At 57.2% G+C, this 57671-nt stretch carries 52 protein-coding genes and 1 rRNA gene (1 of these 53 running past the window's edge); 37 read left to right on the forward strand and 16 right to left on the reverse strand.

Annotated features, from left to right (window positions below; translation table 11 throughout):
* The 5 genes from rrf (at window position 1) to aceK (ending at window position 6224) form a co-directional block, all read left to right on the forward strand.
* Window positions 1-116: ribosomal RNA gene (gene rrf / locus ACERY3_RS20570) — 5S ribosomal RNA — on the forward strand.
* 179 nt (window positions 117-295) lie between these two features.
* Window positions 296-1225 (forward strand): homoserine O-succinyltransferase, encoded by a 930-nt coding sequence (metA, locus tag ACERY3_RS20575; protein ID WP_058842071.1) that lies wholly within the window; start codon window positions 296-298, stop codon window positions 1223-1225.
* A 270-nt stretch (window positions 1226-1495) separates the two neighbouring features.
* Window positions 1496-3097, forward strand: a complete 1602-nt coding sequence (gene aceB / locus ACERY3_RS20580; RefSeq protein WP_373226385.1) for a malate synthase A — start codon at window positions 1496-1498, stop codon at window positions 3095-3097.
* A gap of 31 nt (window positions 3098-3128) precedes the next feature.
* On the forward strand, window positions 3129-4433 hold the full coding sequence (aceA, locus tag ACERY3_RS20585; protein WP_373226386.1) for an isocitrate lyase: 1305 nt from the start codon (window positions 3129-3131) through the stop codon (window positions 4431-4433).
* Between the two features lie 51 nt (window positions 4434-4484).
* A complete protein-coding gene (gene aceK / locus ACERY3_RS20590) occupies window positions 4485-6224 on the forward strand; it encodes a bifunctional isocitrate dehydrogenase kinase/phosphatase (RefSeq protein WP_373226387.1) in 1740 nt (579 codons plus the stop codon).
* A gap of 68 nt (window positions 6225-6292) precedes the next feature.
* Here the strand turns inward: aceK and iclR are convergent, their stop codons facing one another.
* Entirely contained in the window at window positions 6293-7123 is an 831-nt protein-coding gene (gene iclR, locus ACERY3_RS20595; protein ID WP_045888359.1) for a glyoxylate bypass operon transcriptional repressor IclR, read from the reverse strand.
* Between the two features lie 193 nt (window positions 7124-7316).
* On the opposite strand from iclR, the gene metH reads away from it, so the two are divergent.
* Window positions 7317-11000, forward strand: coding sequence for a methionine synthase (metH, locus tag ACERY3_RS20600; protein WP_033144373.1), 3684 nt, complete (start codon window positions 7317-7319; stop codon window positions 10998-11000).
* A 115-nt stretch (window positions 11001-11115) separates the two neighbouring features.
* Complete coding sequence (locus ACERY3_RS20605) at window positions 11116-12747, forward strand: Na/Pi cotransporter family protein (RefSeq protein ID WP_033144374.1); 1632 nt, start codon at window positions 11116-11118, stop codon at window positions 12745-12747.
* Here ACERY3_RS20605 and ACERY3_RS20610 read toward each other — a convergent pair.
* Entirely contained in the window at window positions 12744-13031 is a 288-nt protein-coding gene (locus ACERY3_RS20610; protein ID WP_033144375.1) for an addiction module antidote protein, read from the reverse strand. The two genes, ACERY3_RS20605 and ACERY3_RS20610, sit on opposite strands and share 4 nt — an antisense overlap.
* 6 nt (window positions 13032-13037) lie before the next feature.
* Window positions 13038-13340, reverse strand: a complete 303-nt coding sequence (locus ACERY3_RS20615; protein WP_048979397.1) for a type II toxin-antitoxin system RelE/ParE family toxin — start codon at window positions 13338-13340, stop codon at window positions 13038-13040.
* Window positions 13341-13537: 197 nt separating this feature from the next.
* Between ACERY3_RS20615 and rluF the strand changes: the two genes are divergently transcribed.
* Complete coding sequence (gene rluF / locus ACERY3_RS20620; RefSeq protein ID WP_033144377.1) at window positions 13538-14410, forward strand: 23S rRNA pseudouridine(2604) synthase RluF; 873 nt, start codon at window positions 13538-13540, stop codon at window positions 14408-14410.
* Here rluF and ACERY3_RS20625 read toward each other — a convergent pair whose 3' ends face one another.
* From ACERY3_RS20625 to lysC, 3 genes are all read right to left on the reverse strand, one after another.
* Window positions 14411-14683, reverse strand: a complete 273-nt coding sequence (locus ACERY3_RS20625) for a DUF3811 domain-containing protein (protein WP_319877134.1) — start codon at window positions 14681-14683, stop codon at window positions 14411-14413.
* 50 nt (window positions 14684-14733) lie between these two features.
* Window positions 14734-15678, reverse strand: a complete 945-nt coding sequence (panS, locus tag ACERY3_RS20630) for a ketopantoate/pantoate/pantothenate transporter PanS (RefSeq protein WP_373226389.1) — start codon at window positions 15676-15678, stop codon at window positions 14734-14736.
* Between the two features lie 93 nt (window positions 15679-15771).
* The gene (lysC, locus tag ACERY3_RS20635; RefSeq protein WP_373226390.1) at window positions 15772-17121 is read right to left on the reverse strand and encodes a lysine-sensitive aspartokinase 3; all 1350 of its coding nucleotides are present in this window, start codon (window positions 17119-17121) and stop codon (window positions 15772-15774) included.
* Window positions 17122-17495: 374 nt separating this feature from the next.
* Here lysC and pgi point away from each other — a divergent pair, with 374 nt between their 5' ends.
* The 5 genes from pgi to ACERY3_RS20660 all read left to right on the forward strand — a co-directional run bounded on the left by pgi (window position 17496) and on the right by ACERY3_RS20660 (window position 23287).
* On the forward strand, window positions 17496-19145 hold the full coding sequence (gene pgi / locus ACERY3_RS20640) for a glucose-6-phosphate isomerase (protein ID WP_048977787.1): 1650 nt from the start codon (window positions 17496-17498) through the stop codon (window positions 19143-19145).
* A 367-nt stretch (window positions 19146-19512) separates the two neighbouring features.
* Window positions 19513-19755, forward strand: coding sequence for an exopolysaccharide production protein YjbE (gene yjbE / locus ACERY3_RS20645; RefSeq protein WP_008503423.1), 243 nt, complete (start codon window positions 19513-19515; stop codon window positions 19753-19755).
* A 63-nt stretch (window positions 19756-19818) separates the two neighbouring features.
* Window positions 19819-20457 carry a YjbF family lipoprotein gene (locus ACERY3_RS20650; protein ID WP_047059420.1) on the forward strand — a complete coding sequence of 213 codons (639 nt, stop codon included), beginning with the start codon at window positions 19819-19821 and terminating at the stop codon, window positions 20455-20457.
* Complete coding sequence (locus tag ACERY3_RS20655; RefSeq protein WP_126797439.1) at window positions 20454-21191, forward strand: capsule biosynthesis GfcC D2 domain-containing protein; 738 nt, start codon at window positions 20454-20456, stop codon at window positions 21189-21191. Before ACERY3_RS20650 ends, ACERY3_RS20655 begins: the two co-directional genes overlap by 4 nt.
* Window positions 21191-23287 carry a YjbH domain-containing protein gene (locus ACERY3_RS20660; RefSeq protein WP_373226391.1) on the forward strand — a complete coding sequence of 699 codons (2097 nt, stop codon included), beginning with the start codon at window positions 21191-21193 and terminating at the stop codon, window positions 23285-23287. Before ACERY3_RS20655 ends, ACERY3_RS20660 begins: the two co-directional genes overlap by 1 nt.
* A gap of 77 nt (window positions 23288-23364) precedes the next feature.
* Here ACERY3_RS20660 and ACERY3_RS20665 read toward each other — a convergent pair whose 3' ends face one another.
* Window positions 23365-23817 (reverse strand): acyltransferase, encoded by a 453-nt coding sequence (locus ACERY3_RS20665; protein ID WP_045355214.1) that lies wholly within the window; start codon window positions 23815-23817, stop codon window positions 23365-23367.
* 96 nt (window positions 23818-23913) lie between these two features.
* Between ACERY3_RS20665 and psiE the strand changes: the two genes are divergently transcribed.
* Window positions 23914-24324, forward strand: coding sequence for a phosphate-starvation-inducible protein PsiE (psiE, locus tag ACERY3_RS20670; RefSeq protein WP_000202963.1), 411 nt, complete (start codon window positions 23914-23916; stop codon window positions 24322-24324).
* Window positions 24325-24420: 96 nt separating this feature from the next.
* Here psiE and malG read toward each other — a convergent pair whose 3' ends face one another.
* The 3 genes from malG to malE form a co-directional block, all read right to left on the reverse strand.
* Entirely contained in the window at window positions 24421-25311 is an 891-nt protein-coding gene (gene malG, locus ACERY3_RS20675) for a maltose ABC transporter permease MalG (protein ID WP_023310002.1), read from the reverse strand.
* Window positions 25312-25325: 14 nt separating this feature from the next.
* Window positions 25326-26870 carry a maltose ABC transporter permease MalF gene (gene malF / locus ACERY3_RS20680; RefSeq protein ID WP_058842061.1) on the reverse strand — a complete coding sequence of 515 codons (1545 nt, stop codon included), beginning with the start codon at window positions 26868-26870 and terminating at the stop codon, window positions 25326-25328.
* Window positions 26871-26995: 125 nt separating this feature from the next.
* Complete coding sequence (gene malE, locus ACERY3_RS20685) at window positions 26996-28186, reverse strand: maltose/maltodextrin ABC transporter substrate-binding protein MalE (protein WP_039264157.1); 1191 nt, start codon at window positions 28184-28186, stop codon at window positions 26996-26998.
* 370 nt (window positions 28187-28556) lie between these two features.
* Between malE and malK the strand changes: the two genes are divergently transcribed.
* The 5 genes from malK (at window position 28557) to ubiA (ending at window position 33701) form a co-directional block, all read left to right on the forward strand.
* On the forward strand, window positions 28557-29666 hold the full coding sequence (malK, locus tag ACERY3_RS20690) for a maltose/maltodextrin ABC transporter ATP-binding protein MalK (protein ID WP_023310005.1): 1110 nt from the start codon (window positions 28557-28559) through the stop codon (window positions 29664-29666).
* A 71-nt stretch (window positions 29667-29737) separates the two neighbouring features.
* Window positions 29738-31075: a maltoporin gene (locus ACERY3_RS20695; protein ID WP_072210885.1), complete on the forward strand. Its 1338-nt coding sequence runs from the start codon at window positions 29738-29740 to the stop codon at window positions 31073-31075.
* 112 nt (window positions 31076-31187) lie between these two features.
* Window positions 31188-32141: a maltose operon protein MalM gene (gene malM, locus ACERY3_RS20700; protein WP_373226393.1), complete on the forward strand. Its 954-nt coding sequence runs from the start codon at window positions 31188-31190 to the stop codon at window positions 32139-32141.
* Window positions 32142-32321: 180 nt separating this feature from the next.
* Window positions 32322-32819 carry a chorismate lyase gene (ubiC, locus tag ACERY3_RS20705; RefSeq protein ID WP_023334136.1) on the forward strand — a complete coding sequence of 166 codons (498 nt, stop codon included), beginning with the start codon at window positions 32322-32324 and terminating at the stop codon, window positions 32817-32819.
* A gap of 12 nt (window positions 32820-32831) precedes the next feature.
* A complete protein-coding gene (gene ubiA / locus ACERY3_RS20710) occupies window positions 32832-33701 on the forward strand; it encodes a 4-hydroxybenzoate octaprenyltransferase (protein ID WP_032662636.1) in 870 nt (289 codons plus the stop codon).
* An 85-nt stretch (window positions 33702-33786) separates the two neighbouring features.
* On the opposite strand, the gene zntA is transcribed toward ubiA, so the two are convergent.
* Window positions 33787-35958 (reverse strand): Zn(II)/Cd(II)/Pb(II) translocating P-type ATPase ZntA, encoded by a 2172-nt coding sequence (gene zntA / locus ACERY3_RS20715; RefSeq protein WP_319877129.1) that lies wholly within the window; start codon window positions 35956-35958, stop codon window positions 33787-33789.
* Window positions 35959-36034: 76 nt separating this feature from the next.
* Window positions 36035-36661: a lysoplasmalogenase gene (locus tag ACERY3_RS20720; protein ID WP_023310011.1), complete on the reverse strand. Its 627-nt coding sequence runs from the start codon at window positions 36659-36661 to the stop codon at window positions 36035-36037.
* Between the two features lie 129 nt (window positions 36662-36790).
* Between ACERY3_RS20720 and ACERY3_RS20725 the strand changes: the two genes are divergently transcribed.
* A complete protein-coding gene (locus ACERY3_RS20725; RefSeq protein WP_373226395.1) occupies window positions 36791-37147 on the forward strand; it encodes a DUF2500 domain-containing protein in 357 nt (118 codons plus the stop codon).
* A gap of 60 nt (window positions 37148-37207) precedes the next feature.
* On the opposite strand, the gene ACERY3_RS20730 is transcribed toward ACERY3_RS20725, so the two are convergent.
* Both ACERY3_RS20730 and rsmD read right to left on the reverse strand, forming a co-directional pair.
* Window positions 37208-37489 carry a DUF1145 family protein gene (locus ACERY3_RS20730; RefSeq protein ID WP_010436509.1) on the reverse strand — a complete coding sequence of 94 codons (282 nt, stop codon included), beginning with the start codon at window positions 37487-37489 and terminating at the stop codon, window positions 37208-37210.
* Window positions 37473-38075 carry a 16S rRNA (guanine(966)-N(2))-methyltransferase gene (gene rsmD, locus ACERY3_RS20735; RefSeq protein WP_023310014.1) on the reverse strand — a complete coding sequence of 201 codons (603 nt, stop codon included), beginning with the start codon at window positions 38073-38075 and terminating at the stop codon, window positions 37473-37475. The genes ACERY3_RS20730 and rsmD overlap by 17 nt, the downstream gene beginning before the upstream one ends.
* A gap of 127 nt (window positions 38076-38202) precedes the next feature.
* Here rsmD and ftsY point away from each other — a divergent pair, with 127 nt between their 5' ends.
* The 6 genes from ftsY (at window position 38203) to livJ (ending at window position 45188) form a co-directional block, all read left to right on the forward strand.
* Complete coding sequence (gene ftsY, locus ACERY3_RS20740) at window positions 38203-39663, forward strand: signal recognition particle-docking protein FtsY (protein ID WP_373226397.1); 1461 nt, start codon at window positions 38203-38205, stop codon at window positions 39661-39663.
* Window positions 39664-39665: 2 nt separating this feature from the next.
* Window positions 39666-40331 (forward strand): cell division ATP-binding protein FtsE, encoded by a 666-nt coding sequence (gene ftsE / locus ACERY3_RS20745; protein WP_025758973.1) that lies wholly within the window; start codon window positions 39666-39668, stop codon window positions 40329-40331.
* Complete coding sequence (ftsX, locus tag ACERY3_RS20750) at window positions 40324-41379, forward strand: permease-like cell division protein FtsX (protein ID WP_373226399.1); 1056 nt, start codon at window positions 40324-40326, stop codon at window positions 41377-41379. The genes ftsE and ftsX overlap by 8 nt, the downstream gene beginning before the upstream one ends.
* Window positions 41380-41630: 251 nt before the next feature.
* Complete coding sequence (rpoH, locus tag ACERY3_RS20755; RefSeq protein ID WP_023310018.1) at window positions 41631-42488, forward strand: RNA polymerase sigma factor RpoH; 858 nt, start codon at window positions 41631-41633, stop codon at window positions 42486-42488.
* Between the two features lie 136 nt (window positions 42489-42624).
* On the forward strand, window positions 42625-43890 hold the full coding sequence (locus ACERY3_RS20760; RefSeq protein ID WP_029741816.1) for a 4-aminobutyrate--2-oxoglutarate transaminase: 1266 nt from the start codon (window positions 42625-42627) through the stop codon (window positions 43888-43890).
* Window positions 43891-44087: 197 nt separating this feature from the next.
* Window positions 44088-45188 (forward strand): branched chain amino acid ABC transporter substrate-binding protein LivJ, encoded by a 1101-nt coding sequence (livJ, locus tag ACERY3_RS20765; protein WP_072163886.1) that lies wholly within the window; start codon window positions 44088-44090, stop codon window positions 45186-45188.
* Window positions 45189-45365: 177 nt separating this feature from the next.
* Here livJ and panM read toward each other — a convergent pair whose 3' ends face one another.
* The gene (panM, locus tag ACERY3_RS20770; protein ID WP_023334145.1) at window positions 45366-45749 is read right to left on the reverse strand and encodes an aspartate 1-decarboxylase autocleavage activator PanM; all 384 of its coding nucleotides are present in this window, start codon (window positions 45747-45749) and stop codon (window positions 45366-45368) included.
* Between the two features lie 424 nt (window positions 45750-46173).
* On the opposite strand from panM, the gene livK reads away from it, so the two are divergent.
* The 10 genes from livK to ugpQ all read left to right on the forward strand — a co-directional run bounded on the left by livK (window position 46174) and on the right by ugpQ (window position 56347).
* On the forward strand, window positions 46174-47283 hold the full coding sequence (gene livK / locus ACERY3_RS20775; protein WP_373226401.1) for a high-affinity branched-chain amino acid ABC transporter substrate-binding protein LivK: 1110 nt from the start codon (window positions 46174-46176) through the stop codon (window positions 47281-47283).
* Window positions 47284-47329: 46 nt separating this feature from the next.
* On the forward strand, window positions 47330-48256 hold the full coding sequence (gene livH, locus ACERY3_RS20780) for a high-affinity branched-chain amino acid ABC transporter permease LivH (protein ID WP_008500099.1): 927 nt from the start codon (window positions 47330-47332) through the stop codon (window positions 48254-48256).
* The gene (locus tag ACERY3_RS20785; RefSeq protein WP_373226403.1) at window positions 48253-49530 is read left to right on the forward strand and encodes a high-affinity branched-chain amino acid ABC transporter permease LivM; all 1278 of its coding nucleotides are present in this window, start codon (window positions 48253-48255) and stop codon (window positions 49528-49530) included. Before livH ends, ACERY3_RS20785 begins: the two co-directional genes overlap by 4 nt.
* Complete coding sequence (gene livG, locus ACERY3_RS20790; protein WP_023310024.1) at window positions 49527-50294, forward strand: high-affinity branched-chain amino acid ABC transporter ATP-binding protein LivG; 768 nt, start codon at window positions 49527-49529, stop codon at window positions 50292-50294. The genes ACERY3_RS20785 and livG overlap by 4 nt, the downstream gene beginning before the upstream one ends.
* A gap of 1 nt (window position 50295) precedes the next feature.
* A complete protein-coding gene (gene livF, locus ACERY3_RS20795) occupies window positions 50296-51009 on the forward strand; it encodes a high-affinity branched-chain amino acid ABC transporter ATP-binding protein LivF (protein ID WP_008500102.1) in 714 nt (237 codons plus the stop codon).
* 350 nt (window positions 51010-51359) lie between these two features.
* Window positions 51360-52676: a sn-glycerol-3-phosphate ABC transporter substrate-binding protein UgpB gene (ugpB, locus tag ACERY3_RS20800; RefSeq protein ID WP_023310025.1), complete on the forward strand. Its 1317-nt coding sequence runs from the start codon at window positions 51360-51362 to the stop codon at window positions 52674-52676.
* A gap of 126 nt (window positions 52677-52802) precedes the next feature.
* Entirely contained in the window at window positions 52803-53690 is an 888-nt protein-coding gene (ugpA, locus tag ACERY3_RS20805; protein ID WP_033144396.1) for a sn-glycerol-3-phosphate ABC transporter permease UgpA, read from the forward strand.
* Entirely contained in the window at window positions 53687-54532 is an 846-nt protein-coding gene (ugpE, locus tag ACERY3_RS20810) for a sn-glycerol-3-phosphate ABC transporter permease UgpE (RefSeq protein WP_058842054.1), read from the forward strand. Before ugpA ends, ugpE begins: the two co-directional genes overlap by 4 nt.
* A 1-nt stretch (window position 54533) precedes the next feature.
* Window positions 54534-55604 carry a sn-glycerol-3-phosphate import ATP-binding protein UgpC gene (locus ACERY3_RS20815; protein ID WP_045888355.1) on the forward strand — a complete coding sequence of 357 codons (1071 nt, stop codon included), beginning with the start codon at window positions 54534-54536 and terminating at the stop codon, window positions 55602-55604.
* Window positions 55601-56347, forward strand: coding sequence for a glycerophosphodiester phosphodiesterase (ugpQ, locus tag ACERY3_RS20820; RefSeq protein WP_045888354.1), 747 nt, complete (start codon window positions 55601-55603; stop codon window positions 56345-56347). Before ACERY3_RS20815 ends, ugpQ begins: the two co-directional genes overlap by 4 nt.
* Here ugpQ and ACERY3_RS20825 read toward each other — a convergent pair.
* Complete coding sequence (locus tag ACERY3_RS20825; protein ID WP_045888353.1) at window positions 56331-56708, reverse strand: DUF2756 family protein; 378 nt, start codon at window positions 56706-56708, stop codon at window positions 56331-56333. The genes ugpQ and ACERY3_RS20825 overlap by 17 nt on opposite strands.
* Window positions 56709-56831: 123 nt before the next feature.
* Between ACERY3_RS20825 and ggt the strand changes: the two genes are divergently transcribed.
* A protein-coding gene (ggt, locus tag ACERY3_RS20830) for a gamma-glutamyltransferase (RefSeq protein WP_072210884.1) crosses the window boundary here: on the forward strand, window positions 56832-57671 show its start. Its footprint extends 906 nt past the window's final position; the window shows 840 of its 1746 coding nt (coding positions 1-840); it begins with the start codon at window positions 56832-56834; its stop codon lies beyond the right edge, outside the window.

Consider the following 57671-nt stretch of genomic DNA (forward strand, 5'->3'; position numbering starts at 1 on the left):
CCTGGCGGCTTTAGCGCGGTGGTCCCACCTGACCCCATGCCGAACTCAGAAGTGAAACGCCGTAGCGCCGATGGTAGTGTGGGGTCTCCCCATGTGAGAGTAGGGAACTGCCAGGCATCAATTAGAAGAACCCCGTACCGTAAGGTGCGGGGTTTTTTGCTTTTGTTTTTCCCTCTTTCCCTCCTTGAAACTTTCTCACCTTCCGCTTGCAGGCTCGACATTATGCCCGTTTCTGGGTATCGTTAGCTATCTGGATGTCTAAACGTTTATACGTAAGCTGTGAGGATATAAAGCTATGCCGATTCGGGTGCAGGACGAGCTACCAGCCGTCAATTTCTTGCGTGAAGAAAACGTCTTCGTCATGACGGCTTCGCGTGCGACAGGTCAGGAAATTCGCCCGCTGAAGGTGCTTATTCTCAATCTGATGCCAAAAAAGATCGAAACAGAAAACCAGTTCCTGCGTCTTCTGTCGAACTCCCCGCTGCAGGTGGATATCCAGCTGCTGCGAATCGATGCCCGTGAGTCACGTAACACGCCTTCTGAGCATCTGAACAACTTCTACTGTAACTTCGATGACATTCAGGGGGAAAACTTCGACGGACTGATCGTGACCGGCGCGCCGCTTGGCCTGGTTGAATTTAACGATGTCGCCTACTGGCCGCAGATCAAACAGGTTCTGGAGTGGGCAAAAGATCACGTTACCTCCACATTGTTTGTCTGTTGGGCGGTACAAGCCGCACTGAATATTCTTTATGGCATCCCCAAGCAAACCCGCACTGAAAAGCTCTCTGGCGTATACGAACACCACATTCTTCATCCACATGCGTTGCTGACGCGCGGTTTCGATGACTCTTTCCTGGCACCGCATTCTCGCTACGCCGATTTCCCGGCCCAGCTGATTCGTGATTACACCGATCTGCAGATCCTGGCCGAAACGGAAGATGGGGATGCTTACCTGTTTGCCAGCAAGGATAAACGCATTGCTTTTGTGACCGGCCATCCTGAGTACGATCCGCATACCCTTGCGTCAGAGTATTTCCGTGATGTCGAAGCGGGTCTTAATCCGGATGTACCGTACAACTATTTCCCGAAAGACGATCCGCAAAACAAACCGAGAGCAACCTGGCGCAGTCACGGAAATTTGCTGTTCACTAACTGGCTCAACTATTACGTCTATCAGATAACGCCATACGATCTGCGTCACATGAATCCGACGCTGGAGTAATCTTCTGCACTAAACGATCCTAAAGCGTTTCAGCTATTCAAATCAGGCACCTTCGGGTGCCTTTTTTATTTCCGAAATGTCACTCACCGTTCGATCCAACTTTAATCCCAATGAAATCAATCAATTAATCACAATTAATAATTAAAATGGAAATTGTTTTTGATTTTAGAAAAAATATAGATAGTCTTAATTCTGCTGAGCGAAAACTACCCAACGATCTTTCGTTCGCATCGGGGGCGTGATTTTGGATCTTTGATGAGGAGCAGAGTAATGACTCAACAGGCAACGACGGTCGATGAACTGGCCTTTACCCAGCCGTATGGCGAGCAAGAACAGCAGGTTTTGACGGCGGAAGCGGTAGAATTTCTGACTGAACTGGTGACCCGCTTTACGCCGCAGCGTAATAAGCTGCTGGCGGCACGCATTCATCAGCAGCAGGAAATTGACGATGGCAAGTTGCCTGGCTTCATTTCGGAAACCGCTTCCATTCGCCGCGGTGAGTGGAAAATCCGCGGCATCCCTGAAGATTTACAGGATCGTCGCGTTGAGATCACCGGTCCGGTAGAGCGCAAAATGGTGATTAACGCCATGAACGCCAACGTTAAAGTCTTCATGGCCGATTTTGAAGACTCTCTGGCGCCGGACTGGCGTAAGGTCATCGAGGGGCAGATCAACCTGCGCGACGCCGTGAACGGCACCATCAGCTATACCAACGAAGCCGGCAAAATTTACCAGCTCAAACCAAACCCTGCGGTGCTGATCTGTCGCGTGCGCGGCCTGCACCTGCCTGAAAAACATGCCACCTGGCGTGGGGAAGCCATTCCGGGCAGCCTGTTTGATTTCGCACTCTATTTCTTCCACAACTACAAGAACCTGCTGGCAAAAGGCAGCGGCCCTTATTTCTATCTGCCAAAAACGCAGGCCTGGCAGGAAGCGGCCTGGTGGAGCGAGGTCTTCAGCTACGCGGAGGATCGTTTTAACCTGCCGCGCGGTACCATCAAGGCCACGCTGCTGATTGAAACGCTGCCTGCCGTGTTCCAGATGAATGAAATTCTGCACGCCCTGCGCGACCACATCGTCGGCCTGAACTGCGGGCGCTGGGACTATATTTTCAGCTACATCAAAACCCTGAAAAACTATCCCGACCGCGTACTGCCGGATCGCCAGGTCGTGACCATGGATAAACCGTTCCTGAGCGCCTACTCGCGCCTGCTGATCAAAACCTGCCACAAGCGCGGCGCCTTTGCGATGGGCGGCATGGCGGCATTTATCCCGAGCAAAGACGCAGAGCGCAACAATCAGGTGCTCAACAAGGTGAAGGCCGATAAAGAGCTTGAAGCCCGTAACGGTCACGACGGCACGTGGATTGCCCATCCTGGCCTTGCCGATACGGCGATGGAGGTTTTCAACCGCGTTCTCGGCGACAACAAAAACCAGCTGTTTGTCACGCGCGAAGACGATGCCCCAACGGCTGAAGAACAGCTGCTGGCACCGTGCGCGGGCGAGCGTACGGAAGAGGGCATGCGTGCCAATATCCGCGTCGCGGTCCAGTACATCGAAGCGTGGATCTCCGGCAACGGCTGCGTACCTATCTACGGCCTGATGGAAGATGCCGCGACGGCGGAGATCTCACGTACCTCCATCTGGCAGTGGATCCACCATCAAAAAACGCTCAGCAACGGCAAACCGGTGACCAAGACCCTGTTCCGCCAGATGCTGGCCGAAGAGATGCGGGTGATCCAGGACGAGCTGGGCGAGCACCGCTTCAGCAGCGGACGTTTTGACGACGCCGCGCGCCTGATGGAGCAAATCACCACATCAGATGACTTAATCGACTTCCTGACCCTGCCGGGCTACCGCTTCCTGGCGTAACTCACCACATAACAATATGGAGCATCTGCACATGAAAACCCGTACCCAACAAATCGAAGAGTTGAAGAAAGAGTGGACACAGCCTCGCTGGGAAGGCATCCACCGTCCTTACAGCGCGGAGGAAGTGGTGAAATTACGCGGCTCGGTCAATCCGGAATGCACGCTGGCACAGAACGGTGCGGCGAAAATGTGGAAGCTGCTGCACGGTGGCTCTAAAAAGGGCTACATCAACAGCCTCGGCGCGCTGACCGGCGGTCAGGCGCTGCAGCAGGCGAAGGCGGGTATTGAGGCGATTTATCTCTCCGGCTGGCAGGTTGCGGCGGACGCTAACCTGGCGTCCAGCATGTACCCGGATCAGTCGCTCTATCCGGCTAACTCCGTACCGTCGGTGGTGGATCGGATCAACAATACCTTCCGCCGTGCGGATCAGATCCAGTGGGCCGCAGGTATCGAACCTGGCGATCCGCGCTTTATTGACTACTTCCTGCCGATCGTCGCGGATGCGGAAGCGGGCTTCGGCGGCGTGCTGAACGCCTTCGAGCTGATGAAATCGATGATTGAGGCCGGTGCAGCGGCCGTTCACTTCGAAGACCAGCTGGCGTCAGTGAAAAAATGCGGACACATGGGCGGTAAGGTGCTGGTTCCTACACAGGAAGCCGTACAGAAGCTGGTTGCCGCGCGTCTGGCCGCGGACGTGCTCGGCGTGCCGACGCTGGTGATTGCCCGTACTGATGCGGACGCGGCGGACCTGATCACCTCTGACTGTGACCCGTACGACAGCGAGTTCATCACCGGCGAGCGTACCAGTGAAGGCTTCTACCGCACCCATGCCGGCATTGAACAGGCGATCAGCCGCGGCCTGGCGTACGCGCCTTATGCGGACCTGGTCTGGTGTGAAACCTCCACGCCGGATCTGGCGCTGGCAAAACGCTTTGCCGACGCCATCCACGCGAAGTATCCGGGCAAACTGCTGGCCTATAACTGCTCGCCGTCCTTCAACTGGCAGAAAAAGCTGGATGACAAAACCATCGCCAGCTTCCAGCAGCAGCTGTCCGACATGGGCTACAAATACCAGTTCATTACCCTGGCCGGTATCCACAGCATGTGGTTCAACATGTTCGACCTGGCGCACGCCTATGCGCAGGGTGAGGGCATGAAGCACTACGTTGAGAAGGTGCAGCAGCCGGAGTTTGCGGCGGGCAAAGACGGTTACACCTTCGTGTCTCACCAGCAGGAGGTGGGAACCGGCTACTTTGACAATGTGACCACGATTATCCAGGGCGGAACCTCCTCCGTCACCGCCTTAACGGGTTCAACGGAAGAAGCACAGTTCTAATCTTTTCCCCCTCTCCCCTCTCGGGGAGAGGGTTGGGGTGAGGGGGAATATATGTCGCGTGGCCTGGAATTGCTGATTGCCCAAACTATTTTGCAGGGCTTCGATGCCCAGTATGGTCGTTTTCTTGAAGTGACATCCGGCGCGCAGCAGCGCTTCGAACATGCAGACTGGCATGCGGTTCAGCAGGCTATGAAGCAACGTATCCATCTTTATGACCACCACGTGGGTCTGGTGGTGGAGCAGCTGCGCTGTATTACCGACGGTAAAAGTCCGGACGCGGAATTTTTACTGCGCGTGAAAGAGCACTACACCCATTTGTTACCCGACTACCCGCGCTTCGAGATTGCGGAGAGCTTTTTCAACTCCGTCTATTGCCGGTTATTTGACCACCGCTCATTATCTCCTGAGCGGTTATTTATCTTCAGCTCCCAGCCCGAGCGACGCTTTCGAACCATTCCCCGTCCGCTGGCGAAAGATTTCTTTCCCGATCGCGGATGGGAAAAGCTCCTGCACCGCGTGCTAACGGATCTGCCGCTGCGCCTGCCCTGGGAGAATAAAACCCGGGATATCGGCTATATCCACGCCCATCTCAACGAAACCTTCGGCGCGGAGGTGCTCAGCCACAGCCATTTGCAGGTTGCCAACGAGCTTTTCTACCGCAATAAAGCCGCCTGGCTGGTGGGCAAACTGGTTACGCCGACCGCCATTGTGCCGTTTCTGCTGCCGATCCACCGTACCGACGACGGGGAACTGTTTGTCGATACCTGCCTGACCACCAGCGCCGAGGCCAGCATCGTGTTTGGCTTCGCCCGCTCCTATTTCATGGTGTACGCCCCGCTGCCTGCCGCCCTGGTGGAGTGGCTGCGTGAGATCCTGCCGGGCAAAACCACCGCCGAGCTGTATATGGCGATTGGCTGCCAGAAGCACGCCAAAACGGAAAGTTACCGGGAGTACCTGCGCTATGTCACCGCGGCCGATGAGCAGTTTATCGAAGCGCCCGGCATTCGCGGTATGGTGATGCTGGTGTTTACGCTGCCGGGCTTTGACCGGGTCTTTAAGGTGATTAAAGACAGATTCGCGCCGCAGAAAGAGATGACCGCCGCGCACGTTCGCGCCTGCTATCAGCTGGTTAAAGAGCACGACCGCGTCGGGCGCATGGCGGATACCCAGGAGTTCGAAAACTTTGTGCTGGATAAACAGCAGATCGACCCGGCGCTCATGGCGCTGTTAATGCAGGAAACGCCAGCGAAAATCACCGATCTGGGTGATAAAATCGTGATTAGTCATCTCTACATTGAACGCCGCATGGTACCGCTGAATATCTGGCTTGAGCAGTCCGAAGGTCAGGCGCTGCGGGATGCCATTGAAGAATACGGCAACGCGATTCGCCAGCTTGCCGCCGCCAATATTTTCCCGGGCGACATGCTGTTTAAAAACTTCGGCGTCACCCGTCACGGGCGCGTGGTGTTCTACGATTACGACGAAATTTGCTACATGACCGAAGTGAATTTCCGCGATATACCACAGCCCCGCTACCCGGAAGACGAGCTTTCCGGTGAGCCGTGGTACAGCGTCTCGCCGGGCGATGTGTTTCCGGAGGAGTTTCGCCACTGGCTGTGCGCCGACCCGCGCATCGGGCCGTTATTTGAAGAAATGCATGAGGATCTGTTCCGCGCCAGCTACTGGCGCGGACTGCAAACGCGGATCAAAAACGGGCATGTCGAAGATGTGTACGCTTACCGCCGCAAGCAGAGGTTTTGCATTAGGTTTGCACCCTCTCTAGCAGGGTGAGGGCATCAGATTTTCTCCCTCTCCCTGTGGAAGAGGGCCGGGGTGAGGGCATCAGGCCGCACTCAATCTCAACGAATCCCACCATACGCCAGCGTCACCTCTTTCGCCGCCTTAATCACCAGCGCGCCCAGCTCGGTCACGCGGTCGTCGGTCATCCGCGAAATCGGCCCGGAGATGGAGATAGCGGCAAACGGCTCGCGGTGCTCGTCAAAAATACAGGCCGCGAGGCAGCGCAGGCCCAGGGCATGTTCCTCATCATCAAACGAATAGCCGCGCTTGCGGGTCAGGGCCAGATCTTCTTTCAGGTGCACGGGCGATACCAGAGTGGCGTGGGTATAGGCGTGCAGACCTTTACGGTGCAGCAGTCCCGTCACCTGCTCTTCGCTCAGCTGCGAAAGAAACGCTTTCCCCGCCCCGGAGGCATGCATCGGCAGCTTGCCGCCAATTGGTGCGGACATGCGCATCAGCTGCGTGCACTGCACCTGGTCGATGATAATCGCCTGATGATCGCTCTGGTCCAGCACCGCCAGGTTGACCGTCTCGCCGGACTCCTCCATCAGCTTGCGCAGAATCGGGTGCACAATCGCCAGCAGGTTGCGGCTCTGCAGGAAGCTGCTGCCGACGATAAACGCATGCGCGCCCACCGCCCAGTGCCCCAGCTCGCCGACCTGACGCACAAAGCCCAGCTGCTGCATGGTGGTCAGCAGGCGGTGCGTCGTGGAGTTCGGCAGGCCAGCCTGCTGGGCCAGCTCGGTCAGGGCCACGCTGCTGTGCGACTCGGCTATCCACTCCAGCAGCTTCAAACCGCGCGTGAGCGATTGAACCTGTCCGCCCTGTTGTGCGGCGGCGGTGGTGGCAGCAGGTTTTCTGCCGCGTTTAGCGGGAACGGTCGCGACCATGACGATCTCCTTTTTCTGTATCGTGGAAATCATTTTCGTTTTATTTGGTGAATTTGCAACCGTTATCCTGACTGATCGGAGGAGTGATGGTGAACATGTCTCATGTTACCGCTGTGCGGCTTTTCCACCCTGCGAGATTGTGCCAGTATGGAACGCAGCCTTATGGCCTTGTTGAGCGTTGTCGGGAGCAAGTGTGAGCAGCAAAGTAGAGCAACTGCGTGCGCAGTTAAATGAACGAATTCTGGTGCTGGACGGCGGCATGGGCACCATGATCCAGGGGTATCGTCTGAGTGAAGACGATTTCCGCGGCGAACGCTTTGCCGACTGGCCCTGCGACCTGAAAGGGAACAACGACCTGCTGGTGCTCAGCAAGCCGTCCGTTATTAAGGATATCCACAATGCCTACTTCGAAGCGGGTGCGGATATCGTTGAAACCAACACCTTTAACTCGACAACTATCGCCATGGCGGATTACCAGATGGAATCCCTGTCGGCGGAAATCAACCTGGAAGCCGCGAAGCTGGCGCGCGCCTGCGCCGACGAGTGGACGGCCCGCACGCCGGACAAGCCTCGCTACGTTGCCGGGGTGCTTGGCCCGACGAACCGCACCGCGTCGATTTCACCGGACGTCAACGACCCGGCGTTTCGTAATATCACCTTCGATCAGCTGGTTGCGGCCTACCGTGAATCGACCAAAGCGCTGGTGGAAGGCGGTTCCGATCTGATCCTGATTGAAACCGTATTCGACACCCTCAATGCCAAAGCCGCGATTTACGCGGTGAAAGAGGAGTTTGAAGCGCTCGGCGTTGACCTGCCGATCATGATTTCCGGCACCATCACCGACGCCTCCGGCCGTACCCTGTCCGGCCAGACAACCGAAGCGTTTTATAACTCCCTGCGCCACGCCGAAGCGCTCTCCTTTGGCCTGAACTGCGCGCTGGGGCCGGATGAACTGCGCCAGTACGTGCAGGAGCTTTCCCGTATCGCGGAATGCTATGTCACCGCCCACCCGAACGCCGGTCTGCCAAACGCGTTTGGTGAATACGATCTCGATGCCGACACCATGGCGGCGCAAATCCGCGAGTGGGCCGAGTCTGGCTTCCTGAACATCGTCGGCGGCTGCTGCGGCACCACGCCGGAGCATATCGCGGCTATGAGCAACGCCGTGGCCGGACTGCCGCCGCGCAAGCTGCCCGAGCTTCCGGTTGCCTGTCGTCTGTCCGGCCTGGAGCCGTTGACCATCGGCGACGACAGCCTGTTTGTGAACGTGGGTGAGCGTACTAACGTCACCGGTTCCGCAAAGTTCAAACGCCTGATTAAAGAAGAGAAGTACAGCGAAGCGCTGGACGTTGCCCGCCAGCAGGTAGAAAGCGGCGCGCAGATTATCGATATCAACATGGATGAGGGGATGCTCGACGCCGAAGCGGCGATGGTGCGTTTCCTCAACCTGATTGCCGGTGAGCCGGACATTGCCCGCGTGCCGATCATGATCGACTCCTCCAAGTGGGAAGTCATCGAAAAAGGGCTGAAGTGCATCCAGGGTAAAGGCATCGTCAACTCCATCTCGATGAAAGAAGGTGTCGATATCTTTATCCACCACGCGAAGATGGTCCGCCGCTACGGTGCCGCCGTGGTGGTCATGGCCTTTGACGAAGTGGGCCAGGCCGATACCCGCGAGCGCAAAATTGAGATATGCCGCCGCGCGTACAAGATTTTGACCGAAGAGGTGGGCTTCCCGCCGGAAGACATTATCTTTGACCCAAATATCTTCGCCGTAGCGACCGGGATTGAAGAGCACAACAACTACGCCCAGGACTTTATCGGCGCATGTGAAGACATCAAGCGCGAGCTGCCGCATGCGCTGATCTCCGGCGGCGTATCGAACGTGTCGTTCTCGTTCCGCGGCAACGACCCGGTGCGTGAGGCGATCCACGCTGTGTTCCTCTACTACGCCATCCGCAACGGCATGGACATGGGGATCGTTAACGCCGGCCAGCTGGCGATTTACGACGACCTCCCCGCCGAGCTGCGCGATGCCGTCGAGGACGTGATCCTTAACCGCCGCGACGACGCCACCGAGCGCATGCTGGACCTGGCGGAGAAATACCGCGGCAGCAAATCGGATGAGGCGGCAAACGTTCAGCAGGCCGAGTGGCGTTCCTGGGACGTGAAAAAGCGCCTGGAATACTCGCTGGTCAAAGGCATCACCGAATTTATCGAGCTCGATACCGAAGAGGCGCGCCAGCAGGCAGCCCGCCCGATTGAGGTGATCGAAGGACCGCTGATGGACGGCATGAACGTAGTCGGCGATCTGTTCGGTGAGGGCAAAATGTTCCTGCCGCAGGTGGTGAAATCCGCCCGCGTGATGAAGCAGGCAGTGGCCTATCTGGAGCCCTACATCGAAGCCAGCAAAGAGAAAGGCTCCAGCAACGGCAAGATGGTTATCGCCACCGTGAAGGGCGACGTGCACGACATCGGCAAGAACATCGTTGGCGTAGTGCTGCAGTGTAATAACTACGAGATTATCGACCTCGGCGTGATGGTCCCGGCGGACAAAATCCTCAAGACCGCGCGCGAAGTGAACGCCGACCTGATTGGCCTCTCCGGCCTGATTACGCCATCGCTCGACGAAATGGTCAACGTGGCAAAAGAGATGGAGCGACAGGGCTTCACCATTCCGCTATTGATTGGCGGGGCGACCACCTCGAAAGCGCACACGGCGGTGAAAATCGAGCAGAACTACAGCGGCCCGACGGTCTACGTGCAGAACGCCTCGCGCACCGTGGGCGTGGTCTCCGCGCTGCTCTCCGACACCCAGCGCGACGATTTTGTGGCGCGCACCCGCAAAGAGTACGAAACCGTTCGCATCCAGCACGGCCGTAAGAAGCCGCGCACCCCGCCTGTTTCGCTGCAGGCGGCGCGCGACAACGATCTGGCCTTCGACTGGTCCAGCTACACGCCGCCGGTCGCACACCGTCTGGGCGTGCAGGACGTGACGGCCAGCATCGAGACGCTGCGCAACTACATCGACTGGACGCCGTTCTTTATGACCTGGTCGCTGGCGGGCAAATATCCGCGCATCCTGGAAGACGAGGTGGTTGGCGAGGAGGCGAAGCGCCTGTTTAAAGATGCCAACGATATGCTCGACACGCTGAGCGCAGAGAAAAGCCTCAACCCGCGCGGCGTGGTGGGCCTGTTCCCGGCGAACCGCGTGGGCGACGACATCGAAATCTATCGCGATGAAACCCGCACCCACGTGCTGGCGGTCAGCCGCCATCTGCGCCAGCAAACCGAGAAAGTGGGCTTTGCCAACTACTGCCTGGCCGATTTCGTCGCGCCGAAGCTGAGTGGTAAAGCCGACTATATCGGCGCCTTTGCGGTGACCGGCGGTCTGGAGGAAGACGCGCTGGCGGACGCGTTCGAAGCGCAGCACGATGATTACAATAAAATCATGGTGAAAGCGATTGCCGACCGCCTGGCGGAAGCCTTCGCCGAGTACCTCCACGAGCGCGTGCGTAAGGTGCACTGGGGCTACGCGGCGAATGAAAACCTCAGCAACGAGGATCTGATCCGCGAAAACTACCAGGGGATTCGCCCGGCGCCGGGATACCCGGCCTGTCCGGAACACACCGAAAAAGGCACCATCTGGAAGCTGCTGGACGTGGAAGCCCATACCGGCATGAAGCTCACCGAGTCGTTCGCCATGTGGCCAGGCGCGTCCGTTTCCGGCTGGTACTTCAGCCATCCGGACAGCAAGTACTTTGCCGTGGCGCAGCTGCAGCGGGATCAGATTGAAGATTACGCCCTGCGCAAAGGCATGAGCGTGTCTGAAGTGGAGCGCTGGCTGGCGCCAAATCTCGGCTACGACGCCGACTAAATCACTTTTCCTTACAACAAACAGGGCGCTCATGGGGCGCCCTGTCTCTTTCTTACGTTTAAACCCTTATACTGAACCTATGGAAAACGAATAACGATAAGGAGGAAAAACTTCCGTGCTGACACTGTTACACCTGCTCTCTGCAGTCGCCCTGCTCGTATGGGGCACCCATATCGTCCGTACCGGCGTGATGCGCGTATTTGGCGCGCGCTTACGTACCGTTCTCAGCAGCAGCGTTGAGAAGAAGCCGCTCGCCTTCTGCGCGGGCATTGGCGTAACGGCACTGGTGCAGAGCAGTAACGCCACGACCCTGCTTGTCACCTCCTTTGTGGCGCAGGATCTGGTGGCGCTGGCCCCGGCGCTGGTGATTGTGCTGGGTGCGGATGTAGGTACCGCGCTGATGGCGCGTGTTCTGACCTTCGATCTCTCCTGGCTGTCGCCGCTGCTGATTTTTCTCGGCGTCATCTTCTTCCTCGGCCGCAAACAGACGCGCGCCGGGCAGCTTGGGCGCGTAGGGATTGGCCTGGGGCTGATCCTGCTGGCTCTGGAGCTGATTGTGCAGGCAGTCACGCCAATCACAGAGGCCAACGGCGTGCAGGTCATCTTCGCCTCCCTGACCGGGGACATCATGCTGGACGCGCTCATTGGCGCGGTGTTTGCTATCGTCAGCTACTCCAGCCTGGCGGCGGTCCTGCTGACGGCCACGCTTACCGCCGCAGGGGCGATCTCCTTCCCGGTAGCGCTGTGTCTGGTGATCGGGGCCAACCTCGGCTCCGGCCTGCTGGCGATGCTTAACAACAGCGCGGCCAATGCTGCCGCCCGCCGCGTGGCGCTGGGCAGCCTGCTGTTTAAGCTGGTGGGCAGCCTGATTATCCTGCCCTTTATCCACCCGCTGGCGAACCTGATGGACAATCTCCCGCTGCCGAAGGCGGAGCTGGTGATCTACTTCCACGTGTTCTACAACCTGGTGCGCTGCCTGGCGATGGTGCCTTTTGCCGGGCCGATGGCCCGCTTCTGCGAGCGTCTCATTCAGGACGAACCGGAGCTGGATGCGCGCCTGAAGCCGAAGCACCTGGATACGTCCGCGCTGGATACTCCGGCGCTGGCGCTGGCGAATGCCGCGCGCGAGACGCTGCGTATGGGCGACGCAATGGAAACCATGCTCGAAGGCCTGCAAAAGGTGATGCACGGCGAGCCGCGTGAAGAGAAAGAACTGCGCAGACTGGCGGACGATATCAACGTGCTCTATACCGCCATTAAGCTTTACCTGGCGCGTATGCCGCAGGACGAGCTGGCGGAAGAGGAGTCCCGCCGCTGGGCGGAAATCATCGAGATGTCGCTTAACCTTGAGCAGGCCTCGGATATCGTGGAGCGTATGGGCAGCGAGATCGCCGACAAATCCCTTGCCGCGCGTCGTGCGTTTTCAGGTGAAGGCCTGAAGGAGCTGGAAGCGCTGCACGAACAGCTGGTCAGCAACCTCAAGCTGGCGATGCTGGTCTTCTTCTCCAGCGACGTGCCGAGCGCGCGCCGCCTGCGCCGCAACAAGCATCGTTTCCGCATTCTGAACCGCCGCTACTCGCACGCCCACGTTGAGCGTCTGCACCAGCAGAACGTGCAGAGTATCGAGACCAGTTCGCTGCACTTGGGGCTGCTGGGGGATATGAAGCGTCTCAACTCGTTGTTCTGCGCGGTGGCGTACAGCGTGATGGAACAGCCGGATGAAGACGACGAGCGGGATGAGTATTAATCTCCAGCGTGTTTGATTGTTAGCCCAAGACCCAATGCTTTCATGACCGCCAGAGTGGTTTTAAGCGTTGGGTTTCCTTTATCACTGAACGATCGATACAGTTGCTCTCGTGATAGGCCAGTTTGCTGTGAAATGGTCGACATTCCTTTCGCTCGCGCGATGACGCCCAGCGCTTTAGCAATATACGCTGAGTCGCCCGTTTCTAAGGCATCAGCCATAAACACGGCGATTTCCTCGTCATCCACCAGCGCATTGGCTGGATCGTAGGGTGTTAATTTATGCATGCTCATTCACTCCTGCCATTGGGATACATTGCTCAGCATTTTTGCCATAAGTATGTCTCTGGCCTGGCTGCTTTTGTCACCACCACACAACAGCACGATGATGCAATTGCCCTGGTCTTTAAAATAGAGTCTGTAGCCCGGACCATAGTGGATCCTCAGCTCACTTATACCTTCGCCCACGGGTTTAATGTCGCCCGCTAAACCATTTGCCAACCGAAAGAGGCGGGAAGCGATAATGGTTTTCGCTCGCCGATCTTTTAAGTTTTGCTCCCAGCGTTGGAAGGATTCTGTCTGAACGATCTCCTTCATATTACTCCATGTGATTTATAAACTACAAATAATTGTCTCTGGAGAGTAAAGCTAAAAGGAGGTAGCTCAAGGATAAATGGCCTGACGCTAAATCCTGAAAGCGTCTCGCAAAATAAAAAACCCGTCTCAGTAACCGTCGGCTAATCTTTTTTTCCAGCCCATACCTAAGGTATATTTCGCCCTTCACAGGAGAAACTATGCTGCCAACTCAATCAACCCGATTAAACAAATACATTAGCGAGAGCGGGATCTGCTCACGTCGCGAGGCTGACCGTTACATTGAACAAGGTAACGTGTTTCTTAACGGCAAACGCGCCACCATCGGCGACCAGGTGGTCCCTGGCGATGTGGTTAAAGTGAATGGTCAGGTCATCGAACCGCGTGATGCTGAAGACCTGGTGTTTATCGCGTTGAACAAACCGGTTGGGATTGTCAGCACCACGGAAGACGGTGAGCGGGACAACATCGTTGATTTCGTGAACCACAGCAGCCGTATCTTCCCGATTGGCCGTCTGGATAAAGACTCTCAGGGGCTGATTTTCCTCACCAACCACGGCGATCTGGTCAACAAAATTCTGCGTGCCGGTAATGACCACGAGAAAGAGTATGTCGTTACGGTGAACAAGCCGGTTACGGACGAATTTATTCGTGGCATGGGCGCGGGCGTGCCGATCCTCGGTACCGTCACGAAAAAGTGTAAGGTAAAGAAAGAAGCGCCGTTCGCGTTCCGCATTACTCTGGTGCAGGGCCTGAACCGCCAGATCCGCCGTATGTGCGAGCACTTCGGTTATGAAGTGACGAAGCTGGAACGCACGCGCATCATGAACGTCAGCCTGTCCGGTATCCCGCTGGGCGAGTGGCGCGATTTAACGGATGACGAGCTGATTGAACTCTTCAAGCTTATCGAGAATTCCTCGTCCGAAGCGAAGCCGAAGGCCAAAGCCAAACCGAAAACCCAGGCGATTAAGCGCCCGGTGGTGAAGGCGCCTCAGGCGGAAGATAAGGGGCGAGGCAAGCCGGGTAACGGAAAACGCTTTACCCAGCCGGGGCGCAAAAAGAAAGGGCGCTGATTAGCGCCTTCCACGGGTAGACGTTGTGGCCGACCAGGAAAAGGTCGCCTCTGCATCGGGTTTATAAGCCTGCTCTTTTTTCAGCTTGCGGGCTTTTTTCGCCGCGACGTCACGCTGCGCCATCAGCTTATCGATGTACTCTTTTTTCACCTGATTGGTTTCGGCGTTCGTCAGCGTGCGGCCATGTGCGATACGGGCGCGGTCGAGAAGCGTTTTCAGTTCGCGCTGCTCGGCTTCCGTCATGTCTTTCTGGGTCAAACGTGGTGTAGCCATTGCTGAAGCCTCCTGATAGAGAGGCTTCAGTGTAAAGCAAGCCGCGTAAATTAACCCTGCTTCACCGCATCTTTTTTCGTTTGTTCATCAATCGGTTTGCCGGACCAGTAGCCCGCCAGCAGCGAGCCGGAGAGGTTATGCCAGACGGAGAACAGCGCGCCGGGCAGGGCCGCCAGCGGGGAGAAGTAAATTTTACCGAGCGCCGCCGCCAGGCCGGAGTTCTGCATGCCTACCTCGATTGCCAGCGTGCGGCAGGTAGATTCGTCAAAACCAAACAGCTTCCCGCCCCAGTAGCCGCCCAGCAGGCCAATAGTGTTATGCAGCACCACGGCGATGATCACGATAAAGCCCACGGAAGCAATGTGCGATGCGGAACCCGCCACCACGGCACTGATGATCGCCAGAATGCAGACCATCGAAAACGCGGGCAGGTAGGGCTCAACGGCCTTCACAACGCGCGGGAAAAGATGGTGAATGACCAGCCCCAGCGCAATCGGGATCACCACAATCTGCAGAATACTGAGCAGCATGCCCGTCACGTCCACCTGAATATGCGCGTCCACGTACAGGCGAGTTAACAGCGGCGTGGCAATCACGCCCACCAGCGTGGAAACGGAGGAGATGGTGACGGAGAGCGCCACATCTCCTTTTGCCAGGTAGATCATGACGTTGGACGCCGTGCCGCTGGCCACGCTGCCCACCAGCACCATCCCGGCGGAGAGATCGGGCGGCATCTTAAAAGCCATCGCCAGCAGCCACGCCGCAAGCGGCATCACCAGATAATGCAGGAAAATCCCTGCCGCGACGGGCGCAGGGCGAGACAGCACGCGTTTAAAGTCGTCGATTTTCAGATGCACGCCCATACCGAACATGATCAGCATCAGCAGCGTGGCGACCCACGGACCAATGCCCGTGAACGTGGCGGGGGTGTAATACGCGAGTACGGAGAGCAGCAGCGCCCATAACGGGAACAGCCGCGTAACGGCGGATAACATAGTGGATTCCTTGCAGTATTGTCGTGTTGTTTAGTTATGAAAAAGCCGGGTCTGTGCCCGGCTTATAGGTATTGTTTATCCTGCTAACGAATTTTATTCAAACAAATTCTGATGAAGTTTCTGCACGACCTGCTCGGCCTGATCGGCAGGCACCAGGAAGCAGAGGTTGTAGCTGGATGCGCCGTAGCAGATCATGCGGATGTTGAACGGGTCGAGCACGCCGAACACCTCTTTACCCACGCCGCAGGCGCGCGACAGCTTGTTGCCGATGATGGCAACCAGCGCCAGGTCTTCTTCTACTTCCACGCGGCACAGCTCAGACAGCTCAATCAGCAGCGACTGCGTCAGCAGCGTGTCGCCGGTGGAGGTCGAGCCGGTGGTGTCCAGCGTTAGCGCAATGCTCACTTCAGAGGTGGTGATCAGATCCACCGAGATATTGTGGCGCGCCAGAATGCCAAACACTTCCGCCAGGAAACCGCGTGAATGCAGCATATTGTGGCTGTGGAGCGTCACCAGCGTCTGGCGACGGCGCAGGGCCAGGGCGCGGAACAGAGGTGGGTTTTCCGTTTTTTTGCAGACCTGCGTCCCGCCCGCTTTCGGATCTTTGCTGGAGCCGACGAAGACCGGAATATCGCTGCGTACGGCCGGCAGCAGCGTTGCCGGGTGCAGCACTTTCGCACCGAAGGTAGCCATTTCAGCCGCTTCTTCAAAGGCGATTACATCAATACGTTTAGCCGCAGAAACGACGCGCGGGTCGGTAGTGTAAATGCCCGGAACGTCCGTCCAGATATCCACGCGCGTTGCATGCAGGGCTTCGCCCAGCAGCGCGGCGGTGTAGTCGCTGCCGCCGCGGCCAAGCGTGGTGGTGCGGCCTTTTGCTTCACTGCCGATAAAGCCCTGGGTGATCACAATACCGTCTGCCAGGCGTGGTGCCAGCTGCTGATTGGTCAGCTCCGCCAGCGCCTCAACGTCCGGCTCGGCGCGACCAAAGCGATCGCTGGTACGCATCACTTTACGCACGTCAAACCACTGCGCCTGAACGTTACGCTCGCGCATGATTTCAACAAACAGCAGGGTGGACATTAGCTCGCCGTGGCTGACCAGTTCGTCGGTCAGGGCGGTGGAGGTTGCCAGAGACGCCGCTTCTGCCAGAGTGGTGATATTTTCCAGCAGACGCTCAACTTCCTCGCGGATGACGTTCGGGTTCTGCAGACGCTCAAGAATGTCGAACTGAATTTTGCGCAGTGCATCCAGCTTCACGAAACGTTCTGTCGCTTCCAGTCCTTCAGACAGAGAAACCAGCAGGTTCGTCACGCCGGCGGATGCTGAGAGCACCACCAGGCGGGTATTCGGATCGGCCAGCACCACATCGGCGCTGCGGTTCATGGCATCGTAATCGGCCACACTGGTGCCGCCAAATTTGGCGACCACAAAACTCGTCATAACAACCTCGTGTCAGGGAATGAATAAGCGACCTTGGCACAAGAGTGAAACGAAAACAGGTGCAGGCGCAAAATACGGCCCTATAAATAAAATGCGGGGGAGGTCCTGTCAATGCTGGGATTATGCGGATTTTTTATGGGGGGGTACCCCTGAGAAACAGGACTTATAACAGCGCCAGATTTTATGCTCCATTTTAGCCTGTTTTGGGCGACATTTCGCCGCCCCAGGAGGGCACTTCAGCAGCTATACTTTTCGGGTCTTTTCACCTGTGTTTGATGCAGGCCAGGGCAATGGCATAAAAACCATCACAATTTTTATTTGCAGGCGCTACAATCGACCGCAGTCACAATTCTCAAATCAGAAGAGTATTGCTAATGAAAAACATCAACCCAACGCAGACCGCTGCCTGGCAGGCACTCCAGAAACATTTTGATGAAATGAAAGACGTCACCATCGCGGATCTGTTCGCGAAAGATGCCGATCGTTTCTCTAAGTTCTCCGCGACCTTCGACGACCTGATGCTGGTGGATTTCTCCAAAAACCGCATTACCGAAGAGACGCTGGCAAAACTGCAGGATCTGGCGAAAGAAACCGAGCTTGCCGACGCCATCAAATCCATGTTCTCCGGTGAGAAAATTAACCGTACCGAAGACCGTGCCGTGCTGCACGTGGCCCTGCGTAACCGTAGCAATACGCCAATCATCGTTGACGGCAAAGACGTCATGCCGGAAGTGAACGCGGTGCTGGAAAAGATGAAAACCTTCTCCGAAGCGATTATCTCCGGTAGCTGGAAAGGCTACACCGGCAAAGCGATCACCGACGTGGTGAACATCGGTATCGGCGGTTCTGACCTCGGTCCGTTCATGGTGACCGAAGCGCTGCGTCCGTACAAAAACCACCTCAATATGCACTTTGTGTCTAACGTCGATGGTACCCACATCGCCGAAGTGCTGAAGAACGTGAACCCGGAAACCACCCTGTTCCTGGTTGCCTCCAAGACCTTCACCACTCAGGAAACCATGACAAACGCCCACAGCGCGCGCGACTGGTTCCTGAAAACCGCAGGCGACAACAAGCACGTGGCGAAACACTTCGCGGCGCTGTCTACCAACGGCAAAGCGGTCAGCGAGTTCGGCATTGATACCGCGAACATGTTCGAGTTCTGGGACTGGGTCGGCGGCCGCTACTCCCTGTGGTCTGCGATTGGTCTGTCTATCATCCTGTCCGTGGGCTTCGACAACTTCGTCGAGCTGCTCTCCGGCGCGCACGCGATGGATAAACACTTCTCCACGACTGCACCAGAGAAAAACCTGCCGGTACTGCTGGCGCTGATCGGTATCTGGTACAACAACTTCTTCGGCGCTGAAACCGAAGCGATCCTGCCATACGACCAGTACATGCACCGCTTCGCAGCCTACTTCCAGCAGGGCAACATGGAATCCAACGGTAAGTACGTTGACCGTAACGGCAACGCGGTGGATTACCAGACTGGCCCAATCATCTGGGGCGAGCCGGGCACCAACGGCCAGCATGCTTTCTACCAGCTGATCCACCAGGGAACCAAAATGGTACCGTGCGATTTCATCGCCCCGGCTATCACCCATAACCCGCTGTCCGACCACCATCCGAAGCTGCTGTCGAACTTCTTTGCGCAGACCGAAGCGCTGGCGTTCGGTAAATCCCGCGAAGTGGTTGAACAAGAATACCGTGACCAGGGTAAAGATCCGGCAACTCTGGACCACGTGGTGCCGTTCAAAGTGTTCGAAGGCAACCGCCCAACCAACTCCATCCTGCTGCGCGAAATCACGCCGTTCAGCCTGGGCGCGCTGATTGCCCTGTACGAGCACAAGATCTTCACGCAGGGCGCCATCCTGAACATCTTCACCTTTGACCAGTGGGGCGTTGAGCTGGGCAAACAGCTGGCAAACCGTATTCTGCCAGAGCTGGGTGACGATAAAGCGATTGCCAGCCATGACAGCTCGACAAATGGTTTGATCAACCGTTATAAAGCCTGGCGTGCGTAATTAAAACGTCATGAAAACGTGCCGGCTTAATGCCGGCATTTTTTTATCGGATAATTCCTGATGTCTGTTAGTTAACTCAAATTCTGAATCTGAGTTTAATCCGAAAAAGACGCTTAACCCGTTAATTGCTGCGGTTTATTTTAAGAAAATACGTAGTGGTTCATTAATATGCTTATATTATAACTTATTGATTTATAGCAGTTATATATTTATGTTATTTGTCTTTCATTTCCATTTTAACCATTAGTCCGAAAACTCCATCCCTATTTCCCCTTACGGCAAACCCACGGCAGTAGTTGTGTATACTCGATTCCGCCTGAAATTCTTTTCGGGCAAATCTCCATTCATTCATTGAAGGGAAATTGTTATGAAGAAAGTACTGTATGGCATTTTTGCCATATCTGCGCTTGCGGCGACATCTGTCTATGCAGCTCCGGTTCAGGTCGGGGAAGCGGCAGGTTCGGCAGCGACGTCTGCGTCTGCGGGAAGTTCTACCGCAGCCAGCGCCAGCACCGTAAGTTCAGCCGTGGGTGTCGCGCTGGCGGCAACCGGTGGCGGTGATGGCTCCAATACCGGAACCACGACCACCACGACAACCAGCACCCAGTAATAGCGGGTGTTTTAATCATAACCACACTTCGGTGTGGTTATTTCGCCCCTTCGGAGAAGAGTCGTGAAGCGACCTGCAATCATTCTGATTTGCCTGCTGCTGCAGGCGTGCTCGGCCACCACCAAAGGGCTGGGAAACTCACTGTGGGAAAGCATGTTTGGCACACCGGGCGTGCATTTGACCGATGACGAACTTCAAAACATGCCCTATGCCAGTCAGTACATGCAGCTTAACGATGGCCCGCAGCTGTTTGTGGTGCTCGCTTTCGATGAAAACGGGCAGCAGAAATGGGTGACGCAGGATCAGGCCACCATCGTGACGCAGCATGGTCGTATCGTGAAAACCCTGTTGGGCGGCGACAACCTGCTGGAGGTGAATAACATCGCTGCCGATCCGCTGATCAAGCCGAACCAGATCGCCGACGGCGCAAGCTGGACGCGCACGATGGGCTGGACCGAACATAAGCAGGTGCGTTACGCCACGGCACGCTCGACCTTCCGCTGGGACGGCACGGACAGCGTGAAAGTCGGCAGCGACGAAACGCAGGTTCGCGTGCTGGATGAAGAAGTCACCACCGACCAGGCCACCTGGCACAACCGCTTCTGGATCGACGAGGAAGGGCAGATCCGCCAGTCCCTGCAGTATCTTGGTGCCGGATTCTTCCCGGTGAAAACCACCCTGATCAAGGCGGCGAAATCATGAAAACGCTCATCCACGTTGCGCTTCTCGCTAGCCTTGCCTCGCCGCTGGCATGGTCCGCAGGGACGGTGAAGGTCTACACGCCGGACAGTGAAAAACCCAAAACCTTAACCCACGCTGAGCATCTGCTCGATCTCGTCGGACAGCCAAGGCTCGCCAACAGCTGGTGGCCGGGGGCAGTGATCGCTGAGCGGCAGAAGACCGCTGAAGCGGAACAACAGCACAAGGCGCTCCTTGCCAGGCTGACGGGATTAGCGGAGCAGGAAGATGGCGACGACGCGGCGGCGATTAACAGCGTTCGCCAGCAGCTGCAGGCGCTGAAGGTGACGGGCCGTCAGAACGTGAACCTTGATCCCGATGAAGTGCGCGTCACGGAAAAGGGCAATCCCACGCTTGAAGGGGAGTATACGCTCTGGCTGCCGGTGAAGCCGACGACGGTGACCGTGATGGGGCTTATCAGCAGCCCGGGTAAAAAGCCCTTTACGCCCGGTCGTGACGTGGCGAGCTACCTCGACGAGCAGAGCCTGCTGAGCGGTGCCGATAACAGCTACGCCTGGGTGGTTTACCCTGACGGGCACACACAAAAAGCCCCCGTCGCTTACTGGAATAAACGGCATATCGAACCTATGCCGGGCAGCATCATTTTTGTCGGTTTTGCCGACCATTTCTGGACGAAGGCGTATGACGGGCTTAACGCCGATATCCTTCACTCCCTGATTCAGCGGATACCGGAATAATGAAAAGAACCTATCTCTACAGCATGCTGGCGCTCTGCGTGAGTGCCGCCTGCCATGCAGAAACGTATCCGGCACCCATTGGCCCGTCTCAGTCAGACTTCGGCGGCGTCGGTTTACTGCAAACGCCCACCGCGCGTATGGCGCGCGAAGGGGAAATTAGCCTTAACTACCGTGATAACGACCAGTATCGCTACTACTCCGCCTCGGTGCAGCTGTTCCCGTGGCTTGAAACCACGCTGCGCTATACCGACGTGCGTACGAAACAATACAGCAGCGTAGAGGCGTTCTCCGGCGATCAGACTTACAAAGATAAAGCCTTCGACGTCAAGCTGCGCCTGTGGGAAGAGAGCTACTGGATGCCGCAGGTGTCCGTGGGCGCCAAAGATATCGGTGGTACCGGTCTGTTTGATGCGGAATACATCGTGGCCAGTAAAGCCTGGGGGCCGTTCGACTTCTCGCTCGGTCTGGGATGGGGCTATCTCGGCACCAGCGGAAACGTGAAAAACCCGTTTTGCTCCTACAGCGATAAATACTGCTACCGCGATAACAGCTATAAGAAAGCGGGCTCCATCAACGGAGACCAGATGTTCCACGGTCCGGCATCGCTGTTTGGCGGCGTGGAGTATCAAACGCCCTGGCAGCCATTACGCCTGAAGCTGGAATATGAGGGGAATGACTACTCGCAGGACTTCGCCGGAAAGATTGAGCAGAAGAGCAAGTTTAACGTCGGCGCCATTTATCGCGTCACCGACTGGGCCGACGTTAACCTCAGCTACGAGCGCGGCAATACGGTGATGTTTGGCTTCACGCTGCGCACCAACTTTAACGACATGCGGCCGCACTACAATGATAACGCGCGCCCTGCATACCAGCCGGAGCCGCAGGATGCGATTCTGCAGCACTCCGTGGTTGCAAACCAGCTGACGCTGCTGAAATACAATGCCGGCCTGGCGGATCCGAAAATTCAGGTGAAAGGCGATACGCTGTACGTGACCGGCGAGCAGGTGAAATACCGCGACTCGCGCGAAGGGATCGAACGCGCCAACCGGATCGTTATGAACGATCTGCCGGAAGGGATCCGCACGATCCGCGTGACGGAGAACCGTCTCAACCTGCCGCAGGTCACAACCGAAACGGACGTTGCCAGCCTCAGGCGCCATCTGGAAGGTGAACCGCTCGGGCATGAAACCGAGCTGGTGCAAAAACGCGTAGAGCCTATCGTGCCGGAAACCACCGAGCAGGGCTGGTATATCGACAAATCGCGCTTCGATTTCCATATCGATCCGGTGCTGAACCAGTCCGTGGGCGGGCCTGAAAACTTCTACATGTATCAGCTGGGCGTGATGGCGACGGCGGATCTGTGGCTCACCGACCACCTGCTGACCACCGGCAGCCTGTTCGGCAACATCGCCAACAACTACGACAAGTTCAACTACACCAACCCGCCAAAAGACTCGGCGCTGCCGCGCGTGCGTACCCGCGTGCGTGAGTACGTGCAGAACGATGCCTACGTAAATAACCTGCAGGCCAACTACTTCCAGTACTTCGGAAACGGCTTCTACGGCCAGGTGTACGGCGGGTATCTGGAAACCATGTACGGCGGCGCGGGGGCGGAAGTGCTTTATCGTCCTATCGACAGCAACTGGGCGTTCGGGGTGGATGCCAACTACGTCAAACAGCGTGACTGGCGCAGCGCGCAGGACATGATGAAGTTCACCGACTACAGCGTCAAAACGGGCCATCTGACCGCCTACTGGACGCCGTCGTTCGCCCCTGACGTGCTGGTGAAAGCCAGCGTCGGCCAGTACCTGGCGGGCGATAAGGGCGGTACGCTGGACATCTCTAAACACTTCGACAGCGGCGTCGTGGTGGGTGGCTACGCCACCATCACCAACGTTTCGCCGGACGAGTACGGGGAAGGGGACTTCACCAAAGGGGTCTACGTGTCGATTCCGCTGGATCTGTTCTCGTCAGGCCCAACCCGCAGCCGTGCGGCAGTGGGCTGGACGCCGCTGACGCGTGACGGGGGTCAGCAGCTTGGACGTAAGTTCCAGCTGTATGACATGACGAGCGATAAGAACATTAACTTCCGCTGATGCTTCACGCCGGGCGGCACCGCGTTTGCCCGGCCTGCTATTTTGTAGGCCCGGTAAGCGCAGCGCCACCGGGCGAATCACAAGCGGCGCAGTAGCCTCGCCGGGTTCCCGGCATAGACACCTTTCTCGACGATCGATTTTGTTACCACGCTCCCTGCACCAATCACCGCACCGTCGCAGATAGATACCGCCAGAATGGTCGCTCCACTGCCTATCGAAACATCATTCCCCACGGTAATATGGCCCCAGCTCTCTCGGTCGGCGTTCGGTTTCCCCTCCCGAAACATATCGTTGGCAAACATCACGCCATGGCCAACAAAGCAACGCTGACCAATAGTGACATACTCGCAGATGAAGGTGTGCGACTGGATTTTGCAGTCGTCACCGATGCGCGTATTGCCCTGGATTTCAACAAACGGGCCGACGAATACGCCGTTGCCCAGCACACAGTCGTAAAGGTTAGCAGGTTCATATACAATCACATTGTCGCCACAGGTCACGTTGCGAACCCCGGTTTGTTTACGCTCCATCGGTTTTCTTCCTACATAAAACATAATTAAAAAATATAGATCCCCGTCACATTTTTGCGTTATACAGGAACCTCGCCCTGGAGAATGAGGTGCTGTATGACATCCCTGACTCGCCCGCGCGTTGAGTTTATCTCAACTATCCTCCAGACCGTGCTGAACCTCGGTCTGTTGAGCCTTGGCCTGATACTGGTCGTCTTTTTGGGTAAAGAGACGGTGCATCTTGCGGATGTACTGTTCGCCCCTGAACAAACCAGCAAATATGCGCTGGTGGAAGGCCTGGTGGTCTACTTTCTCTACTTTGAATTTATCGCCCTGATTGTGAAGTACTTTCAGTCCGGCTTTCACTTCCCGCTGCGTTATTTTGTCTACATTGGGATCACTGCGATAGTGCGGCTGATCATCGTCGATCATAAATCCCCGCTCGACGTGCTGATCTACTCGGCGGCGATCCTGCTGCTGGTGATCACCCTCTGGCTGTGCAACTCGAAGCGGCTGAAACGCGAATAAAAAATGGCGGCCCGGAGGCCGCCTAACAACAGTCACAAGTTGGGTCAATACAATACGTCTAAAGTTGAGGGTTGCAGTGGCATAACAAAATGAAACTTAACCTTTCACACCGCCCGCCGTCAGGCCGTTGACCAGCCAGCGCTGCGCCAGCAGGAACACCACGGTAATCGGGATGGCGGAAAGTACGGCCGCCGCGGCAAAGTCGCCCCACAGGTAGTTTTGCGGGTTGAGGTATTGCTGCATACCTACGGCCAGGGTGTAGCTGTTCACATCACGCAGTAACAGTGAGGCAACCGGTACTTCGGTGATCGCAGCGATAAACGACAGGATAAACACTACCGCCAGAATCGGCACCGACAGCGGCAGCAGCACCAGGCGGAACGCCTGCCACGGGGTTGCGCCATCCAGCGCGGCCGCTTCTTCCAGCGAGCCGTCGATAGTTTCGAAATAGCCTTTGATGGTCCACACATGCAGTGCGATACCGCCAAGATAGGCGAAGATCACGCCGCCGTGGGTGTTCAGGCCGATAAAGGGTACGTACTGGCCCAGACGGTCAAACAGGGCATACAACGCCACCAGCGACAGTACGGCCGGGAACATCTGGAAAATCAGCATCCCTTTCAGCAGCGTCGCTTTGCCCGGGAAACGCATGCGGGCGAAGGCATAAGCACAGGTGGTGGACAGCGCCACGATACCAATGGCGGTAATGCCTGCGATTTTCACCGAGTTCCACAGCCACAGCAGGACCGGGAACGGCGGCGGCGTGACGCGGCCATCCGCGTGTTCCACGCTGAAGCCCAGCGCGAGCTTCCAGTGCTCCCAGGAGATTTCGTCCGGGATCAGGCTCCCGGTGGCGAAGTTACCCGAACGCAGAGAGATGGCGATAACCATCAGCAGCGGGAACATGATCGCCGCGATGAAAATCAGCAGGCCTAAGTGCGTCGCCAGGAGGCGCAACTTCTGAGATTTGGGTTGTACCATAGCCATGATTGATGCCCTCCTTAATCAAATTTCATACGTGTGGCTTTCAGGTTCACAATCGCCAGAGCGCCTACCAGCAGGAAGATCAGGGTGGCAATCGCTGCCGCCAGACCGAAGTCCTGGCCGCCGCCGCCTTCGAAGGCGATACGGTAGGTGTAGCTCACGAGCAGGTCGGTATAGCCTGCTGGCGTCGTGGTGCCAAGGCGGTCCGGGCCGCCGTTGGTCAACAGCTGAATCAGCACGAAGTTGTTAAAGTTAAAGGCGAAGCTGGCAATCATCAGCGGCGTCAGCGGCTTAATGAGCAGCGGCAGCGTAATTTTAAAGAAGTTCTGGAACGGGCCCGCGCCGTCCATCGCCGAGGCTTCATACAGATCGTCCGGGATAGCCTTCAGCAGGCCCATGCACAGGATCATCATGTACGGATAACCGAGCCAGGTGTTCACGATGATAATCATCGAGCGAGCGGTGGTCGGGTCGCTGAACCAGGCCGGTTTGATGCCGAACAGGGCGCTCAGCATCATGTTGATTTCACCGAAGCTCTGGTTAAACAGCCCTTTGAAAATCAGAATCGAGATAAACGACGGTACGGCATACGGCAGGATCAGCAGCACGCGGTAAATCGCTTTGCCTTTCAGGGATTCCCACTGGACCAGACAGGCCAGCACCATGCCCACGGCCACGGTCAGGATCACCGTCAGCACCGAGAAGACCACCGTCCAGACAAAGATGGCGAAGAACGGTTTCTGAATGCCTTCGTCGGTAAACACGCGGGTAAAGTTGTCCCAGCCGATGGTGACGGTATAGCCCGGGCTGAGCTTGTCATCACCCCATTTGCCGTCGGCAGTAATGGACTGATAGAAACCAATGTCGTTATTCGGACGATATTTCACGCCGCTCTGGTTGTTGGTCAGCGTGCCGTCGTCCGCCAGGGTATACAGCGGCTGCGTGCCGGAGAACTGGCGCAGCGAGCTCATGGTCACCTTGCTTTCGTCTGGCAGCACGGCGGTGAGCTGGGTCAGCGCCTGACGGTTCTGGGTAATGACGCGCAGGTTGGCGCGTTCACCTTCCGGCAGGGCCTGTGCCTCTTTTAAGGTGAGCTTCTGCTCGCCGCCAAATTTGAACGCGTCGGAGACATAGTATTTGCTGCTTGCTTCGTCAGTAAGCGCTAACTTCCACTCGTTACCGGCAGGATACAGGCCGAAGTTAAAGGTCTTGCCTGCCTGATATGAGCGATCCAGCAGGACCTGCTGCGCGCGTTCCTGCGCAAGCTGGTTGGTGCTGCTGTAGTTGGTAAACGCAATAGCGATGGTACAAATCAGCGGGAACAGGACAAACAGCCCCATCCCGGCCACGCCCGGGTAAACATAGCGCCAGGCATAGGCTTTACGATTAGCGAAAATATACAGGCCAGCAGAGCTTAAAATCAGCGTCATGATGGCAAACAGATATTCCCCTTGTACGTACATTAAAACAACAAGGTAACCCACCAGCAGACACAGCAGACCGATCGCTGACCACTTCAGCGCGTCGCTTTGCCACCAGCGTTTCTTTTTAATGACATCCATGGGGTTTTTCCTCTACAACGTTTGATCTTTTCTCCCTCTCCTGGGGGAGAGGGCCGGGGTGAGGGCGTGCGGATAGCGCCAACCCTTACCCTAACCCTCTCCCAAAGGGAGAGGGGACTACGTCATTACTTAGTAATACGACCCTGAGCATCTTTCAGCGCGGCATCGACAGTCTGACGACCGCTTGCAGCGTTGATGACCGCAGTACGCGTGGCGTACCAGAACGCAGCCATCTGTGGGATGTTCGGCATGATTTCGCCTTTCTGGGCGTTATCCATGGTGGCCGCGATACGTGGATCTTTCGCCAGCTGATCCTGGAAGGATTTCAGCGCGACGGCGCCCAGCGGTTTGTCCTTGTTCACTTCATCCAGACCCTGATCGGTCAGCAGGTAGTTTTCCAGGAACTCTTTCGCCAGCTCTTTGTTCGGGCTGGCGGCGTTGATGCCCGCGCTCAGCACGCCAACGAACGGTTTAGACGGCTTGCCTTTGAAGGTTGGCAGCAGCGTCACGCCGTAATTGACTTTGCTCTTGTCGATGTTGGTCCAGGCCCACGGACCGTTGATGGTCATCGCGGTTTCGCCTTTATTGAACGCCGCTTCCGCGATGGAGTAGTCGGTATCCGCGTTCATGTGTTTGTTCTTGATCAGATCAACCAGGAAGGTCAGACCCGCTTTCGCGCCCGCGTTGTCCACGCCCACGTCTTTCACGTCATACTTGCCGTTTTCAAACTTGAACGCGTAACCGCCGTCGGCAGCGATCAGCGGCCAGGTGAAGTACGGCTCTTGCAGGTTGAACATCAGCGCGGATTTACCTTTCGCCTTCAGCTCTTTATCCAGTTTCGGGATCTCTTCCCAGGTTTTCGGTGGGTTTGGTACCAGGTCTTTGTTGTAAATCAGAGACAGGGCTTCAACCGCGATAGGGTAAGCGATCAGCTTGCCGTTATAGCGCACGGCATCCCAGGTGAACGGGAACAGCTTGTCCTGGAAGGCTTTGTCTGGCGTCACTTCTGCCAGCAGGCCAGACTGCGCGTAACCCCCGAAACGGTCATGCGCCCAGAAGATGATGTCCGGGCCGTCGCCGGTTGCTGCAACCTGCGGGAACTTCTCTTCCAGCTTGTCAGGGTGTTCTACGGTAACTTTGATGCCGGTATCTTTTTCGAATTTTTTGCCCACTTCGGCCAGGCCGTTATAGCCCTTGTCGCCGTTAATCCAGATAACCAGTTTGCCTTCTTCAATTTTGGCGAGCGCCGGTGCGGAAATCATCATTGCTGCGAGGGCGGACAATGCGAAAACGCGTGCGCCAGTCTTGATATTCATAGCTGCCATCCTTTTTGGTGATGTCTCGTGGTATGACTTCAGTGGTTCAACGTGTCTCAGTCTCCTTATTTGACATCCTCTTTCCATCCTCCCAACCCCTACGCCCCACCCCCCGTTTGTGTGATCTCCGTTGCATAAATTTAAGTTATGAGTGCTGGCGCACATAAAAACCCACCGAATTTTGCAGGTGGCTTCACGAATTTTGCCTCAGCCCGCCCACGGCGGTCGCAGAGCCTGCTCCCTCATCCTCCCGCCTCCTCCCCCATAAAAAAGGCGGGGGGTGGAGGATTCGGGAAAGTAATGGATACCCCATAGTGAACTTATCTTGAATGTTTCTGTCGGTGACAGGTTGTAACGAAGGGAGAAGGGCATGGCGAGCGTACAGCTGCGTAATGTAACGAAAGCCTGGGGTGACGTTGTGGTGTCGAAAGACATCAATCTGGACATCAACGAAGGCGAATTCGTGGTGTTTGTTGGCCCATCAGGCTGTGGTAAATCTACTCTGCTGCGTATGATTGCCGGTCTTGAAACGATTACCAGCGGCGACCTGCTGATTGGTGATACCCGAATGAACGACATCCCGCCTGCCGAACGTGGCGTCGGTATGGTGTTCCAGTCTTATGCACTCTATCCACACCTTTCCGTTGCCGAAAATATGTCCTTTGGCCTGAAGCTGGCCGGCGCGAAGAAAGAGGTCATTAACCAGCGCGTGACGCAGGTGGCGGAAGTGTTACAGCTGGCCCACCTGCTGGAGCGTAAACCAAAAGCGCTTTCCGGTGGTCAGCGTCAGCGTGTGGCGATTGGCCGTACGCTGGTGGCCGAACCGCGCGTGTTCCTGCTCGATGAACCTCTTTCTAACCTGGATGCCGCCCTGCGCGTCCAGATGCGTATTGAAATCTCCCGTCTGCACAAGCGTCTTGGCCGCACGATGATTTACGTCACCCACGATCAGGTGGAAGCGATGACCCTCGCCGACAAAATCGTGGTGCTGGATGCCGGCCGCGTGGCGCAGGTGGGTAAACCGCTGGAGCTGTACCACTACCCGGCAGACCGCTTTGTTGCGGGCTTCATTGGCTCGCCAAAGATGAACTTCCTGCCCGTCAAAGTGACCGCGACAGCCATTGAACAGGTACAGGTGGAGCTGCCAAACCGCCAGCAGGTCTGGCTGCCGGTCGACAGCGCCAACGTACAGGTCGGGGCAAACATGTCCCTCGGTATTCGTCCTGAGCACCTGCTGCCGAGCCACATCGCTGATGTGACCCTGGAAGGTGACGTTCAGGTCGTCGAACAGCTTGGTCACGAAACACAGATTCATATCCAGATCCCCGCCATCCGTCAGAACCTGGTCTACCGCCAGAACGACGTGGTGTTGGTAGAAGAGGGTGCCACATTCGCTATCGGCTTGCCGCCAGAGCGTTGCCATCTGTTCCGTGAGGATGGCACTGCATGTCGTCGGTTGCACAAAGAGCCAGGCGTTTAAGCAATCCCAAAAGAAGACACGAAACCGACAGGTGAAGTGTTCAAAGAAAAGCAATGATCTCAGGAGATAGAATGATGATTACTCTGCGCAAACTTCCTCTGGCAGTTGCCGTCGCAGCGGGCGTAATGTCTGCTCAGGCAATGGCCGTGGATTTCCATGGTTATGCTCGTTCCGGTATCGGCTGGACGGGTAGTGGCGGCGAACAACAGTGCTTCCAGGCAACCGGTGCTCAAAGTAAATACCGTCTGGGTAACGAATGTGAAACCTATGCGGAACTGAAACTGGGCCAGGAAGTGTGGAAAGAGGGCGATAAGAGCTTCTACTTCGACACCAACGTCGCGTATTCCGTGGCGCAACAGAACGACTGGGAGGCCACTGACCCGGCGTTCCGTGAAGCCAACGTGCAGGGTAAAAACCTGATTGAGTGGCTGCCAGGTTCGACTATCTGGGCCGGTAAGCGCTTCTATCAGCGTCATGACGTCCACATGATCGACTTCTACTACTGGGATATTTCAGGTCCTGGTGCAGGTCTGGAAAACATCGACGTAGGTTTTGGTAAGCTCTCTCTGGCTGCAACCCGTTCTTCTGAAGCCGGCGGTTCTTCATCCTTCGCCAGCAACAGCGTTTATGACTACACCACTCGCACGGCGAACGATGTCTTTGACGTGCGTTTAGCCCAGATGGAAATTAACCCGGGCGGTACCCTGGAGCTGGGGGCTGATTACGGCCGTGCAAACCCACGTGATGATTATCACCTGATCGACGGCGCATCTAAAGATGGCTGGATGTTCACCGCTGAACACACGCAGAGCATGCTGAAAGGCTACAACAAATTCGTTCTGCAATATGCAACTGACTCTATGACCTCTCAGGGTAAAGGTCTGTCGCAAGGTTCGAACATTGGCACCACTGACGATATCAACTACGGCATCAACAACAACGGGCACCTGTGGCGCGTACTTGACCACGGTGCTATCTCGCTGGGCGATAGCTGGGATCTGATGTACGTCGGTATGTACCAGGATATCAACTGGGATAACAACAACGGTACTAAATGGTGGACCGTAGGCGTTCGTCCTATGTACAAATGGACGCCTATCATGAGCACTCTGCTTGAAGTGGGCTACGACAACGTCAAATCTCAGGAAACTGGCGAAACCAACAACCAGTATAAAATCACCCTGGCACAACAGTGGCAGGCTGGCGACAGCATCTGGTCACGTCCAGCAATCCGCGTCTTCGCCACCTATGCCAAGTGGGATGAGAAATGGGGTTATGCGCCTTCAGGTAAAAACTCCGTTGCGGGTTACACCCCAGGCATGGCCTATAGCGATACCACTGCGAAAAGCTTCAGCCGCGGCGACAACGATGAGTGGTCCTTCGGCGCCCAGATGGAAATCTGGTGGTAATCCCGTCTTAACCTGACGTAATGACCAAACTGAGGGGCGCAAGCCCCTCAATCCTTGGGACGGCGCGCTATTGCCTGGCTACCGCTGACCTGTGCATTTTGAGGTGATAACAATGAAAATGAACAAAACTCTCCTTGCCCTTTGTTTAACCGCAGGGCTGCTGGCAAGCGCGCCTGCTGTAACGCTCGCTAACGTCAATTTCGTTCCGCAAAACACAACATCCGCGCCAGCCATTCCGACAGCTGCATTGCAACAGCTTGTCTGGACCCCTGTCGATCAGTCTAAAACCCAGACCACCCAGCTCTCAACGGCTGGTCAGTCACTTAATGTTCCGGGTATTACCGGCCCTGTCGCTGCGTATAGCGTACCCGCCAATATTGGTGAACTGGCCATTACCTTGACCAGTGAGGTTAATAAGCAGACGAGTGTATTTGCACCAAGCGTGTTAATTCTCGATCAGAACATGACGCCATCTGCTTTTTTCCCAAGTGAATACTTTACGTATCAGGAACCCGGCGTGATGAGCGCTGACCGTCTGGAAGGCGTCATGCGCCTTACGCCAGCGCTGGGCCAGCAAAAACTCTACGTTCTGGTCTTTACTACGGAGCAAGATCTCCAGAAGACCACCACGTTGCTCGATCCGGCTAAAGCCTACGCAAAAGGTACCGGTAACGCGATTCCTGATATTCCAGACCCGATTGCTCGTCACGTCACCGACGGAACGTTAAAGCTGAAGGTGAAAACGAACAGCGGTTCAAGCGTGCTGGTCGGCCCGCTGTTTGGCTCTTCCGGTTCCGGCCCTGTCACTGTAGGTAACACAGCTGCTCCTGCCTATACCGCGCCAGCTGCCACGGCAGCCGCACCGGTAGCGACCGCAACTCCTGCCCCGGCGAAGAAAGCCGAGCCGGTACTGAACGACACCGAAGAGTACTTCAACAACGCCATTAAGCAGGCGGTGAAGCGCGGCGATGTCGATAAAGCGCTGAAACTGCTTGATGAAGCCGAACGTTTAGGTTCAACCACTGCCCGTTCCACCTTTATCAGCAGTGTAAAAGGCAAGGGGTAACCGTTTCCCCACAGTGCTGATTTGTTAGTAGTTTGGTGCGCCTGAGTGGGCGCACTTTTTTTCGTATCCGCCAGACTGTTGCGCCCATGTTGCGATCGTGATCGTTAAATAACGTTTGGCCCCCCTCAATCCGTGTTTCTGCGATACAATGCCATTACGTTATGTATCGGAGAGTCTGGCATGTCACACCCTGCGCTAACGCAACTGCGTGCGCTGCGCTATTTCGATCAAATACCTGCGCTTGATCCGCAGCAGCTTGACTGGCTGTTGCTGGAAGATTCCATGACGAAACGTTTTGAGCAACAGGGTAAAACGGTCACGGTGACCCTGATTCAGGAAGGGTTTGTCTCTGGTGATGAGATCGCCAGCGAGCTGCCGCTGCTGCCGCAAGAGCCACGCTACTGGCTGCGCGAAATTTTACTCTGCGCTGATGGTGAACCGTGGCTTGCCGGGCGGACTGTGGTGCCCGAGTCCACCCTTTCCGGGCCAGAGCTGGCGCTGCAACGTCTGGGGAAAACGCCTCTGGGGCGTTACCTTTTCACCTCGTCTGAGCTTACCCGGGATTTTATTGAGATTGGTCGTGATGCCGAACTCTGGGGGCGTCGTTCCCGCCTTCGCCTGAGCGGTAAACCGTTAATTCTGACGGAGCTTTTTTTACCGGCATCACCGTTGTACTAAGAGGAAGAAAAAATGGAGTGGAGCCTGACGCAGAATAAGCTGTTGGCGTATCACCGCTTAATGCGTACCGATAAACCCATTGGCGCGTTACTGCTGCTGTGGCCGACCCTGTGGGCGCTGTGGCTCGCCACGCCGGGCGTGCCGCCGCTGTGGATCCTGGCCGTGTTCGTTGCCGGCGTCTGGCTGATGCGCGCGGCGGGCTGCGTGGTGAATGACTATGCCGATCGTAAATTCGACGGTCATGTTAAGCGTACTGCCGGACGTCCGTTACCCAGCGGGCAGGTCACCGGGAAAGAAGCCCGCGTGCTGTTCATTGTTCTGGTGCTGCTCTCTTTCCTGCTGGTGTTAACCCTCAACACCATGACCATTCTGCTTTCCGTTGCGGCGCTGGCGTTAGCCTGGGTGTATCCGTTTATGAAGCGCTATACCCACCTGCCTCAGGTGGTGCTGGGCGCGGCGTTTGGCTGGTCGATTCCGATGGCGTTTGCGGCGGTTAGTGAGTCCTTACCGCTAAGCTGCTGGCTGATGTTCCTGGCGAACATTCTCTGGGCCGTGGCGTATGACACGCAATACGCGATGGTAGACCGCGACGATGACCTGAAAATTGGCATTAAATCCACCGCCATCCTCTTTGGTCGTCAGGACAAGCTGATTATCGGCATCCTGCAGGTCGCGGTACTGGCGCTGATGGTTGCGATCGGTCGCCTGAACGGGCTGAACTGGGAGTTTTACTGGTCCGTGCTGGTGGCGGGACTGCTGTTTGCGTACCAGCAAAAGCTGATTGCGAAGCGTGAACGCGACGCCTGCTTTAAAGCGTTTATGAACAACAACTATGTCGGTCTGGTGCTGTTTTTAGGCCTGGCGATGAGCTATTTCTTATAAAAAAGTCGGGTGGCGGCTTCGCCTTACCCGACCTACGAGTTAGCAGGACATGTACCCGGTAAGCGTTAGCGCCACCGTGCTTTTTTTATCGGCGACGCAGCAGCCGAAGCGCGTTCGCCGTCACCAGCACCGTTGCCCCGGTATCCGCCAGCACCGCCAGCCACAGTCCGGTCATGCCGAGCAGGGTCGTCACGAGGAAAATTCCTTTCAGCCCGAGCGCAATGCCGATGTTCTGACGGATGTTGGCCCGCGTCGCGCGCGCCAGGCTAATCATCTGCGCCAGCCCGGTCAGGCGGTTGTGCGTCAATGCCGCGTCGGCCGTTTCCAGCGCCACGTCGGTGCCGCTGCCCATCGCAATACCGATGGTGGACGCTTTCATCGCCGGGGCATCGTTAATCCCGTCACCGACCATTGCCAGCGGCGCGCGGGCGTTCAGCTCCGTCACGGCGCTGACCTTATCCGCAGGCAACAGTCCGGCTTTAAACTCCAGCCCCAGCTCTCCGGCAATCGCTGCCGCCGCTCGAGGGTTATCACCGGTGAGAATAACGCCCTGCACGCCCAGCTTGTGCAGCGCCGCCACGGCTTCTTTTGCGTCATCGCGCAGGGTATCGCGCAGCGCCAGCATCCCTTTCGCGACGCCGTCCTGCATAACGGTCACGACGGTTTGTCCGGTCTGTTCTAACGCCTCAACCTCTGGACTGGAAGACTTGCCCGCCGCGACAATCAGCACCTTTTTACCGTCAACGGTGGCCTCAATCCCTGACCCGACCAGCGCCCGCTGGGCGGTTGCCGGAGGGATATTCAGCCCGCGCGACTGCGCTTCTCGCACAATCGCCTGCGCCAGCGGGTGAGTGGACCCCTGCTCAACGGCGGCGGCCAGTGTAAGTAGCTCATTTTCACTGATTTCCTGCGGATATACGCCGGTCACCTGCGGCTTGCCCACAGTTAACGTACCGGTTTTATCGAAGGCGATATGCTGGACCTGGCTCAGCTGTTCCAGCGCCGCGCCGCCCTTAATCAGCGCGCCGCGACGCGCCGCAGCCGCCAGACCTGAGGTAATTGCCGCCGGGGTGGAAATCACCAGCGCGCACGGGCAGCCAATCAGCAGCAGCGTCAGCCCTTTATAAATCCAGCCCTCCCACGGCGCGCCAAAGAACAGCGGCGGGACGACGGTGACCAGCAGGGCAACCAGCATGATGGCAGGGGTATAAATCCGGCTGAAGCGATCGATAAAGCGTTCGACCGGCGCGCGGCGCTCCTCTGCCTCTTCAATCAGCTTGAGGATACGGTCGATGGCGCTGTCGCCCGGCTCGGAAAGCACGGTGAGCTGCACCATACGGTCGACGCTGGTGGCGCCAGCAGGCACTTTTTCACCCGCGGCACGCTCTACCGGAATGGATTCCCCGGTCAGGGCGCTTTCATCAAAGCTCGCGGTGGCGGTAAGTAGCGCGCCGTCTGCGGGCAGACGCCCCCCTGCGGCCACTTCAATCACGTCGCCCGGGCGCAGCGTACTGATGGCGACCGTTTCACGCGTGCCGTTTATCACGCGAGTGGCGGTTTCCGGCTTCAGCGCCATCAGCGCGCTGACCCCTTTACGCGCGCGGCTCGCCGCCCAGCCCTCAAGGCGTTCGCCGATTAAGAACAGCAGCAGCACCATCGCCGCTTCTGCCGTCGCGCCAATGAACAGCGCGCCGATCGCCGCCACGCTCATCAGCGTTTCGATTGCAAACCAGCTGCCGCTTTTCATCAGGCGCAGCGCCTGACGGGCAATCGGGAACAGGCCGACCAGCGTGGTGGCGATAAACGCCAGATTGCCGAACGGATGGTTAATCTGCTCCAGACCCCAGCTCAGGGCCATCATGATGATGAGGGTAATGAGCGGCAGGTTTTCTTTCAGGGAGGAGGCTTTTTCAACGGGCACCGTTTCGCTGCGCAGGGTATAGCCCGCCTGGCTGACGGCGGCTTCAACCTGCTTGCTGACGTCGCTATCGGCGCTAACCAGCAGCTTTTCGGTGGCGAACAGCACCTGAACGTGATCCACGCCCGGCACCTGCTTGACGGCGTTTTCCACCTTGCGGGCGCAGGCCGCGCAGTCCATGCCGTTGACGACCCAGCTATAGCGGTTGCCGTTTTCAGGAAGGGGTTGAGCTGGCGTTTCGCACGCGCCTTCGCAGCAGCAGTCGTCTTTCGACGGAGCCGGGCTGAGCTTAAGTGCCGAGAATTGAGGAACTTTTTTAGGTATTTCTGGAGTCGACATGGCAGTCTCCGGCAATGATAATTTTCTCATTAACCGCAGCATACACTCTGGAGTCGACTCCAGAGTCAAGCGCTATTTAGATATACAGCGAACGCACAATCAGGAAATGCCCGGCAAAGTAACACGCGGAGGCAATCGCGTTATCCGCCCGGAAGCGGCGGCGATAGTGGCTGCCCAGCCACACGATATTCCCAATCAGCAGCAGCGCGGCGCCGAAGAACGCGGACATCGCCGGAGCGGTCGGACGGAAGAACCACAGCTCGCCCGCCAGCCACACCATCACCAGCGTCATGGCGATAAACGTACAGACCGGCAAACGCATCTCTTCCAGACGCGACCAGATCACCGCAATCAGCAGGGCGCCAATCACCAGCAGCACCAGCGGCAGCGGCCAGAAGAAGGAGAGCGTCATCTGGCTGGCAAAGTAGATGGTATACAGCAGATGGGAGAGGAAGAACGCCCCAACGGCGTACAGCAGGCGCTGGCGCGGCAGCAGGGTTAAGGCATCGCCAATCAGGGATGCACACAGCCCGGCGAGCACCAGATAGCTGACGGCGTTGAACATCGGCGCTTGCCAGGCCAGCAGCAGCAGGAGCAACAGCGTGACCGGTTTAAACAACCAGCGCTGCCAGGTGGGACCGCGATACGACGCATCGACATAAAGCCATGCGGAAAAACAGACAGCGATAAATGACCAAAGCATATTAACTCCCTGTATCTGTTAAGTCTGAATAATCAGTTTCTGATCCAGTGTAGTGACGCGGGCGGGCGTTTGGCAATGGCGGGGGAGGCAAGGTATCCTGAATTCCGCAAAATCTGATGGGATTGTCGAATGAGCAAGATGCCGCTTTTTTTCATTATCGTGGTGGCGATTATCGTCATTGCCGCCTCGTTCCGTTTCGTGCAGCAGCGCCGCGAGAAGGCGGATAACGATGCCGCACCGCTGATGCAAAAGCGCGTGGTGGTGACCAACAAACGCGAGAAACCGCTCAACGACCGCCGCTCGCGCCAGCAGCAGGTGACGCCTGCGGGCACAGCAATGCGCTATGAAGCGAGCTTTAGACCGGAAACGGGCGGCCTGGAGATGACCTTCCGCCTGGAGGCGCAGCAGTACCATCAGCTGATGGTGGGTGAGAAAGGAACGCTGAGCTACAAAGGGTCGCGGTTTGAAGGGTTCAGGACGGAATAATGCACGAACGGTCCCCTCTCCCTGTGGGAGAGGGTTAGGGTGAGGGCATCAGGCCGCGCCTTACTTCTTCACCTGCGCCTTAAACTTCTTCATCCACACCAGCAGTTCAAACACGCCGAAAATAAACACGCGCAGCTGCTGCCAGCCCGTCATCTGCGGGCCGTCTTTCGGCAGGCCGTTTTTCAGCATCACCATCTGCAGGGCGTGCATAAACGACGTGAAAATCAGCGCGACGTTAACGAAAATATTCATCGGACGCGGGAAGGGGTGTACCAGGTTGAGAATTAAAAACGCCCAGACGCCCAGCATCAGCAAACGTCCCAGGTTAATCAGTACCGGCATCGGAGCCTCCTTGTGCCTGACGGTGATACAGACGATAAGCGACCTGGCCGGCGACCTTTTCGCGGTGCAGATCCCAGTGGGCGGGAACCGGCGGTAAACCGTTTTCCACTTCGCTTTCAACGTAAATTAGCGCGTCATCCGCCAGCCAGCCGTTTTGCTCCAGCAGGGATAACGTCTCTTCCAGCAGCCCCTTGCGGAACGGCGGATCGACAAACACCACGTTATGCGGCGTGCCTTTCTGCGCAAGAAAACTCAGCGTGTTGGTGTTCACGACTTTGGCGTTGCTCGCCTTCAGCGTCGCCAGATTTTGCTGCAGCGTCTGCGCCACGCCGCGCTCCATCTCCAGCAGCGTGGCGCTGGCGGCATAGCGCGACAGCGCTTCAAGCCCGAGCGCGCCGCTTCCGGCGAAGCAGTCCAGGCAGTGGGCGTCTACCATTGACGGGGCCAGCCAGTTAAACAGCGTCTCGCGCACGCGGTCGGTGGTAGGGCGTAAACCGGGGCTGTCCGGCACCGGTAATTTCCGGCCTCGCCACTGACCGCCGATAATACGAATTTGACCGGCCGGGGCGCGGTTGGGTTTCTTCATCTCAGGAAAGCTCTGTTAACAATTGGCCTGCGATTGCGGGCGGTGATGTCAATTAAGTAAAGTGTTAGACTATTTCATCATTTTTTTAGCTTCCATGTATATAGCGCCGCGAGGAGTGTAGTCGCAGATGGCAAAACAAAAAAAACGTGGCTTCTTTTCCTGGCTGGGCTTCGGTGAAAAAGAGCAAGAAACAGAACAGAAAACCGAAGAGCAACAAGCCGTTGAAGAGCAGTCACAGCCTGAAACGCCTGTAGAAACCGCCGCGGTTGTCGAAGCGGAAGAAACGGCGCACAGCAAAGAAGAGATTGAAACCTTTGCACAAGAGGTGGTTGAGGTCACGGAACAGGTTCAGGAGAGCGAGAAGCCAGAGCCGGTTGTCATTGAGGCCCTTGCCGAAGCGCCGCAGGCCGTTATCGAGCACGAAGAGCTGCCGCTGCCGGAAGAGGTGAAAGCCGAAGAGGTTTCTGCCGAAGAGTGGCAGGCGGAAGCGGAAACCGTTGAAATTGTTGAGGCGGTGGAAGAAGAAGCGGCACTCGAGCCTGAACTGACCGACGAAGAGCTGGAAGCCCAGGCGCTGGCGGCAGAAGCCGCGGAAGAGGCGGTCATCGTCGTGCCGGTTGAAGAACAGCCGGAAGAAGAGAGCGTCCAGGAGCAGGAAAAACCGACCAAAGAAGGTTTCTTCGCGCGCCTGAAGCGCAGCCTGCTCAAAACCAAAGAAAACTTAGGTTCCGGATTTATCAGTCTGTTCCGCGGCAAGAAGATCGACGACGATCTCTTCGAAGAGCTGGAAGAACAGCTGCTGATTGCGGACGTCGGCGTGGAAACCACCCGTAAGATCATCGCCAATCTGACCGAAGGGGCGAGCCGCAAACAGCTGCGCGACGCCGAAGCGCTGTACGGTTTGCTGAAAGACGAGATGGGTGAAATTCTCGCAAAAGTTGACGAACCGCTTAATATTGAAGGCAAAACGCCATTTGTTATTCTGATGGTCGGCGTGAACGGCGTGGGTAAAACTACCACCATCGGCAAGCTGGCGCGTCAGTTCGAGCAGCAGGGCAAATCGGTGATGCTGGCGGCGGGCGATACCTTCCGCGCGGCAGCGGTTGAGCAGCTGCAGGTTTGGGGCCAGCGCAACAACATTCCGGTGATTGCCCAGCATACCGGCGCGGATTCCGCGTCCGTGATCTTCGACGCCATCCAGGCGGCGAAGGCGCGCAACGTGGACGTGCTGATTGCCGATACCGCAGGGCGTTTGCAGAACAAATCGCACCTGATGGAAGAGTTGAAGAAAATCGTTCGCGTCATGAAGAAGCTGGACGAAGACGCGCCGCATGAAATTATGCTGACCATTGATGCCAGCACCGGACAGAACGCCATCAGTCAGGCGAAGCTGTTCACTGAAGCGGTAGGACTGACCGGGATCGCGCTGACCAAGCTGGACGGCACCGCGAAAGGCGGGGTGATCTTCTCCGTGGCCGATCAGTTCGGCATTCCTATCCGTTACATCGGTGTGGGCGAGCGTATTGAGGATTTGCGTCCGTTTAAAGCGGACGACTTTATTGAGGCATTATTTGCCCGAGAGGACTAACAATGATTCGCTTTGAACACGTCAGCAAGGCCTATCTCGGTGGGAGACAAGCGCTGCAGGGGGTAACATTCCACCTGCAGCCGGGCGAGATGGCATTCCTGACCGGCCATTCCGGCGCGGGGAAAAGTACCCTGCTCAAGCTTATCTGTGGGATCGAGCGGCCAAGCGCCGGGAAAATCTTTTTCGGCGGCCATGAGATCAGCCGCCTGAAAAACCGCGAAGTGCCGTTCCTGCGTCGTCAGATCGGCATGATTTTCCAGGATCACCACCTGCTGATGGATCGCACCGTTTTCGATAACGTGGCCATTCCGCTGATTATTGCCGGCGCCAGCTATGACGATATCCGCCGTCGCGTCTCTGCGGCGCTGGATAAGGTCGGGCTGCTGGACAAAGCGAAGAACTTCCCGATCCAGCTCTCCGGCGGTGAACAGCAGCGCGTGGGCATCGCCCGCGCGGTGGTGAACAAGCCTGCCGTACTGCTGGCGGATGAACCAACCGGTAACCTGGACGATGCCCTGTCCGAAGGGATTTTGCGTCTGTTTGAGGAATTCAACCGCGTAGGAGTCACCGTATTGATGGCCACGCACGACATCGGGCTCATTTCCCGTCGTTCGTACCGCATGCTGACCCTGAGCGACGGGCATTTGCACGGAGGCCACGGTGAATAAGCGTGATGCAATAAACCAGATTCGGCAGTTCGGAAACCGGTTTGACCGTTTCCGTAAGCCGCAGGGCGGTGGTGACGGCAATCGTAATGCGCCGAAGCGCCAGAAGGCCGCGCCAAAACCGGCCTCCCGTAAAACCAACGTGTTTAACGAGCAGGTGCGCTACGCCTTCCACGGCGCGCTGCAGGATCTGAAAAGCAAGCCGCTGGCGACGTTCCTGACGGTGATGGTGATCGCCATCTCCCTGACGCTGCCAAGCGTCTGCTATATGGTCTATAAAAACGTCAACCAGGCGGCCTCACAGTATTATCCGTCTCCGCAGATCACGGTCTATATGGATAAAGCGCTCGACGATAAAGCCGCGGCACAGGTGGTTGGGCAAATCCAGGCCGAGCAGGGCGTGGAGAAGGTCAACTATCTCTCACGTGAAGACGCGCTGGGCGAGTTCCGTAACTGGTCTGGTTTTGGCGGCGCGCTGGATATGCTCGAAGAGAACCCGCTGCCCGCCGTGGCGGTGGTGATCCCGAAGCTGGATTTCCAGGGGACCGATTCGCTTAACACCCTGCGCGATCGCATCACGCGCATTAAGGGCATTGATGAAGTGCGCATGGACGACAGCTGGTTTGCGCGCCTTGCTGCCCTGACCGGGCTGGTAGGACGCGTCGCGGCGATGATTGGCGTGCTGATGGTGGCGGCGGTCTTCCTCGTCATCGGTAACAGCGTGCGCCTGAGCATCTTTGCCCGTCGCGATACCATTAACGTGCAGAAACTGATTGGTGCGACGGATGGTTTCATCCTCCGACCGTTCCTTTACGGTGGCGCACTGCTCGGTTTTTCCGGTGCATTTCTTTCACTGATATTGTCAGAAATTTTGGTGATGCGGCTTTCGTCCGCCGTCACTGAAGTGGCGCAGGTTTTCGGAACGAAGTTTGATATCAGTGGCTTAGGCTTCGATGAGTGCCTGTTGCTGCTGCTGGTTTGCTCGATGATTGGGTGGGTGGCAGCCTGGCTGGCAACCGTTCAACATTTACGTCACTTTACTCCCGACTAATAAAAGCGTGATATAATCTTTCCCTGCACCGAGATGCTCGCTCTGCAGGGAAAGCGTCCCTGTTGTCGCTTCCCCTGTTATCATCTCCATGTCACAATTTGTGCGTAATTTATTCACCGTTGCACCTGGAACTTGTGGATAAAATCACTGTCTGATAAAAGAGTGAATGCTAATCTCGTTGCTCAAACGCTTTGGCATGGTTGTTGCCTGACGGGGACGACCAGGACCAGAAGAAACATTGAGAGGAATGAATGACCAAAGAAATGCAAACTTTAGCTTTAGCCCCTGTTGGTAACCTGGAATCTTATATCCGGGCTGCGAACACCTGGCCGATGTTAACGGCCGAGGAAGAAAAGGAGCTTGCTGAAAAGCTGCATTACCAGGGCGATCTGGAAGCAGCGAAAAAGCTGATCCTGTCTCACCTGCGCTTTGTTGTTCACATTGCTCGTAACTATGCGGGCTATGGCCTGCCGCAGGCGGACTTGATTCAGGAAGGTAACATCGGCCTGATGAAGGCTGTGCGTCGCTTTAACCCGGAAGTGGGTGTGCGACTCGTCTCCTTCGCTGTGCACTGGATCAAAGCAGAAATCCATGAATACGTGCTGCGCAACTGGCGTATCGTGAAAGTCGCCACGACAAAAGCGCAACGCAAACTGTTCTTCAACCTGCGTAAAGCCAAGCAGCGCCTGGGCTGGTTCAACCAGGATGAAGTGGAAATGGTGGCGCGCGAGCTGGGCGTAACCAGCAAAGACGTGCGTGAGATGGAATCCCGTATGGCCGCGCAGGACATGACCTTTGATATGTCCTCCGACGACGACGCATCTGACAGCCAGCCAATGGCGCCGGTTCTGTATCTGCAGGATAAAACCTCTAACTTTGCTGACGGCATCGAAGAGGATAACTGGGAAGATCAGGCCGCGAACAAGCTGACCCATGCGATGGAAGGCCTCGACGAGCGTAGCCAGGATATTATTCGCGCCCGCTGGCTGGACGAAGACAACAAGTCCACGCTGCAGGAGCTGGCCGACCGCTACGGCGTTTCTGCGGAACGTGTCCGTCAGCTTGAAAAGAACGCCATGAAAAAACTTCGCGCCGCTATCGAAGCGTAATTTTCGCGAAGTACACCGAGAACCCCTGGATGAAAGTCCGGGGGTTTTGTTTTTTTAGCGCCCGCTCTGGCGAATTCCCTCCCCCTGGCAAACACTTACTGATGCGCTAAGCAGGCGACTTTCTCAGGGGGACAGGGTGAAAAATAACGAACTGAACGACCGGCGTTTACAGGCGACGCCGCGCGGCATCGGCGTGATGTGTAACTTCTATGCCGATAAAGCTGAAAACGCCACGGTGTGGGACGTGGAAGGCAACGAGTACATCGACTTCGCCGCCGGGATCGCGGTGCTGAATACCGGCCATCGCCATCCAAAAGTCATTTCCGCTATTGAAAAACAGCTCCACGCGTTTACCCATACGGCGTACCAGATTGTGCCGTACGAAGGCTATGTGGCGCTTGCCGAGCGCATCAACCAGCGCGTGCCCGTTGACGGTCCGGCCAAAACCGCGTTCTTCTCTACGGGGGCTGAGGCGGTCGAAAACGCGGTCAAAATTGCCCGAGCGTACACCAAACGTCCCGGCCTTATCACCTTCGGCGGCGCGTTCCACGGCCGCACCTTTATGACCATGGCGCTGACCGGCAAAGTTGCGCCGTACAAGCTCGGCTTTGGCCCGTTCCCCGGTTCGGTGTATCACGCGCAGTATCCGAATGAACTGCACGGCGTCAGCACGGCGGAAGCGTTGAAAAGCCTGGAACGCATCTTTAAAGCGGATATCGCACCCGACCAGGTCGCGGCCATTATTCTCGAACCGGTTCAGGGAGAGGGCGGTTTCAACATTGCGCCAGCTGATTTTATGCAGGCGCTGCGCGCCCTGTGCGACACCCACGGTATTTTGCTGATTGCCGACGAGGTGCAAAGCGGCTTCGCCCGTACCGGCAAGCTGTTCTCGATGGAACACCACTGCGTGAAGCCCGATCTGATCACCATGGCGAAAAGCCTGGCGGGCGGGATGCCGCTCTCAGCGGTATCGGGCCGTGCGGAGGTGATGGACGCACCCGCCCCTGGCGGGCTGGGCGGTACCTACGCCGGAAACCCGCTGGCGATTGCGGCGGCACATGCCGTGCTCGACGTGATTGATGAAGAGGATCTCTGCACGCGCTCGGCGCATCTTGGCCACCACCTGGTGGAAGTGCTGAATAAGGCGAAGGAACACTGCCCGTATATCGCTGACATTCGCGCGCAGGGCTCGATGGTGGCGGTTGAGTTTAACGACCCGCAAACGGGTCAGCCTTCGCCGGAATTTACCCGCCAGGTGCAGGAGCGTGCGTTGCAGGAAGGGCTGCTTCTTCTGAGCTGCGGCGTCTACGGCAACGTCATTCGTTTCCTGTATCCGCTGACTATCCCTGAAGCGCAGTTCCGTAAAGCGCTGGACATTATCTCCGCGTCGCTGACACGTTAAAGCCACATGCCCGGCGAAAATCCCTGCCGGGCTTATCATATATTCATTTCAAATTAGCTATTCCAAAATCATAAAAATCGGGTATGTTTTAGCAGAGTATGCTGAAAAAGCGCGGACAGCACACCTATAACTGACATAAAGCGCTGCACAACAACATCACAACAATCGTAATAACCATAATAATGGGGAATCTCAGGATGAACATGAAGGGTAAAGCGTTACTGGCAGGATGTATCGCGTTGGCATTCAGCACCATGGCACAGGCAGACATCAAGGTGGCTGTGGTTGGCGCAATGTCCGGTCCGGTAGCACAGTACGGCGACCAGGAATTTACCGGCGCTGAGCAGGCGGTTGCAGACATTAATGCCAAGGGCGGTATCAAGGGCGAAAAACTGCAGATCGTAAAATATGATGATGCCTGTGACCCGAAACAAGCGGTCGCGGTCGCGAACAAAGTGGTGAACGACGGGATCAAATACGTTATCGGTCACCTGTGCTCTTCCTCGACTCAGCCTGCGTCTGACATCTACGAAGACGAAGGTATTCTGATGATCACCCCGGCAGCGACCGCACCGGAGCTGACCGCGCGCGGCTACAAGCTGACCCTGCGCACCACCGGTCTGGACTCTGACCAGGGCCCAACCGCGGCGAAATACATCGTTGAAAAAGTGAAGCCGAAGCGCATTGCCATCGTTCATGACAAGCAGCAGTACGGTGAAGGTCTGGCGCGTTCAGTGCAGGATAACCTCAAGAAAGCGAATGCCGACGTGGTGTTCTTCGACGGGATCACCGCCGGTGAGAAAGACTTCTCCACCCTGGTGGCGCGCCTGAAGAAAGAGAATATTGATTTTGTTTACTACGGTGGCTACCACCCGGAAATGGGCCAGATCCTGCGCCAGGCGCGCGCTGCGGGCCTGAAAACCCAGTTTATGGGCCCGGAAGGCGTGGCGAACGTTTCCCTGTCTAACATTGCGGGTGAATCAGCCGAAGGCCTGCTGGTAACCAAACCGAAGAACTACGACCAGGTCCCTGCGAACAAACCTATCGTAGATGCCATCAAGGCGAAGAAACAGGATCCAAGCGGCGCGTTCGTCTGGACCACCTACGCGGCGCTGCAGTCTCTGCAGGCGGGCCTGAACCAGTCAGCCGATCCGGCTGAGATTGCCACCTGGCTGAAAGCGAATACCGTCGAGACCGTCATGGGACCACTCTCCTGGGACGCGAAGGGCGACCTGAAGGGCTTCGAGTTCGGCGTGTTTGACTGGCATGCGAACGGCACGGCGACAGACGCCAAATAATTTTCCCGTCGCCTTTCGCGCCGCAGGTGCGTTGGCTGCGTTATTCAACCCCGGTCACTTACTTATGTAAGCTCCCGGGGATTTCATAACTTGCCGCCTTCCTGCAACACGAAATGCTTGGGAAAATACAGTGGAGAATGTAGGCCGGGTAAGGCGCAGCCGCCACCCGGCTTTCTTTTAGCGCTTCTCCCACCCGCTCTCCTGCGCCGTAAACCCTAACGCCTGCATAAACGCCGCCATCACGCCGCGGTCTTCCACGCCCACATCAGCCATCCACCATGAGGTCACGCTCGGGTTTTCGCGGATCACTTCTTCAATTAAATACTGTCCCACACCGCGACGACGGGTGACGTCACGCACGCGCAGCGAGTCCAGCGCCCCTTCCGTACCGCTCAGGGTTACGCGAACCGCTGCCAGCAGGCGTTCGTTAAAACGCGCGGCATAAATGCGGTGGGTCTCATCAACGCGCAGCGACGAAGGGGAATATTCCGGCCAGATCTTGCCCAGGTCGATATGATCCTGGTCGCTAAAGGTCACCAGACGCACGATAGTCAGTTTCATTAGCCACTTGTCCAAATCAGATTGAGTAGGGGCAGTGTACTCAATTTATTCACTCAGCGGCTTCCTCTTTTTATTCTCATTAACCAGGTGATTAGTTTTTTGGCAACGCGATGGGCAGTTTGAAAACACATGGATCGAAAAATAAGCAGAATTTTAACCTGAACGGTAGTGATTTATTCGGCGCTTTGTACCGTTATTTTATGCTGCAAACTGCACTTTTATTTGTTTATCTCTGCCTGATTTTAGAATATTATCTTTGCTTAATCGCCTGAAAAATAGAGATTTTAGTCTGGTTTTTGACAAAAAACTGCGCTAAACCATTAAAGGCACTGGTAAAAATAGCGTTGTTCATTAAAAGTACAGAATGCTTTTTAACCATAATAAAACAAAATATAAACACGACATCACGAATGGGGATTCAGAGATGAAAAGGAACGCGAAGACGTTAATCGCGGGGATGGTCGCACTGTCGATCTCGCATGCCGCTATGGCAGACGACATTAAAGTTGCGGTAGTGGGCGCGATGTCCGGCCCTGTTGCCCAGTGGGGTGACATGGAGTTCAACGGCGCGCGCCAGGCCATCAAAGACATCAACGCCAAGGGCGGTATCAAAGGCGACAAGCTGGTGGGCGTGGAATATGACGACGCCTGCGATCCGAAACAGGCCGTCGCGGTCGCCAACAAAATCGTCAACGAAGGTATTCAGTATGTGATCGGCCACCTGTGCTCATCCTCCACGCAGCCGGCGTCTGATATCTACGAAGACGAAGGCATTCTGATGATCACCCCAGGCGCAACGAACCCGGAACTGACCCAGCGCGGCTACCAGCACATTATGCGTACCGCCGGTCTGGACTCCTCGCAGGGTCCCACCGCCGCCAAATACATCCTCGAGACCGTTAAGCCACAGCGCATTGCTATTATTCATGACAAACAGCAGTACGGCGAAGGCCTGGCGCGCTCCGTGCAGGACGGCCTGAAAAAAGGCGGCGCGAACATCGTCTTCTTCGACGGCATTACCGCCGGTGAGAAAGACTTCTCCGCGCTGATTGCCCGTCTGCAAAAAGAGAATATCGACTTCGTTTACTACGGCGGCTATTACCCGGAGATGGGGCAGATGCTGCGTCAGGCGCGCGCCACCGGTCTGAAAACCCAGTTTATGGGGCCAGAGGGCGTGGGCAATGCCTCCCTGTCAAACATCGCGGGGGATTCTGCCGAAGGCATGCTGGTGACGATGCCAAAACGCTATGACCAGGATCCGGCCAACAAGGCTATCGTGGATGCGCTCAAGGCGCAGAAGAAAGATCCGAGTGGTCCGTACGTCTGGATCACCTACGCGGCCATACAGTCTCTGGCCACCGCGCTGGATCGCTCCGGCAGCAAAGAACCGCTGGATCTGGTGAAAGATTTAAAAGCACACGGGGCGAACACCGTGATTGGGCCGCTGAACTGGGATGAGAAAGGCGATCTGAAGGGATTTGAGTTTGGTGTCTTTAAGTGGCACGCCGACGGTTCATCCTCGGCCGCCAAATAATTATCCCACCGCCCGGCATGACGGGCGGGTATAAAAAGGTTTGCATATGTCCGAGCAGTTTCTCTATTTCCTGCAGCAGATGTTTAACGGCGTTACGCTGGGAAGCACCTACGCGCTGATCGCCATCGGCTATACGATGGTTTACGGCATTATCGGCATGATCAACTTCGCCCACGGCGAGGTGTACATGATCGGTAGCTACGTCTCCTTTATGATTATCGCCGCCCTGATGATGATGGGCATCGACAGCAGCTGGCTGCTGGTCGCCGCCGGGTTTGTCGGCGCGATCGTGATTGCCAGCGCCTACGGCTGGAGCATTGAGCGCGTGGCCTACCGGCCGGTGCGCAGCTCCAAGCGCCTGATTGCGCTTATTTCCGCGATCGGGATGTCGATCTTCCTGCAAAACTACGTCAGCCTGACCGAAGGTTCGCGCGACGTGGCGCTGCCAAGCCTGTTTAACGGCCAGTGGATTGTGGGGGCCAGCGAAAACTTCGCGGCCTCTATCACCACCATGCAGCTGGTTATCTGGGTCGTGACCTTTATTGCGATGCTCGCCCTGACGCTGTTCATCCGCTACTCGCGTATGGGACGCGCCTGCCGCGCCTGCGCGGAAGACCTGAAGATGGCGAGCCTGCTCGGCATCAACACCGACCGCGTGATTGCCCTGACCTTCGTGATTGGCGCCGCGATGGCGGCGGTGGCGGGTGTCCTGCTCGGCCAGTTCTACGGCGTGATCAACCCGTACATCGGCTTCATGGCCGGGATGAAAGCCTTCACCGCGGCGGTTCTGGGCGGTATCGGCAGTATTCCGGGCGCGATGATCGGCGGCCTGATCCTGGGCGTGGCCGAAGCGCTCTCCTCGGCGTACCTGAGCACGGAGTATAAAGACGTGGTGTCGTTTGCCCTGCTGATTCTGGTTCTGCTGGTGATGCCTACCGGTATTCTGGGCCGTCCGGAGGTAGAGAAAGTATGAAACCGATGCATTTTGCAATGGCGCTGCTCTCTGCCGCCATGTTCTTCGTGCTGGCCAGCGTCTTTATGGGAGTCCAGCTTGAGCTGAATGGCACCAAACTGGTTGTCGATACCGCAGCTGACATCCGCTGGCAGTGGGTATTTATCGGCACGGCCGTAGTGTTCCTGTTCCAGCTGCTGCGTCCGCTGTTCCAGAAGACGCTGAAAAACGTCTCCGGGCCGAAATTCGTCCTGCCGGCAATCGACGGTTCTACGGTTAAGCAGAAGCTGTTCCTCGTGGCGCTGCTGGTGGCCGCCGTGGCGTGGCCGTTCGTGGTGTCGCGTGGCACCGTGGATATCGCCACGCTGACCATGATCTACGTGATTCTCGGTCTCGGTCTGAACGTGGTCGTGGGGCTTTCGGGCCTGCTGGTGCTGGGCTACGGCGGCTTCTACGCCATCGGCGCCTATACCTTCGCGCTGCTGAACCACTATTACGGTCTCGGCTTCTGGACCTGCCTGCCGCTGGCGGGGCTGGTCTCTGCCGCTGCAGGCTTCCTGCTTGGCTTCCCGGTGCTGCGCCTGCGCGGTGACTACCTGGCGATTGTGACCTTAGGCTTCGGCGAAATCGTCCGTATCCTGCTGCTCAACAACACCGGAGTGACCGGCGGCCCGAACGGCATCAGCCAGATCCCGAAACCGACCTTCTTCGGCCTGGAATTTAGCCGTACCGCCCGCGAAGGCGGCTGGGATACCTTCAGCAACTTCTTCGGCGTGAAGTATGACCCGTCCGACCGCGTGATCTGGCTCTATCTGGTGGCGCTGCTGCTGGTGGTGATTACCCTGTTCGTGATCAACCGCCTGCTGCGCATGCCGCTGGGCCGCGCGTGGGAAGCGCTGCGTGAAGATGAGATTGCCTGCCGCTCCCTGGGCCTGAACCCGACCCGCATCAAGCTGACCGCGTTCACCATCAGCGCCGCGTTTGCCGGTTTCGCCGGAACGCTGTTTGCCGCGCGTCAGGGCTTCGTTAGCCCGGAATCGTTCACCTTCGCCGAATCCGCCTTTGTGCTGGCGATTGTGGTGCTCGGCGGGATGGGCTCGCAGTTTGCCGTTATCCTCGCGGCCATCCTGCTGGTGGTCTCGCGCGAGCTGATGCGCGACTTTAACGAATACAGCATGCTGATGCTGGGTGGTTTGATGGTGCTGATGATGATCTGGCGTCCGCAGGGTCTGCTGCCGATGACCCGTCCACAGCTGAAGCTGAAGAACGGGCAAGCGAAAGGAGAGCAGGCATGAGTCAGCCATTATTATCCGTTAACGGCCTGATGATGCGTTTTGGCGGCCTGCTGGCGGTCAACAACGTGAATCTGGATCTGCACAAGAAAGAGATTGTCTCCCTGATTGGTCCGAACGGCGCAGGGAAAACCACGGTCTTTAACTGCCTGACCGGCTTCTACAAGCCGACGGGCGGCACCATCATGCTGCGCGACCAGCACCTGGAAGGGCTGCCGGGCCAGCAGATCGCCCGTATGGGCGTGGTGCGTACCTTCCAGCACGTGCGTCTGTTCCGCGAGATGACGGTGATTGAGAACCTGCTGGTGGCCCAGCATCAGCAGCTGAAAACCGGGCTGTTCTCCGGCCTGCTGAAAACCCCGGCCTTCCGCCGCGCGCAGGATGAAGCGCTTGACCGCGCCGCCACCTGGCTCGACCGAATTGGCCTGCTGCAGCACGCCAACCGTCAGGCGAGCAATCTGGCCTACGGTGACCAGCGTCGTCTGGAGATCGTGCGCTGCATGGTGACGCAGCCGGAAATCCTGATGCTCGACGAACCGGCGGCAGGGCTCAACCCGAAAGAGACCAAAGAGCTGGACGAGCTGATTGCCGAGCTGCGCGACAGTCACGACACTACCATCCTGCTGATTGAGCACGACATGAAGCTGGTGATGGGCATTTCGGACCGTATCTACGTGGTAAACCAGGGCACGCCGCTGGCAAACGGCACGCCGGAAGAGATCCGCAACAACCCGGACGTGATCCGCGCATACCTTGGTGAGGCATAAGATGGAAAAAGCGATGTTAACGTTCGACAAGGTCAACGCGCACTACGGCAAGATCCAGGCGCTGCACGACGTCAGCCTGCATATCAATCAGGGTGAAATCGTGACCCTGATTGGCGCCAACGGCGCGGGCAAAACCACGCTGCTCGGCACCCTGTGCGGCGACCCGCGCGCCACCAGCGGGCGGATTGTGTTCGATGGTAAAGACATTACCGACTGGCAGACCGCCAGAATCATGCGCGAGGCGGTGGCGATTGTTCCGGAAGGGCGCCGCGTCTTCTCCCGCATGACGGTGGAAGAGAACCTGGCGATGGGCGGGTTCTTCGCTCACCGTGATGAATACCAGACCCGCATCAAGTGGGTATATGAACTCTTCCCGCGCCTGTGGGAGCGCCGCATCCAGCGTGCGGGCACCATGTCCGGCGGTGAGCAGCAGATGCTGGCGATTGGCCGCGCGCTGATGAGCCAGCCGCGCCTGCTGCTGCTGGACGAACCGTCGCTCGGTCTGGCGCCGATCATCATTCAGCAGATCTTCGACACCATCGAGCAGCTGCGCAAAGAGGGGATGACCATCTTCCTCGTCGAGCAGAACGCCAACCAGGCGCTGAAGCTCGCCGATCGTGGCTACGTGCTGGAGAACGGCCGCGTGGTGCTGGAGGATACCGGCGACGCGCTGCTGGCGAACGAAGCGGTGCGGAGCGCGTATCTGGGCGGATAGGTAAAAGCAAAAAGGCAACGCAAGTTGCCTTTTTTAATGTTTTCTCCCTCTCCCCGTGGGAGAGGGCCGGGGTGAGGGCACCAGACCGCACGAGGTAAAAGCAAAAAGGCAACGCAAGTTGCCTTTTTTAATGTTTTCTCCCTCTCCCCGTGGGAGAGGGTCGGGGTGAGGGCACCAGACCACACCCAAACCACCCCCCAGCCCCTTTCACACAACCATCATCCCCCTGACGCCTGGCTGTCACTTATCTGTAAACAAACAGTTATTTTTCTGTAATTCGAGCATGTCATGTTACCTCGCGAGCATAAAACGCGTGATATCGCGCATCCGGCACAATAAGAGAGATGACAATGACATCGTTACGACACACAGCTTTGGGTCTGGCACTGGGTCTGGCTTTTGCGACGAACGCAATGGCTGTCACCACCATTCCGTTCTGGCATTCCATGGAAGGGGAGTTGGGTAAAGAAGTTGACTCCCTGGCGCAGCGTTTCAACGACACCCATCCGGATTACAAAATTGTGCCGGTGTACAAAGGCAACTACGAGCAGAGCCTGAGCGCGGGCATCGCCGCCTTCCGTACCGGTAACGCACCTGCGCTGTTGCAGGTTTATGAAGTGGGTACCGCCACCATGATGGCCTCCAAAGCCATCAAACCGGTCTATGAAGTGTTCAAAGAAGCGGGCATCAACTTCGATGAGTCGCAGTTCGTGCCGACCGTAGCGGGTTACTACACCGATTCCAAAACCGGCCACCTGCTGTCTCAGCCGTTTAACAGCTCCACGCCGGTGCTGTACTACAACAAAGACGCCTTCAAAAAAGCCGGTTTAGACCCGGAACAGCCGCCAAAAACCTGGCAGGACCTGGCGGAGTACACCGCCAAGCTGAAGGCGGCGGGGATGAAGTGCGGCTACGCCAGCGGCTGGCAGGGCTGGATCCAGATTGAAAACTTCAGCGCCTGGCACGGTCTGCCGGTTGCGACCAAAAACAACGGCTTCGACGGCACCGACGCGGTCCTGGAGTTCAACAAGCCTGAGCAGGTGAAGCATATCGCGCTGCTTGCCGATCTGAACAAGAAGGGCGACTTCAGCTACTTCGGACGTAAAGACGAATCCACCGAGAAGTTCTACAACGGCGACTGCGCCATTACCACCGCCTCTTCCGGCTCGCTGGCGGATATCCGTCACTACGCCAAATTCAACTACGGCGTGGGCATGATGCCGTACGACGCTGACGTGAAGGGCGCGCCGCAGAACGCCATCATCGGCGGGGCGAGCCTGTGGGTGATGCAGGGTAAAGACAAGGGCACCTACAAAGGCGTAGCCGAATTCCTCGACTTCCTGGCGAAGCCTGAAAACGCCGCCGAGTGGCATCAGAAGACCGGCTACCTGCCGATCACCAAAGCCGCGTACGACCTGACCCGCGAGCAGGGCTTCTACAGCAAGAACCCGGGCGCGGACATTGCGACGCGTCAGATGCTGAACAAGCCGCCATTGCCGTTCACCAAGGGTCTGCGTCTGGGCAACATGCCGCAGATCCGCACCATCGTGGATGAAGAGCTGGAAAGCGTGTGGACCGGTAAGAAAACGCCACAGCAGGCGCTGGACTCTGCGGTAGAGCGCGGGAATCAGCTGCTGCGCCGCTTTGAGCAGTCGACCAAATCGTAATTCAAACCTGCCCCTCACCCTAACCCTCTCCCATAGGGGAGAGGGGACTGCGCGGAGCCGTCTTTTCTCCCTCGCCCCTTTGGGGAGAGGGCCGGGGTGAGGGGTGAATACCTACAGAGCAAACCTATGTCATCATCCCGTCCGGTGTTCCGTTCCCGCTGGCTGCCCTATCTTCTGGTCGCGCCGCAGCTGGTCATCACCGTTATCTTCTTTATCTGGCCTGCGGGCGAAGCGCTGTGGTACTCGGTACAAAGCGTCGACCCGTTCGGGCTTTCCAGCCAGTTTGTTGGCCTGGACAACTTTACCGCACTGTTCCACGACAGCTACTACCTGGACTCCTTCTGGACGACGATGAAGTTCAGCGCGCTGGTGACCGTCAGCGGTCTGGTTGCCTCGCTGTTTTTCGCCGCGCTGGTGGACTACGTGGTGCGCGGCAGCCGTATTTATCAAACCCTGATGCTGCTGCCTTACGCCGTGGCTCCCGCCGTCGCCGCCGTACTGTGGATCTTCCTGTTTAACCCCGGTCGCGGGTTGATTACCCACTTCCTGGCCGAGTTCGGCTACGACTGGAACCACGCCCAGAACAGCGGTCAGGCCATGTTCCTGGTGGTGTTCGCCTCGGTGTGGAAGCAGATCAGCTACAACTTCCTGTTCTTCTTTGCCGCGCTGCAGTCCATTCCGCGCTCGCTGGTGGAAGCCGCGGCGATTGACGGCGCAGGGCCCATTCGTCGTTTCTTCAGGCTGTCGCTGCCGCTGATCGCCCCGGTGAGTTTCTTCCTGCTGGTGGTTAACCTCGTGTACGCCTTCTTCGACACCTTCCCGGTGATCGACGCGGCGACCGCAGGCGGCCCGGTGCAGGCGACCACCACGCTGATTTACAAAATCTACCGCGAAGGCTTTGCGGGGCTGGATCTCTCCGCCTCCGCCGCGCAGTCGGTCGTGCTGATGTTCCTCGTCATCATCCTCACGGTGGTGCAGTTCCGCTATGTCGAAAGTAAGGTGCGCTACCAATGATTGAGAACCGTCGCGGGCTGACGATTTTCAGCCATACCATGCTGATTTTAGGGATTATCGTCATCCTCTTCCCGCTGTACGTGGCGTTTGTCGCCGCCACGCTGGACACCAAAGCGGTGTTCGACACGCCGATGACGCTGCTCCCCGGCGGGCATCTTTTCGAGAACATGAAGACCATCTGGACCCTGGGCGTGGGCGCCAACAGCGCGCCGTTCTGGCTGATGATGCTCAACAGCTTCATCATGGCGTTTGGCATTACGGTCGGCAAAATTACGGTGTCGATGCTTTCGGCCTTCGCCATCGTCTGGTTCCGCTTTCCGCTGCGTAACCTCTTCTTCTGGATGATTTTTATCACCCTGATGCTGCCGGTAGAGGTGCGTATCTTCCCGACGGTAGAAGTGATTGCCAACCTGAAGATGCTCGACAGCTACGCGGGCTTAACCCTGCCGCTGATGGCCTCGGCGACCGCCACCTTCCTGTTCCGCCAGTTCTTTATGACCTTGCCGGACGAGCTGATTGAAGCGGCGCGCATCGACGGCGCGTCGCCGATGCGCTTCTTCCGCGACATCGTGCTGCCGCTGTCGAAAACCAACCTTGCGGCGCTGTTTGTGATCACCTTTATCTACGGCTGGAACCAGTACCTGTGGCCGCTGCTGATTATTCAGGACGTTAACCTCGGTACCGCCGTGGCGGGCATCAAAGGCATGATCGCCACCGGCGAAGGCACCACCCTCTGGAACCAGGTGATGGCGGCGATGTTGCTCACCCTTATCCCACCCGTAGTCATTGTTTTAGCCATGCAGCGCGCGTTTGTCCGCGGCCTGGTCGATAGCGAGAAATAAGATGGCAGGTTTAAAACTTCAGGCAGTAACCAAAAGCTGGGATGGCAAAACCCAGGTGATTCAGCCGCTGACGCTCGACGTGGCGGACGGAGAATTCATCGTGATGGTCGGCCCGTCCGGCTGTGGCAAATCCACCCTGCTGCGCATGGTGGCGGGGCTGGAGCGCGTGACCTCCGGGGATATCTGGATTGACCGTCAGCGCGTCACCGAGATGGAGCCGAAAGACAGAGGCATCGCAATGGTGTTCCAGAACTACGCCCTCTATCCGCACATGAGCGTGGAAGAGAACATGGCCTGGGGGCTGAAAATCCGCGGCATGGGCAAAGGCCATATCGACGAGCGCGTGAAAGAAGCGGCGCGCATTCTCGAGCTGGACGGACTGCTGAAGCGCCGCCCGCGCGAGCTTTCCGGCGGCCAGCGCCAGCGCGTGGCGATGGGGCGCGCCATCGTGCGCGATCCGGCGGTATTCCTGTTCGACGAGCCGCTGTCTAACCTCGACGCCAAGCTGCGCGTGCAGATGCGTCTTGAGCTGCAGCAGCTGCACCGTCGCCTGAACACCACCTCCCTGTATGTGACCCACGATCAGGTCGAAGCCATGACCCTCGCCCAGCGCGTGATGGTGATGAACAAAGGCATCGCCGAACAGATTGGCACTCCGGTGGAAGTGTACGAGAAACCGGCCACCCGCTTTGTGGCGAGCTTTATCGGCAGCCCGGCAATGAACCTGCTTGAAGGGCGTATCAGCAGCGCGGGCACGCATTTTGAACTGGAAAGCGGGATGGCGTTGCCGATCAACTGGTACTATCGTGGCTACGCCGGGCGTAAGATGACGCTCGGTATCCGCCCCGAGCATATCGTTTTAACCTCTCAGGCGGACGGCGGCGTGCCGCTGGTGATGGACACGCTGGAGATGTTGGGTGCAGATAACCTGGCGCACGGGCGCTGGGGCGAACAAAAAATGGTGGTGCGCCTGGCACATCAGGAGCGCCCGAAAGCAGGCAGCACGCTGTGGCTGCACCTGCCGGAAAACCATCTGCACCTGTTTGACGGTGAAACAGGACAACGAGTATGAGCAACTGGCCTTATCCCCACGTCGTCGCCCACCGTGGCGGCGGTAAGCTGGCGCCGGAGAACACCCTGGCGGCGATTGACGTTGGCGCGCGCTACGGTCACACGATGATCGAGTTCGACGCCAAGCTGTCGAAAGACGGCGAAATTTTCCTGCTGCATGACGATAACCTCGAACGCACCAGCAACGGCTGGGGCGTGGCGGGCGAGCTGCCGTGGCGCGATCTGCTGAAAGTGGACGCCGGAAGCTGGTACAGCGGCGAATTCAAAGGCGAACCGCTGCCGCTGCTGGCGGAAGTGGCCGATCGCTGTCGCCAGCACGGCATGATGGCCAATATCGAAATCAAACCGACCACCGGCACCGGGCCGCTGACGGGCAAAGTCATTGCCCTGGCCGCGCGCGAACTGTGGGAAGGGATGACCGCGCCGCTGCTGTCATCATTTGAAATCGATGCGCTGGAGGCCGCACAGGCGGCCGTACCGGAGCTGCCGCGCGGGCTGCTGCTTGACGAGTGGCGCGAGGACTGGCGCGAGCTGACGACACGCTTAGCGTGCGTTTCTATCCATCTCAACCACAGGCTGCTGGATGAGGCGCGGGTGAAGATGCTGAAGGACGCAGGCCTGCATATTCTGGTCTACACGGTTAACAAACCCCAGCGCGCAGCCGAACTGCTGCGCTGGGGCGTGGACAGCATCTGTACCGATGCAATCGACCTGATCGGCCCGGACTTTAGTTCTGCGGATTAAGCATACTGCCATTCGACTGCGGCGGAAGCATGTGCTGCTGTCCGCTGCCTGACGACGTCATTCCTCCTAACATCCCGCCGTTTTTATTCGGCAGCGGCTGCTCGCGTACCTGCCCCTGCTGCACGCGCTGGGTGTTGGCGTTCATCTGATTTTGCAGGCTTTGCTGCTGCATCTGGGTCTGCGTTTTAAGCTGCTGATTAAGCATTCCTTTCTGCTGCTGTTGCTGGCTCATCATCTCCGTCTGCATACGCTGCTGGCTCGGGATAACGTAACCCTGCTGGTTCGGGTTGTTCAGGGTGTTGAGTGGCTGTGCGAGCGCGGCAAACGGGATCAGCGCCGTAAGGATCCATAAGCGTTTCATTGTCATTTCCTCCTTTTGAGGTCTCTCTTAAGTTTACCCCGATTTCACCATGACGATGATTTTTTAGGAGTTGTGAACCAGGCTTAAGCGGGGAATATGGATCCCTTCACCTGGAGAACAATAATGATGAAACCAACGTTTTTGCGCTGGGTCGCCATCGCCGCGCTGATGGCAGGCGGTACATTTAGCGTGGCGGCCAACCCGCCAGCGGCGCCTCCGGTCTCTTACGGCGTGGAGGAAGATGTTTTTCATCCCGTGCGGGCAACCCATGGCATGGTGGCGTCGGTGGATGCGCTGGCAACCAAAGTGGGCGTCGATATTCTCAGGCAGGGCGGTAACGCGGTGGATGCAGCGGTCGCCGTCGGCTATGCGCTGGCGGTGACGCATCCGCAGGCGGGGAACCTGGGCGGCGGCGGCTTTATGATGCTGCGTACCAAAGACGGCAAAACTACCGCCATCGATTTCCGCGAAATGGCGCCTTCTCAGGCGTCCCGCGATATGTTCCTCGACGATCAGGGTAACCCTGACAGCAAAAAATCCCTGACTTCGCACCTCGCCACCGGCACGCCGGGCACCGTTGCGGGCTTCTCGCTGGCGCTGGAAAAATACGGCACGATGCCGCTGAACAAGGTGGTGCAGCCTGCCATCAAGCTGGCGCGCGACGGCTTTGTGGTAAACGATGCGCTGGCGGACGACCTCAAGACCTACGGTAGCGAAGTGATTCCGAATCACGAAAACAGCAAGGCCATCTTCTGGAAAGGCGGTGAGCCGCTGAAGAAGGGCGACAGGCTGGTGCAGAAGAACCTCGCCAAAAGCCTGGAGCTGATTGCGGAGCACGGTCCGGACGCCTTCTACAAAGGGGCAATAGCCGACCAGATTGCCGAAGAGATGCAGAAAAACGGCGGGCTCATCACCAAAGCGGATCTGGCGGAATACAAGGCGGTGGAGCGCGAGCCGATTAGC

Origin of the sequence: Enterobacter cloacae complex sp. ESBL7 (genome assembly GCF_041679625.1) — a bacterium.
Taxonomy (GTDB): Bacteria; Pseudomonadota; Gammaproteobacteria; order Enterobacterales; family Enterobacteriaceae; genus Enterobacter; species Enterobacter asburiae_B.

Coding starts and splice junctions, on each gene's coding strand:
- metA (WP_058842071.1), top strand. CDS start 296: ATGCCGATTCGGGTGCAGGACGAGCTACCAGCCGTCAATTTCTTGCGT.
- aceB (WP_373226385.1), top strand. CDS start 1,496: ATGACTCAACAGGCAACGACGGTCGATGAACTGGCCTTTACCCAGCCG.
- aceA (WP_373226386.1), top strand. CDS start 3,129: ATGAAAACCCGTACCCAACAAATCGAAGAGTTGAAGAAAGAGTGGACA.
- aceK (WP_373226387.1), top strand. CDS start 4,485: ATGTCGCGTGGCCTGGAATTGCTGATTGCCCAAACTATTTTGCAGGGC.
- iclR (WP_045888359.1), bottom strand. CDS start 7,123: ATGGTCGCGACCGTTCCCGCTAAACGCGGCAGAAAACCTGCTGCCACC.
- ACERY3_RS20610 (WP_033144375.1), bottom strand. CDS start 13,031: ATGCATAAATTAACACCCTACGATCCAGCCAATGCGCTGGTGGATGAC.
- ACERY3_RS20615 (WP_048979397.1), bottom strand. CDS start 13,340: ATGAAGGAGATCGTTCAGACAGAATCCTTCCAACGCTGGGAGCAAAAC.
- rluF (WP_033144377.1), top strand. CDS start 13,538: ATGCTGCCAACTCAATCAACCCGATTAAACAAATACATTAGCGAGAGC.
- ACERY3_RS20625 (WP_319877134.1), bottom strand. CDS start 14,683: ATGGCTACACCACGTTTGACCCAGAAAGACATGACGGAAGCCGAGCAG.
- panS (WP_373226389.1), bottom strand. CDS start 15,678: ATGTTATCCGCCGTTACGCGGCTGTTCCCGTTATGGGCGCTGCTGCTC.
- lysC (WP_373226390.1), bottom strand. CDS start 17,121: ATGACGAGTTTTGTGGTCGCCAAATTTGGCGGCACCAGTGTGGCCGAT.
- pgi (WP_048977787.1), top strand. CDS start 17,496: ATGAAAAACATCAACCCAACGCAGACCGCTGCCTGGCAGGCACTCCAG.
- yjbE (WP_008503423.1), top strand. CDS start 19,513: ATGAAGAAAGTACTGTATGGCATTTTTGCCATATCTGCGCTTGCGGCG.
- ACERY3_RS20655 (WP_126797439.1), top strand. CDS start 20,454: ATGAAAACGCTCATCCACGTTGCGCTTCTCGCTAGCCTTGCCTCGCCG.
- ACERY3_RS20660 (WP_373226391.1), top strand. CDS start 21,191: ATGAAAAGAACCTATCTCTACAGCATGCTGGCGCTCTGCGTGAGTGCC.
- ACERY3_RS20665 (WP_045355214.1), bottom strand. CDS start 23,817: ATGGAGCGTAAACAAACCGGGGTTCGCAACGTGACCTGTGGCGACAAT.
- psiE (WP_000202963.1), top strand. CDS start 23,914: ATGACATCCCTGACTCGCCCGCGCGTTGAGTTTATCTCAACTATCCTC.
- malG (WP_023310002.1), bottom strand. CDS start 25,311: ATGGCTATGGTACAACCCAAATCTCAGAAGTTGCGCCTCCTGGCGACG.
- malF (WP_058842061.1), bottom strand. CDS start 26,870: ATGGATGTCATTAAAAAGAAACGCTGGTGGCAAAGCGACGCGCTGAAG.
- malE (WP_039264157.1), bottom strand. CDS start 28,186: ATGAATATCAAGACTGGCGCACGCGTTTTCGCATTGTCCGCCCTCGCA.
- malK (WP_023310005.1), top strand. CDS start 28,557: ATGGCGAGCGTACAGCTGCGTAATGTAACGAAAGCCTGGGGTGACGTT.
- ACERY3_RS20695 (WP_072210885.1), top strand. CDS start 29,738: ATGATGATTACTCTGCGCAAACTTCCTCTGGCAGTTGCCGTCGCAGCG.
- malM (WP_373226393.1), top strand. CDS start 31,188: ATGAAAATGAACAAAACTCTCCTTGCCCTTTGTTTAACCGCAGGGCTG.
- ubiC (WP_023334136.1), top strand. CDS start 32,322: ATGTCACACCCTGCGCTAACGCAACTGCGTGCGCTGCGCTATTTCGAT.
- ubiA (WP_032662636.1), top strand. CDS start 32,832: ATGGAGTGGAGCCTGACGCAGAATAAGCTGTTGGCGTATCACCGCTTA.
- zntA (WP_319877129.1), bottom strand. CDS start 35,958: ATGTCGACTCCAGAAATACCTAAAAAAGTTCCTCAATTCTCGGCACTT.
- ACERY3_RS20720 (WP_023310011.1), bottom strand. CDS start 36,661: ATGCTTTGGTCATTTATCGCTGTCTGTTTTTCCGCATGGCTTTATGTC.
- ACERY3_RS20725 (WP_373226395.1), top strand. CDS start 36,791: ATGAGCAAGATGCCGCTTTTTTTCATTATCGTGGTGGCGATTATCGTC.
- ACERY3_RS20730 (WP_010436509.1), bottom strand. CDS start 37,489: ATGCCGGTACTGATTAACCTGGGACGTTTGCTGATGCTGGGCGTCTGG.
- rsmD (WP_023310014.1), bottom strand. CDS start 38,075: ATGAAGAAACCCAACCGCGCCCCGGCCGGTCAAATTCGTATTATCGGC.
- ftsY (WP_373226397.1), top strand. CDS start 38,203: ATGGCAAAACAAAAAAAACGTGGCTTCTTTTCCTGGCTGGGCTTCGGT.
- ftsE (WP_025758973.1), top strand. CDS start 39,666: ATGATTCGCTTTGAACACGTCAGCAAGGCCTATCTCGGTGGGAGACAA.
- rpoH (WP_023310018.1), top strand. CDS start 41,631: ATGACCAAAGAAATGCAAACTTTAGCTTTAGCCCCTGTTGGTAACCTG.
- livJ (WP_072163886.1), top strand. CDS start 44,088: ATGAACATGAAGGGTAAAGCGTTACTGGCAGGATGTATCGCGTTGGCA.
- panM (WP_023334145.1), bottom strand. CDS start 45,749: ATGAAACTGACTATCGTGCGTCTGGTGACCTTTAGCGACCAGGATCAT.
- livK (WP_373226401.1), top strand. CDS start 46,174: ATGAAAAGGAACGCGAAGACGTTAATCGCGGGGATGGTCGCACTGTCG.
- livH (WP_008500099.1), top strand. CDS start 47,330: ATGTCCGAGCAGTTTCTCTATTTCCTGCAGCAGATGTTTAACGGCGTT.
- ACERY3_RS20785 (WP_373226403.1), top strand. CDS start 48,253: ATGAAACCGATGCATTTTGCAATGGCGCTGCTCTCTGCCGCCATGTTC.
- livG (WP_023310024.1), top strand. CDS start 49,527: ATGAGTCAGCCATTATTATCCGTTAACGGCCTGATGATGCGTTTTGGC.
- livF (WP_008500102.1), top strand. CDS start 50,296: ATGGAAAAAGCGATGTTAACGTTCGACAAGGTCAACGCGCACTACGGC.
- ugpB (WP_023310025.1), top strand. CDS start 51,360: ATGACATCGTTACGACACACAGCTTTGGGTCTGGCACTGGGTCTGGCT.
- ugpA (WP_033144396.1), top strand. CDS start 52,803: ATGTCATCATCCCGTCCGGTGTTCCGTTCCCGCTGGCTGCCCTATCTT.
- ugpE (WP_058842054.1), top strand. CDS start 53,687: ATGATTGAGAACCGTCGCGGGCTGACGATTTTCAGCCATACCATGCTG.
- ACERY3_RS20815 (WP_045888355.1), top strand. CDS start 54,534: ATGGCAGGTTTAAAACTTCAGGCAGTAACCAAAAGCTGGGATGGCAAA.
- ugpQ (WP_045888354.1), top strand. CDS start 55,601: ATGAGCAACTGGCCTTATCCCCACGTCGTCGCCCACCGTGGCGGCGGT.
- ACERY3_RS20825 (WP_045888353.1), bottom strand. CDS start 56,708: ATGAAACGCTTATGGATCCTTACGGCGCTGATCCCGTTTGCCGCGCTC.